Raw genomic sequence first — 56,970 nt, 5'->3', positions numbered from 1 at the left:
CCGTCAGATGGGTGTGAGCGGCGTGCCGACCTTCGTTGTCGGTAACCGCTATGTCGTCGTTGGCGCACAGGCACCTGAGGTCCTCGTCGAGGCTTTCAACGCGGCTTTGGCGGCGTCGCACAACGCCAACGACAACGGACCGGCCTAAAAGGGCCAGCCTTACGGCTCACTCAGCTCCAGCTATCGTCTAGGCGGCCTTCTGCTCACGGGCTTCGTCATGAAGTTCGAGAAGCGCATGGCGCACGATCATAGTCGCAGCCTGGAGCGCGAGCGAAGCCATCACGGCCGCGACGATGAGATCGGGCCAGGCCGTTTGCGTCCCGAAGACCCCGGCGGCAGCAACGAGCACGACGAGGTTGCCGATCGCGTCGTTGCGCGAACAAAGCCAGACGGAGCGCATATTGGCGTCGCCCCCGCGATAGGCCCACAGAAGAGCGGCTACACCGAGATTGGCGATGAGCGCGAGGAGCCCGACCCAGGACATCGTCAGGGGATCCGGCGGCACCGCATTGAAGGCACGCCAGACGGTTGCAGCCACGATCCAAAGACCGAAGAGCCCCATCGTGGCGCCTTTCAAAAGCGCGGCCTTGGCTCGCACGGCCGGTGCCGAGGCGACGACCATCAGACTGACGGCATAATTTCCCGCGTCTCCGAGGAAATCGAGGGAATCGGCCTGCAGCGACAGCGACCCGGCGGCAACTCCCGCTCCTGCCTCCACGACGAACATCCCGGCATTGACGACAAGCGCGATCCAGAGAAGTCGGGAAAAACGTCCGTCGTCACCACGGATCGCACTCCCGCAGCATCCGTCCTCGCAGCAACCGCTCATCTCGGCCTCACATCCGATCCAATAGGCTGCTAGGCTGCACTCTCTAGCCGCTATAGGGTCAAGAGCGTGACAGAGCCGTCGCTTCTGCGAATTGGCGATCTTGCTGCAGCAACAGGCACGAAGATCGTCACCATCCGCTATTACGAGAAAATCGGGCTTCTGCCCGCTCCGCCACGCACGGGCGGGAATTATCGCGCCTATTCAAAGATGCATCAGGAGCGGCTGAGCTTTATCAGGCGCTCCCGCGCTCTCGGCTTCACCCTCGACGAAATCCGGGAACTCCTCGAGCTATCAGCGGATACCGAGCGCGACTGCACCGACGTCGACCGGCTGGTCACCTCGCACCTTGTCGAGGTGGAGGACAAAATCGCCGACCTTCAGCGTCTCGCGAGCGAGCTCCGAAGGATGAAGGAGAGCTGCCGGGGCGGCACGATCGACGACTGCCGCATCATCGAGGCGCTCTCCTCGCAACCGTCCTTGCCCTAAGCGGCTTTCTGCGCCCCTTCCTCGGCAATCTTGGCAAGACGCGTGAGCAGGGACGCCGTACCTTTCAGGCGGTCTTCAGGCCGCGGCCAATCGCGTGACAGAACGATACGCTGGTCGGGACGGATTTTCGCCATCGAGCCCTGCTCGCCGATATAGCGCACGAGGCCACCGGGATTTGCGAACTCGTTGTTGCGGAAGGCGATCACCACGCCCTTCGGCCCGGCATCGACCTTTTCGACATTGGCTCTGCGGCACAACGATTTCACGTAGACCACCTTCAGAAGATGATCGACCTCATCCGGCAACGGCCCGAAGCGATCGATCATTTCCGCCCCAAAAGCATCGATGTCGCCTGCGTCTTCGAGATCTGCAAGGCGCCGATAAAGGCTCATGCGGAGTGTCAGGTCTGGGACGTAAGTCTCTGGAATCATGACCGCCATGCCGATCGTGATTTGCGGCGACCACTTGCCCTCGGCAAGCTCCTCGTCGCCTGCCTTGAGACTTGCCACCGCCTCCTCGAGCATCTGCTGATAAAGCTCGAAACCGACCTCCTTGATATGGCCGGACTGTTCTTCGCCGAGAAGATTGCCGGCGCCACGGATATCGAGATCGTGGCTGGCGAGCTGGAAGCCAGCGCCGAGCGAATCGAGGGACTGCAGGACCTTGAGACGCCGCTCGGCCGTCGTCGTCATGGTCTTCTTCGCCGGCACGGTGAAGTAGGCGTAGGCGCGGTTCTTGGACCGGCCGATGCGTCCGCGCAGCTGATAGAGCTGCGCCAGACCGAACATGTCGGCGCGATGGATGATGAGTGTGTTCGCGGTCGGAATGTCGAGGCCTGATTCCACGATCGTCGTCGACAGGAGGACGTCGTACTGGCCGTCGTAGAAGGCGTTCATCACCTGATCGAGCTCGCTCGCAGGCATTTGGCCATGCGCGACGGCAACCCGCGCCTCCGGCAGATTCTGGTCCAAAAATTCCTTCACTTCGGCAAGATCGGAAATCCGCGGCACAACGTAGAAGGACTGGCCTCCACGGAGGCGTTCGCGCAACAGAGCCTCGCGCACGATCAGGGGATCGAACGGCGAGATGAAGGTCCGCACCGCCAAACGGTCGACAGGCGGCGTCGCGATGATGGAGAGATCGCGCACGCCGGTGAGCGCGAGCTGCAGGGTGCGCGGGATCGGCGTCGCCGTCAGCGTCAGGACGTGCACGGCCGAGCGCAGCTCCTTCAGGCGTTCCTTGTGCTTGACGCCGAAATGCTGCTCCTCGTCGACGATGACGAGGCCGAGATCGCGGAAATTGACAGATTTCGCGAGAAGCGCGTGCGTGCCGACGACGATATCGATGGTGCCGTCGGCGAGCCCCGCCTTGACCCGCGCTTTCTCTGCCGTGCCGACGAGTCTGGAAAGGCTGCCGATGTGCAGCGGCAATCCGCGAAAACGCTCGACGAACGTTTTGTAGTGCTGTCGGGCGAGCAAGGTCGTCGGCACGACCACGGCAACCTGTTTGCCGCTGATCGCGGCGACGAACGCCGCCCTGAGCGCCACTTCGGTCTTGCCGAAACCGACATCGCCACAGACCAGCCGATCCATCGGCCGGCCGGAACCGAGATCGCCCATCGCGGCCTCGATCGCAGCATCCTGGTCATCCGTTTCCTCATAGGGAAAACGGGCTGCGAATTCTCCGTAGAGGCCGTCTGGCGCAATGAGCTTCTCACCCTGACGGATAAGCCGCGCTGCGGCCGTTTTGATGAGAGCGTCGGCAATTTCGCGGATGCGCTTCTTGAGCCGCGCCTTGCGGTTCTGCCAGGCGACGCCGCCGAGCTTGTCGAGCGCGGTCTCCGAACCTTCCGCGCCATAACGCGTCAGAAGATCGATATTTTCGACCGGCAGAAAGAGCTTGTCGCCACCCGCATAGACGAGCTGCAGGCAGTCATGCGGCGCACCCGCGGCCTCGATCGTAACGAGACCATCGAAACGCCCGATGCCGTGATCGACGTGGACGACGAGGTCGCCTTCCGAGAGGCTCGCAGCCTCGGTCAGAGCATCGGCGGCGCGTTTGCGCTTGCGTGCCGGGCGCACGAGGCGGTCGCCGAGCACATCCTGATCGCCAATGAAGACGCTGTCGGGCGTCTCGAAACCGGTTTCGAGCGGCATCACGGCCATGCCGGTGATGCCTTTGGCAAGCGCCTCCGTCTCAGCCCAGGTTTCGACCGGCTGCAGCCGCTCCATGCCGTGGTCGGTCAGGACCTGAATGAGACGGTCTCGCGCGCCCACGCTCCAGGTCGCAAGCACGATACGTTTGCCCGCCTTGCGGCGATCGGCGACATGCGCGACGAGCGCATCGAAGACATTGACGTCACCGGCCGCCCGTTCGGCGGCAAAGGTGCGGCCCGCCCTGCCCTCGACATCGTAGACGGAACCCGCATCGCCCGGTGATGCGAAAGGCGTCAGCCGGGCGGACGCATGATCGTCCACTTTGGCCTGCCATTCCTCGGGTGTCAGATAGAGGCTGTCGGGCGCCGCTGGCTTATAGGGCGCCGCGCCGGCGAGCTTCTGATCGGCGTTTTCCTTGCGCGCTTCGTAATGGTCGCCGATCTGCTCCCAGCGATCCTTGAGCGTATCTGCTGCCAGATGATCGACCGCCACCAGCGTGTCGCCGGCGTAATCGAGAACCGTCTCCAGCCGTTCATGGAAGAAGGCGAGCCAGTGCTCCATGCCCGCAAAGCGTCGCCCGGCGCTCACCGCCTCGTAAAGCGGATCGTCGCTCGTCACGGCGCCGAAGGCTTCGCGATAGTTCTGGCGAAAACGCGCGACGACCTCGTCATCGAGGATGATTTCGCTCGCAGGCAGGAGGTCGAGCCGCGAGACCTGTCCGGTCGTGCGTTGGTTCTCCGGATCGAAAGGCCGGATCGTCTCCAGCGTGTCGCCGAAGAAGTCACAGCGAATTGCCCCCATATCCCCTGGAGCGAAAAGGTCGACGATACCGCCACGCACGGCATATTCGCCAACGGCCCGAACCGTCGGTACACGTTCAAAACCATCGGCCGCCAGACGCGCGACCAACCCTTCCATGGGCGTCACGTCACCAGCGCCGGCACTCCACACATGCCGCGCCACCCACTCATGCGGCGGCACCCGTTGAATGGTCGCATTGGCCGTCGTCAGAAGGATGAGCGGCGCCTGCGGACCTGCATCGACGAGTGCCTTCAGTGTCGCCATCCGGCGCGCCACGACGTCGGCGTTGGGCGAGACACGGTCATACGGCAGACAGTCCCAGGCCGGAAACGTCAGGCGCCGGATATCCGGCGCAAAGAAACGCAGGCTCTCTTTCGCCATCTCCAGATGACGCGCGTCCCGCGCAACGAACGTGACCGGCAGGCGGCGCAAACGCACGAGATCGGCAAGGACGCGCCCCTCCAACCCGTCCGGTACACCGGACAGGGTGAGATGGCGGTTTTCCGCCAGAAGATCGCTCAGCCGCTCAGCGCTGGAGGATTTCGACATCCGAATTTCGTTCTCTTTTGTGGAAGGCAATCAATCCTGAAATCATCGCGCTCTGATGCTCGGCCGGCACCTCTTCGCGCCCGACGATCCAGCTGTAGAGAGCGAGATCCGGCAGTTCGAGGAGCCGCTCGAATTCCGCAAGTTGCCGCTCGTCGGCAGATGGCAAAACACTGTCGCCGAAGCGCCCGACGAGAAGGTCCAGCTCGCGCGTACCGCGGCGCCAGGCACGAAAATGGGCGCGTCGGCGCCGCTCTTCAAATTTTTCGTCTGCCATATCGGGTGTCACATTCCTTATGGGCGGGAGCTCATGCCCCACCAAGATTTATCCACTCAGACCAAGCGGGCAAGAGATGCATCTTGCCGCCGCGCGCAGCGCAAGGCAGGAAGATGTATGCGCCCCGCCCTTCTCGATCCGCTTTTTGCAGAGGCCGCCTCGCTGCCGGGGGTGGGACCGAAAGTGGAGAAGCTTCTCGCACGGGTGACCGGTGTGGCCGAGGGGCCACCCCTTGTGCGCGACCTGCTCTTCCATCTGCCGGTTTCAGCGATAGCGCGACAGCAGATCGCTAGCCTGGACGAGCTTCCACAGCAAGGCCATGTCGTCGTAACCGGCAAAGTGGAGCATCACGAAGCGCCGCGCCGGCATTCACGCGCGCCTTATCGCGTCATTCTCGACGACGGCCGCGGCACCGTCGAGCTCATCTTTTTCAACATTCGCAGCCAGTGGATCGAAAAGATCCTGCCTCTCGGGGCGACCCGCACGGTTTCGGGACGCCTCGACTGGTTCGATTATCGCGCCCAGATCGTACATCCGGAGGTGATGGAGCCAGGCGCGGCCGACAAGATCCAGATGGTCGAGCCGATCTACCCGCTGACGGAGGGTCTGTCCTCCCGGGTCCTCGGCAAAATCATACGGGCAGCGCTCGAAAGGGCGCCGACATTGCCGGAATGGATTACGTCAGACCTGATGGCGCGAGAGAAATGGCCCTCGCTCACCGAGGCTCTCGCGACGATGCACCGGCCGCAGGAGGCCGCAGCCCTCCTGCCCGAAGCGCCTGCCTGGCGGCGCCTCGCCTTCGACGAATTGCTGGCAAGCCAGCTCGCCCTCGGGCTGGTGCGCCGAAGCGCTCGCAAGACTGCTGGCAAAGCGCGCCATTTCTCTGGCGACCGCGCCGCAAAGCTGCACGAGCTCTTGCCCTTTGCGCTAACGCAAGCCCAGCAGGATGCCGTCACCCACATCCGCAAGGATCTGCGTTCGCCGGAGCGGATGCTGCGTCTCCTCCAAGGCGACGTCGGTTCCGGCAAGACGCTGGTCGCACTGACCGCGATGCTCGATGTCAGCGAAGATGGCGGACAAGCGGCCTTGATGGCACCGACCGAGATCCTGGCACGGCAACATTTTGCGACGATCGCGCCGCTTGCCGAATCGATCGGGCTGACGACGGCCCTTTTCACCGGCAAGGATATCGCCGGCCGCGGCGAGAAACTTGCAGCGCTCGCAGCCGGTGACATCGATATCGCGATCGGCACACACGCCCTCTTTCAGGAGAGCGTCACTTTCAAAGACCTCGGTCTCGTCATCGTCGACGAGCAGCATCGCTTCGGCGTCCACCAGCGCATGCTCTTATCGGCCAAAGGGAGCGCGCCGGACCTTCTCGTCATGACGGCAACCCCGATCCCGCGCACCCTCGTCCTCACCTATTTCGGCGACATGGAAATTTCCGAGCTGCGCGAAAAGCCGGCAGGACGGCGCCCCATCGACACGCGTGTCGCCCCCTCCGAACGGCTCGCAGAAGTGAAAGAGAGAATCCGTTCCGCCGTCGACAAAGGGGAAAAGGTCTATTGGGTCTGCCCGCTCGTCGAAGAATCGGAATCGCTCGACGTGGCGGCGGCGGAAGAGCGCTTTCGCGACCTCGAAAAGATGTTCGGATCGCGGGCCCTGCTGCTCCACGGGCGCATGAAGGCTGCCGAAAAGGCCGCAGCGATGCAGCGTTTCCGAGAGGCGGGCGGCGCCGTTCTCGTAGCGACCACGGTGATCGAGGTCGGCGTCGATGTCCCGGATGCCTCCATCATTGTCATCGAACATGCCGAACGTTTCGGCCTCGCCCAGCTTCATCAGCTGCGCGGTCGGGTCGGGCGCGGCGACAAGCCCTCGAGCTGTCTCCTGCTCTACAAGCCGCCCTTGAGCGAAACGGCCCGCGAACGGCTCAAGGTGATGCGGGAAACGAATGACGGCTTCGTCATCGCCGAAGCGGATCTGAAGCTTCGCGGCGAAGGCGACCTTCTCGGCACGCGCCAGTCCGGCATGCCCGGTTTCCGGCTCGCCCGGCCGGAATTCCACGGTGATCTCCTCGCGCTCGCGAGAGACGAGGCAAAGCTCATCCTCGCCCGTGAAGAAAAGGGCGGATATGCCGGTCGCGAGGCCGTCCGATGTCTTCTCTATCTTTTCGGAAGAGACGAAGCGATCCGGCTTATGCGCTCGGGCTGAGCGCATAAGCGCAGGAGACGTGCGGGAATGCCCTCTCGTCTATTCCGCCGCCTCTCTCTCATTATCTACCGCTTCCTTGGCCTCGCGGGCGAGAGCTTTGGTCTTGCGATGATATTCCGGGGCGACAAGGCCTGCAGAAATGACGAGCTTGGCCCCCTCCTCGACGGTCATATCGAGCAGAATGACATCCTGGCGCGGCACAATGAGCAGAAAGCCTGAGGTCGGATTTGGCGTCGTCGGCAGAAAGACGGCCATCGTATCCGTATCGCTTTCCTGGAGACGCTCGGCGATCTCCCCCTTCGTGTCGGTCGCGATGAAGACCAGCGCCCACAGCCCGCGCCGCGGATATTCGATCAGCCCGACCTGCTGAAACGAGCGGCTCGATTGTGAAAGGGCGGTCTCGAAGATCTGCTTCAGCGCCCGGTAAAGGTTCCGCACGAGCGGCATACGATCGAGGAGGAGCTCCCCGTACGCGACAATCGTGCGCCCGACCAGGTTGGCTGTCAGGAAGCCCAGCATCGTCAGAAGGAAGATAGCGACGATGAGCCCGAAACCCGGAACCGAGAAGGGCAGATAATTGTCGGGATTGTAAGCGTGGGGGATGAGTGGCTTCACCCATCCGTCCACCCAGGCCACGAAAGCCCAGGTGAGATAAAACGTGATGCCGATCGGCGCGGCAACGACGATACCGGTCAGGAAATAGTTGCGAAGCCTGAGCCCCGCTTTCGAGTGCCGCCGCTGCGGCTTTGCCCCCCGCTCTGCGTCCTCGGTTTCCATCCACAAAACCCCACTGGCGAAGGTGCCAGGTCACCCATCATAACGCCCGTCGCGCCGGACCGCGCGCGAAAATTTTGGGCTCTATTCGACCGTCACGGACTTGGCGAGATTGCGGGGCTGGTCGACGTCTGTGCCCATAAAAACCGCGGTATGGTAGGCCAAAAGCTGCACCGGCACGGCATATACGATGGGCGCGATCGCGGCCGGCATGCTCGGCAGGATCAGGGTCTTCATCGTGTCGACAGCAGCGCTCCGCGCGCCCTCTTCGTCCGTCAGCAGAATGATTCGCCCGCCGCGCGCCGCGACTTCCTGCATATTGGAGACGGTCTTGTCGAAGACCTTGTCGTAAGGCGCCACCACGATGACCGGCATCGTCTCATCGATGAGCGCGATCGGCCCATGCTTCAGTTCGCCCGCCGCATAGCCCTCGGCATGAATATAGGAGATTTCCTTGAGCTTCAGAGCGCCTTCGAGCGCCAGAGGAAAGCTCTTGCCGCGACCAAGGTAGAGCACATGTTTGACGCGCGACAGCTCTTTCGCCAGCCCCTCGATCTCGTCCTCGAGCTTGAGAGCCTGCGAAAGATGCCGCGGCATCTCAATTGCAGCCTGAACGAGCTGTTCTTCGTCTTCGCGCGAGAGATGTCCGCGTTGACGTCCGGCGCCGATTGCAAGCGCGAGGAGTGTCGTAAGCTGGCAGGTGAACGCTTTCGTCGAGGCGACGCCAATCTCGGGTCCGGCGAGTGTCGGCAGAATGTAATCGGCCTCGCGCGCGATCGTGGATGTCGGCACGTTGACGATCGCACCGATCTTCTGCCCATGCTCCCGGCAGTAGCGGAGCGAGGCGAGCGTGTCGGCCGTCTCCCCCGATTGCGAGATGAAGAGCGACAGCCCCTTATCGCCGAGAGGAACCTCCCGGTAGCGGAACTCCGAAGCGATATCGAGATCGACCGGCAGGCGAGCCAACTGCTCAAACCAATATTGGCCCACAAGCGCCGCGTAAAACGCCGTTCCGCAGGCCGACATGGCGAGACGGTCGAGCCCCGCAAAATCGATCTCGGCCCCCTCTGGCAGCGCCACGCGGCGTTCAGCGAAATCCACGTAATGGCCGAGAGTATGCGCCACGACCTCGGGCTGCTCGTAAATCTCCTTGAGCATGAAGTGCCGATGATTGCCCTTGTCGACCATCAAGTTCGAGGCGACGAAATGCTGGACCGGTCGCCGCACTTCGGCGCCGTTCTCATCATAGATGGTGACGCTCTTACGCCGCACGACCGCCCAATCGCCGTCTTCCAGATAGGTGATCCGGTTGGTGAACGGGGCAAGCGCGATGGCGTCGGAGCCGAGATACATCTCGCCGTCGCCATAGCCGATGGCGAGCGGACTGCCCCGGCGTGCCGCGATGAGAAGGTCGTCCTCACGCGCAAAAAGGATGGCGAGAGCGAAGGCACCTTCGAGTTTTGCCAGCGTCTCCGCCGCGGCCGCCACGGGATCGAGCCCGCGGGCGAGCGCCAGAGTGATGAGATGCGCGACGACTTCCGTGTCGGTCTCGGTCTGAAGCGCCCGTCCGGCGGCCCGGATCTCGGCCCGCAATTCCTGAAAATTCTCGATGATGCCGTTGTGGACGACGGCAACGCTTTCCGTTGCATGCGGATGCGCGTTGACTTCCGTTGGCGCCCCATGCGTCGCCCAGCGCGTATGGCCAATGCCGATCAAACCGGAAAGGGGGTGCTGATGCAGGCGGTTTTCGAGATTGACGAGCTTTCCCTTGGCGCGCTCGCGCGTGAGCTCCTTGTTCTCCAGCGTCGCGACACCTGCCGAATCGTATCCTCGGTATTCAAGCCGCTTGAGCGCATCCAACAGCCGCGGGGCGACCGGGGTCGTTCCGACGATTCCGACAATGCCACACATATCCAGAAATACTCCCCTTCCAGCGGCGCGATCATGCCGAAACAGACCGCACCGAGAAAATCAATTGCCGTGACACAGTGTGACGAAAACGCCCTGCACTTCGGTGCTCGGGTTCACTTTTTCACGTGGCGCGCCCGAAAAGATTTAGCCCAATCCGGCTTCTGCACCTGTCGGCCGCGCGCAATTGCGAGCGCGTCCGGCGCGACGTCATCGGTAATCACGCTGCCGGAACCGACATAAGCGCCGTCTCCGATAGAGACCGGTGCCACCAGAGACGAATTGGAACCGATAAAGGCCCCCTCTCCGATCTGCGTGCGCGATTTGCTGAAGCCGTCGTAATTGCAGGTGATGGTGCCGGCCCCGATATTGGTTCCGGCGCCAACGGAGGCATCCCCGAGATAGGTCAGATGGTTGACCTTCGCGCCATCGCCCAGCGTCGTTGCCTTCACCTCGCAGAAATTCCCGACCTTCGCTCTCGCGCCGACATCGGCTCCCGGCCGCAGGCGGGCAAACGGCCCGATCTCTGCCCCGGCTTTCACGACACAGCCTTCAAGGTGCGAAAAGCCATGGATCCTGACCCCGTCTTCAACGCGAACCCCTGGGCCGAAGAAGACGTTCGGCTCGACGGTCACGTCGCGACCAAGCACGGTATCGTGCGAAAAGAAGACGGTCTCCGGCGCAACGAGGCTGACGCCCTCCACCATCGCCTGTCGGCGGCGGGCGCTTTGAAAGCGCGCTTCGGCCTCCGCAAGCTGCGCTCTGTCGTTAACGCCGAAGACCTCGTCGAAGGCGATCTCAGCGGCTTTGACCGAGAAACCTCTCTGATTGGCGATCGCAACCGCATCCGTCAGATAGAACTCGCCCTGTGCGTTGTTGCTGTCGATCGCCTCGAGCAGGGAGAGCATGTCGGCCGCACGGAACGCCATCAGGCCCGCATTGCAGAGCCCGATCTTCTTCTCTTCCGGTGAGGCATCCTTGTCTTCACGGATCGCGAGAAGGCGGCCCTCTTCGGTGATGAGCCTGCCGTAACCTGCAGGGGACGGCGGACGCATGCCTGCAACGGCGAGCGCGGCCCCCTCGTCAATGAGACCGGCGAGGCACGAAACCGTCTCAGCCGTCACGAAAGGCGTGTCTCCGAAAAGAACCAGCACCACGCCTTCGGCACGCTCCAGAAGCGGACGCGTCTGCATGACGGCATGCCCCGTGCCGCGTCTCTCCTCCTGCACGAAAACTTCGGCCTGCGGCATTTCTTGGGTGACCAGGGCCCGCACAGAATCGTGTCCCGGACCTACGACGACGCCGAGATGCGCCGCCCCGGCCGCCTGGGCCGCCCGCATCGCAAAAGCCAGCATCGGAAGCCCGCCGATCGGGTGTAGAACTTTTGGATAGGCCGAGCGCATACGGGTGCCCTCGCCCGCAGCCAGAATGATGGTCGTAAGCTGAGACATATGTCCCTTTCCTGATGCAGCGCCGCTTGAGGAGCCGCAGCTTGCGCAAATTCTGCCAGCCCGTTAGCGCAGGTACGTCGAAGCCGAAAGCCCCTCCGAACCGATGCAAGCTTCCTCAAACCGCCTGCGAGACATCACTCTTCTGGCGCTCATGCCGCTGTTCTTCTCGTCAAATCTCGTGATCGGACGCGCAGCGGTGAGCACGGTCGAGCCGTTCACCCTCGCCTTCTTGCGCTGGACGGTGGCCCTTCTTCTGCTCCTCCCGCTCGCCGCCGCGGGATTGAGCCAACACCGCAAGACGCTGATGGAAAACTGGCGTCTGCTTCTTGTTCTTGGCTTTCTCGGCATGGGTGTGTGCGGGGCGATCGTCTATCTCGCTCTCCGCCACACCAACGCCACCAACGCCACATTGATCTACACCTCGTCCGGTGTGATGATCCTGGTTCTGGAATGGCTGTTTCGCGGCAAGCGTATTGCGCTGCGCCAGGCGCTTGGCGTGGCCCTCGCATTCATCGGCGTTGCCGTCATCGTGCTGCGGGGAGATCTCGGCCAGCTCATCGCACTCGAATTGAATGCCGGTGATCTGTTGATCGCGCTGTGCGCCTTCTCGTGGGCCGTCTATTCGGTTCTGTTGCGTCGAGGCTCCCTTCACACCGTCCCGACCCTGCCGCTGTTTACAGCCATCGTCGCCGCCGGCGCGGTCGTTTTGCTGCCGTTCTTTGCGGTGGAAGCGGTCGTGCGCGAGGCCTTTCCTTCAACCTTGGCCGCATGGCTCTCGATTGCGGGCCTCGCCTTCATCTCCTCGGTCCTCGCCTTTCTCGCCTATCAGCACGGCGTCAAAGTGTTTGGACCGGGCGTCACCGGCATGTTCCTCTACCTGCTGCCACCCTATGGCGTCCTGCTCGCAATGATCTTCCTTGGAGAGGAATTTCACACCTATCACGCGCTCGGGCTGGCCCTGGTTCTGCCGGGCTTGATGCTCGCGACCCTGCCGTCCACATGGCCGCGGCCGTGGCACGGCATCCGGCGATGGACAAAAGCCCGGCATACGGGGCTACCCTGAACCAAAACGGCTTGACCCGCACCAACGGCTTCCATAGGGTCCGCCCGCGCTGAGAGCCCTTAGCTCAGCCGGTAGAGCAACTGACTTTTAATCAGTAGGTCGTGGGTTCGAGTCCCACAGGGCTCACCATTACCTATCTGTCCGATGCGGCGACATGGGTAAGCGATCGCGCCCGAGACATGCATGGGTGAGGAATCTCGACCTTCTCGTCTCCTGCGAGCTGAGAGCCATGAGAGCGTCGCCGCCGTCGGATCACATACTTGTGTAGATGCGTCAGGCCACGGCCTCCAAGGTCACCGTAGGCCTATTTGGTAACCCCTACACTGGAATCGGTACTCGACTGTTTGCTTTTCTGATGGCAGGAATTATGTCATCGCCGGAAGTGAGCGCACCGACTTGGCGCCTGCATTCGAACTGGTAGCTCCTAGATGATCGATCTTCGCCTTCCCTCCCCGGCAACGGGGCGTCGTACCTTTCCTATGCGCGCCGCGCTCGCATTGGCGCTGGCGCTCGCACCTGCCACGGTCTTGGCTCAGGGAGCGCCGGGAGCTGGCGGCCCGCCGGCCGTTAACATCGAGCAGGTTCGCCTCGGTGACGTGACCGAGCAGCAGGTCTTCACCGGCCGGATCGAAGCTGCGGAAAGCGTCGAAATCCGGGCGCGCGTGCAAGGATATCTCGGAGAGCGTCAATTTGAAGAAGGCGCCGAGGTCGAAAAAGGCCAGGTGCTCTTCACTATCGATGCAGCACCTTATGAAGCAGCGGTTTCTCAGGCCGAGGCGGCCGTCCAGAATGCGCGTGCGGCCCTCGAGCTCAACAATCTGAGCTACGAACGGCAGCAGACACTGCGCGAGCGCAACACCGGCTCGCAGGCCGCGCTCGACGAAGCACGCGCCAACCGAGATCAGGCGGAGGCAACCCTTCGTCAGAACGAAGCAGCTCTCAAACTGGCGCAGCTCGATCTTGGGTACACGAAAATCACGGCCCCAATCAGCGGGCGCATCGGCGTCGCGGCCTTTTCCGAAGGCGCGTTCATCGGTCCCGACAGCGGCGCGCTTGCACGCATCGTGCAGCAAGATCCGATGCGCGTGGCCTTCCCGGTGCCGCAGCGTCGTTTGATCAATATCGGTCAGACAGAGAACCAAAGGGATGAGGTCGTCATCAAGCTGCGTCTTGCCGACGGCAGCATCTACGACCAAGAGGGCGAGATTCTCTTCACCAACATCGAAGCGAACGAGGGTACGGATTCAGTGATGGTGCGGGCTCGCGTCCCCAATCCGGACCGAGTTTTGTACGACAAGCAGCTCGTCGATGTGATCGTCGCCGCACGCAAGCCCGAAGAAAAGCTCCTGATGCCGCAATCGGCTATGCTCATCGATCAGCAGGGCACCTACACCCTCGTCGTCAACGACAAGAACAAGGTCGAGCAGCGTCGTATCGAAACGGGCGAGCAGCGCGGTCCGGCGGTGGTCGTCACCGAAGGCCTGGAGGCCGGGGACAGGGTGATCGTCGCAGGCCAGCAAAAAGCTCAACCGGGCATGCAGGTCGAACCGCAGGACGTTACCCCGAAGGAGCAGGCGTCGACCTCAGCTCCCTCGACGAACCAGTAAGCCGCAGCGCGTGACACTTTGAAGGCCCACACGGCATGATTTTTGACGTCTTCATCCGCCGGCCGCGACTGGCCTTCGTCATCTCGATTCTGATCACACTGGTCGGACTCATCTCGATCGCAGTGATTCCGGTCGCCCAATACCCAGACATCGCGCCTCCGACGATCAGCGTGTCTACGCAGTATATCGGCGCAAGTGCCGAAACCGTCGAACAGGCCATCGCGCAGCCACTCGAAAGTGCCATCAACGGCGTCGAGGACATGCGCTACATGAAATCGACGTCGAGCTCGGACGGTTCCTACGAGCTGAACGTCACTTTCGAACTTGGCACAGACCCGGACGTTGCAGCGATCAACGTGCAAAACCGCGTGGCTCAGGTCGAAAGCCAGCTGCCCGCGGAAGTGCGCTCGGTCGGCATCAATGTGGCGCGGGCTTCGCGCGACCAGCTCCAGGTCTTTCTGTTCTATTCGCCGGATGATCGCTTCGACGAATTGTTCATCGCGAACTTCGTCGGCCTCAACGTCATCGACGAGCTGAAACGCGTTAACGGCGTCGGCAACGTTCAGGTCTTTGGCGAACGCGATTACGCTATGCGGATCTGGCTTGATCCGCAGAAACTCAGCAATCTGGAGCTGACGCCGGCCGATATTGCGGCTGCGGTGGAATCGCAGAACGTCCAGGCGGCCGCCGGCAAGATCGGTGCCGCTCCGCTCGTGGACGCGCAGCGACTCGAGCTGACGATCAATACCAAGGGGCGCCTGAGCGACGCAGAAGAATTTCGCAACATCATCCTCCGCTCCAATCCAGACGGCTCCGTCGTGCGTCTGGGTGATGTTGCCCGGGTCGAGCTTGCGTCTGAGAGTTATGGTGTCATTGCCCGTTACAACGGCAAGCCGATGGCCGCCGTCGCCACCTATCTCTCCCCTGGCGCCAATGCGGTGACGGTCGCGACAAACGTCACGAAGCGGCTCGAAGAGCTGTCAGAGCGCTTCCCCGAGGGGCTCGAGTACCAATACATCTACAATGCGTCCGACTTCGTCGGAGCGATGATCGAGAAGGTTGTCTCGACCCTCATTGAGGCCTTCGTTCTCGTTGCGATCGTCGTGTTTATCTTCATCGGACGTTTCCGCGCGACCCTCATTCCGATGATCGCCGTGCCTGTTGCCATCATCGGCGCGCTGGCGATCATGTATGCCTTCGGCTACAGCGCGAACACGATCTCGCTTCTCGCTCTCGTGCTCGCCATCGGTATCGTTGTCGACGACGCCATCATCGTCGTTGAGAACGTCGAACGCGTGATGGAGGAGGATCCGCATCTCTCGCCGAATGAGGCCACTCATAAGGCGATGAGCGAAATCGTCGGGCCGATCGTCGCCATCACTCTGGTGTTGTTGTCGGTGTTCGTTCCGGTCGCCTTCCTGCCGGGCTCCTCAGGCGCTCTCTTTCGCCAGTTTGCCGTCGCGATCTCCGCGGCCATGGTGATTTCGGCCATCAACGCGCTGACCTTGTCGCCTGCGCTTTGCGCACTCTTCCTTCGGACGGGCGAACCAATCCGGATCATGCGCGGCATCACCCATGCCGTCGACAAGGTCGGACATGGCTATGCCTGGATCATCAGCAAGCTGATGCGGGTTTCCGTGGTGTCGCTCGTTATCCTCGCCGTTCTCGGCGCGGCCACGGGCTACATGTTCCTGCGCACGCCGGCTGGCTTTCTCCCGAATGAAGACAAGGGCTTCGTCATTGTCATCATGAACCTGCCGCCGGGAGCATCGCTGAACCGCACGGATATCGCAGCGAAAAAGGCAGAAGCCATCATCCGTCAGGATCCGGGCGTGGAGAGCATCGGCACCGTCCTGGGCTTCGACCTTTTGGGCGGCGGCGCGGCCTCGAATGCCGGCCTCATGTTCCTGCGGTTGAAGCCATACGACGAACGTACGACCCCCGACCTTGCAATCGGCTCCGTCATTGGCCGGCTCTATGGTGGTCTGTCGACCATTCCGGACGCCCAGTTCATTCCCCTGCAACCACCGGCAATTTCGGGCGTCGGCTCGTTCGGCGGGTTCGAGTTTGTGCTCGAAGCTCTGCAGGGGCAGGAACCCTCCGAGCTTGCAGCCGTGATGCGCGGCCTCCTGGTCCAGGCCAACCAGCAGCCGCAACTGACCCGGGTCTACGCGAACTTTGAAGCCGAAACGCCACAGATTCGGTTGGATATCGATCGCACGAAGGCGCAGACGCTCGGCGTACCGATCAACGAGATCTTCGCCGCCCTGCAATCCACCTTCGGCGGGTACTATATCAACGATTTCAATCTGTTCGGCCGCACCTGGACGGTCCGCATGCAGGCGGAGAAGGAATACCGCACGTCGATCGATGACATCTACGACATCGAAGTGCGCAACAATTCCGGCGAGATGGTACCGCTTTCCACCTTCGCACGCGCCGAGCTGACCGTCGGCCCACGCAGCCTGACGCGCTACAACAACTATCGCTCGGTCTCCATCCAGGGCTCCCCCGCCCCAGGCTTTGGCGACGGTGACGCGACCGACGCCATGGAACAGGTGGCGAAATCCCTTCCGAGTGGCTACGGCTATGAATGGACGGGCCAGGCGCTCGAACAGAAGCAATCGGCAGGACAGACACCGATCGTTCTTGGCGCGGCCGTCGTCTTTGCCTTCTTGTTTCTGGTCGCTCTTTACGAGAGCTGGAACGTGCCGATCCCGGTGCTGCTGTCGACAGTCAGCGCCATGTTCGGGGCCATATTTGCGATCTGGTGGGTCGGCGCCAACTTCAGCCTCTATGCGCAGATCGGTGTCGTCGTTCTGATTGCGCTGTCAGCGAAGAACGCCATCCTGATCAACGCATTTGCGCTCGAACAACGCGAGTTCGGCATGGATCTGCACGACGCCGCCGTCGAAGGCGCCCGGTTGCGTTTCCGCCCGGTGATGATGACGAGCTTCGCCTTTATCGCTGGCCTCGTCCCGCTGGTCCGGGCAACGGGGCCCGGTGCGGGATCCATGCATGCGGTGGGTATTCCGGTCTTCGCCGGCATGATCGGCGCCGCGACGATTGGCATCTTCCTGATCCCGCTCCTCTTCGGCGTCTTCCAGTGGATGCGCGAAAAGACCGGATGGAAGCCGCATCATCCCCCGGCGTCCGAACGGGGCGAAGAAAGCACGGCGCCTGCCGAATAAAACCGAAAAATCAGATCGCGGGCTCGTTCAGCCCGCGATCTCAATTTTGAAACACGTCGCTTATCAAGACGAGGCTGAGGCCTCACGCTAACCGGCGGCGTCAGCAGCCTGCAACTCGGCCGGCCGAACCTCTCTCTTGCGGATCCGGAAGGTCTGAAACGGGCCGTTCAGCACCAGACCCTTCGCGTCGTCGCGATGCGCGAGACCTTCCTCGACCAGTCCGTCCATCACCCAGTTGGGGAGCGCGCTCCGGGGCGTGTGCGCGTAGAGTTCGAGCAGGATTGTCTGGTAGAGGGACGTTTCGGTCATTGCGCCAAGGCCTCCGCTATGTCGTGGGAACGCAGAACAACGCAACTGACTGGCCCCAAGATAGCTGAGTCGGCGTCAAGATCGTATCCGCCCCGAGCGGCTACCTGCGCTACAGCCACCCTTCCGATTCACGCGGAAGTGAAGAGGCGCGCAGACGCAAGCTGAAGGTCGTCGCAACGCAGCTAACCCCGGGGCCTCGCAGGCTTTCGGAGAGCGGCGAGAATTCGACTTCTTAACGACAACCCCTTCTTCACGGAACTGAACGGCGGGTTAACGAATTGTCCTGTCGAAGTTCTTGAAGAGGTGCAATCCCATGGTCAGTCTGAAAGCAGGCTGGGGGCGAAACCTGGCAGTTGTTGCAACAGGTATTATGGCGACGGTGCTGATCGGCACGGTCCAAGTGAACTCGTTGAACGCACCTCTTCCAAAAGCCCTTCCTCAGGCAGCGCCGAAAGCCGATCGGTTGGATCTGGTCGCCTACCACCCCGAGCCGCGTTCGCTCACCAAGGGCCAGGAAGATGCCGTGCGCGGCGCAGTCGAAACCTTTGTCTGGGGTCTCTCAAACAAGCAGCCCAAAGCCGTCTGGCGCTTTGCGACGGAGTACGAGCAGGATCGCTTTGGAACCGAGGAAGCGGCTTATACGTTCTTTTCAAAGATCCACCCGCCGCTTGTCTATGCGAAGCGGCTGACAGTGGACAGTGTCACCCAGGATGGCGAGGCAACCATGGTGAAGACCTATGTGCGAGACCGCATTGGCTTGCAATGGTCCGCCGATTTTGCTCTCCTGCAAGATGACGCAGGCGACTGGAAAATCGTTGACTGCAAACTGAGGCCGGCTCCGGGAGAATTGATCTGATGCCGAAAGCACGTGCAAAAGCCATCGCCGTTCAGGCCGACAAGGAGGCCCGAAGTGCGCAGCTCTTCTGGTGGAGCTCTTTGGGCGCTGTAGCGGCAATCGCTCTCGCCGCCGCCATCAGCCGCTAAGTTCTGGAACGTCGAAGCCCCGGTATCGCCGGGGCTTTTTCATATCGGCCGTGCAATCGGCTCTACCGCACGCGCGAGTGAATGGAGCTGGCCGTTACGGCGCTCCCCTCTCCCAATTCTCCCGCACCTCCGCCACATAATCCGTATAGCGTCCTTCGCTGATCGCCTGCCGGGCTTCTTTCATGAGCGTCTGGTAATAGGCGAGGTTCGACCAGGTCAGCAGCATCGCCCCGAGCGTCTCCTGCGTACGGAAGAGATGATGAAGATAGGCGCGGGAATAATCGCGCGCCGCGGGGCAATCGCTCGAAGGGTCGAGCGGACTTAAGTCCTCCGCGTGCTTGGCATTGCGCATATTGAGGCGTCCGTAGCGCGTAAACGCCTGGCCGTGCCGTCCCGCGCGGGTCGGCATCACGCAATCGAACATATCGATGCCGCGCGCGATCGACAGCAGAATATCCTCAGGTGTCCCGACGCCCATCAGGTAGCGAGGCGCCTCGTCTGGCAGTGCGGGCACCGTCTCCTGGAGAATTTCCAGCATGACCGCCTGCGGTTCGCCGACGGCGAGGCCCCCGACTGCATAGCCATGAAAACCAATCTGGCGCAGCCCCTCGGCTGATCGCAATCGCAAATCGGCCTGGTCTCCGCCCTGCACGATCCCAAAAAGTGCCCTGCCGGGTTCGCCATTAAACGCCGCCTTCGAGCGTTCCCCCCAACGCAGCGACAATTCCATCGCCCGCTCGACCTCGGAATAGTCCGCCGGCAATTTCAGGCATTCGTCGAGCTGCATGGTGATATCGGCGCCGAGGAGCCCCTGAATCTCCACGGAGCGCTCGGGCGTCAGACGGTGTGTCGATCCGTCGACATGCGATTTGAACGTGACGCCGTCCTCGTCGAGCTTCGTCAGCTGGGCGAGCGACATGACCTGAAAGCCGCCGGAATCCGTGAGGATCGGATGCGGCCACCGCATGAAGGAATGCAGCCCGCCCAGCCGTGCCACGCGCTCCGCGCCCGGCCGCAGCATCAGGTGATAGGTGTTGCCAAGGACTATATCGGCCCCAAGCTCCCTCACCTGCTCGGGATACATGGCTTTCACGGTGGCCTGCGTCCCGACCGGCATGAAGGCGGGTGTGCGGATGAGGCCGCGCGGCATGGAGATCGTGCCGCGACGGGCATTCCCGTCGCGCGCCTGAAGAGTGAACGAGAATTCGGTCATTTGGGCCTGATGGAGGGCGTCGCGGGTTCGAGCAGCGAGGCATCGCCGTAGGAATAGAAACGATATTCGTCTTCGATCGCATGCGCGTAAGCGGCCTTCATACGATCGAGGCCTGAAAACGCAGAGACGAGCATGAACAGCGTCGAGCGAGGCAGGTGAAAATTCGTGAAAAGCCGGTCGATGATGCGGAAGCGATAACCCGGCGTAATGAAAATCCCGGTCTTGCCGGAAAACGGCTGCAGAACACCATTCTCGTCGCCGGCGCTTTCGAGGATACGCAGGGCCGTTGTCCCGATCGCGACAACGCGCCCGCCACGCCGGCGTGTCTGGTTGACGGCTTCCGCCGTCTCCTCGCTCACCTCGCCCCACTCTTCGTGCATGACGTGGTCGTCCGTCTCTTCGCTTTTCACCGGCAGAAACGTGCCGGCCCCCACATGCAGCGTCACCAGACGGCGCTCGATGCCCTTGTCAGCGAGAGCGGCAAAAAGATTGTCCGTGAAATGCAGCCCTGCCGTCGGCGCAGCGACAGCGCCCTCCTTCGCCGCATAGACCGTCTGATAATCTTCCAGATCGGCCGCATCGGCCTGTCGGCGCGAGGCGATGTAAGGCGGAAGCGGCATAGCCCCCTGGCCGTGGATGGCTTCGTCGAGCACCGGCCCGGCAAGCGAAAAGCCGAGTGTGATGGTACCGGCCTCGCCTTTCTCGACAACGCGCGCCTCGAGCGTTCCGGCAAGACAGGTCTCGTCCTCCCCACCGAAACGAAGCATATCGCCGGGCTTCAGTTTGCGGCCCGGCTTGGCGAGTGCCATCCAATGGGATTGATCCAGCCGCTCGATGAGGGTCGCTTCCACGCGGATCGTCTGACCGTCCGGCGTGCGCGGGAGACGGCGTCCGGCGAGCCGCGCCGGAATGACGGCCGTGTCGTTCAAGACGAGGAGATCACCGGGCTCCAAAAGTGCGGGAAGATCGAAGACCCGGAGATCGCGGAAAGGCCCTTCAGAGGGCACGACGAGGAGCCGCGCGGAATCGCGCGGCCGCGCCGGACGAAGCGCGATCCGCTCTTCCGGCAACTCGAAATCGAAAGCATCGATACGCATGGGAAAAGGCAGCGGCGAGAGGCCGCCGCCAAATTATCAGGCGTCTGCGGCGACCTTGATCGACTGGACGGTGTCAGGCTGCCGCGGCGGCTCGCCCTTGTTGATCTGATCGACGACATCCATGCCGTCAACCACTTCGCCCCAGACGGTGTACTGGCGATCGAGCCACGGGGCCTCGGCAAAGCAGATGAAGAACTGGCTGTCGCCGGAATTGGGATCCATGGCGCGCGCCATCGAAACGGTACCACGCGTGTGCTTCTCCGACGAGAATTCCGCTTTGAGCTTCTTGCCGGATCCGCCCGTGCCGTTGCCCTGGGGGCAGCCGGTCTGGGCCATGAAACCGTCGATCACGCGGTGGAACTTCACACCGTCATAGAAGCCGTCGCGCACGAGCTCCTTGATCCGCGCCACATGGTTGGGCGCGAGGTCCGGGCGCATGGCGATGGTCACCTGCCCCTTGCTGGTTTCCATGATGAGTGTGTCTTCGGGCTGGGCGGCCATTCGAATCTCCCTGAGTTGGAGGTCTCGGGTAAGGTGCCTATTGGTCTGCGGCAACCTTCATGCTGATGATCTTATCGGGGTTGTCCACTTTGCCATTGGCACTGGAACTTCCCTTTTTGATATTGTCGACGAGGTCCATGCCGTCGGTGACTTCGCCCACGACGGTGTACTTGCCGTCAAGGCTCGGAGCCGGGGCGAACATGATGAAGAATTGCGAGTTGGCGCTGTCAGGATTGCTCGAGCGCGCCATGCCGACGACGCCGCGCACGAAAGGCTCATCGGAAAACTCCGCCTTGAGGTCCGGCAGATCCGATCCCCCCATGCCGGTGCCGGTCGGATCGCCGGTCTGCGCCATGAAGCCGTCGATCACGCGATGAAACGGCACACCGTCGTAGAAACCCTGGCGTGTCAACGTCTTCAGGCGTTCCGCATGGTTCGGCGCAAGATCCGGGCGCAGGTGAATGCTGACAGTGCCGTCCTTCAGCTGCATCAGAAGCGTGTTTTCGGCGTCCGCAGATTGCGCCAGCACGGGCTGTGACAGCGTGCAGGTGACGGCAAAGGCGACCGTGGCCAGCCATTTCAGCATGAGATTTCCTTCCTTGAGATCTGAACCCGCGGGCGGCGCAATCGTTCAGCGGCTGGCGAGCGCCACACGTACGGCGTCGGCCGCTGAAGCAGGCACGAAAGGCCCGATATCACCGCCCATGGCTGCGATCTGACGCACGAGCGTGGCCGTGATGTGACGGTGATGCGGGCTCGCCGGCACGAAAACCGTCTGCAGCCAATGGGCCATGGTGCGGTTCATGCCGACCATCTGCATCTCGTAATCGAGATCCGTCCCATCGCGCAGCCCGCGGATCAGAATGGTCGCGCCAACCTCCTGCGCGAGGTCGACGACGAGATTGTCGAAGCTCAGAACCTCGAGCGTCACTTCACTGCTTTCCGCCAGAGGACCCGCGACTTCCTCGATGAGGGCGATACGCTTGTCGATGTCGAGCAGACCCGACTTCGTCGGATGGCGCCCGACGGCCACGATAACCCGATCGACCAGCCCAAAGGCCGCCTGGAGGATATCGATATGCCCGTTCGTCAGCGGGTCGAATGAGCCCGGGTAGAGTGCAGTGCGAATCATGGGGTCCGCTTAGCGTCACCTGCGGCGAACCGCAATGTGGGGGATGTCGGTTCGAAACGCGTCACCGGCGGCTCAGCGCCATCCAAAGGCCACCTCCGACGAGACATGTCCCGCCGAAGATCTCCACCAGGCGCACGTTGCGCCTCGACAGAAGCAGACCCGTCCGTCCTGCAGCAAGCGCGTACATGCTATCGAGGCATGTCGCCACCACCATGAAGGTGCCGCCGAGCAGAAGCGTCTGCATCACCGCCGAGCCCGTCGGATCGATGAACTGCGGAATGAGAGCGCCGAAAAAGAACAAAGCCTTCGGATTCGACCAGATGACGATAAAGCCCTGCCAGAACCAGTTGCGCGTGGCCTTGGCGGCATCGGCATTCCCGAGCGTACCGTCGGCACGCCAGAGCTTGATCCCAAGCCAGATGAGGTAGGCGGCGCCGACAAGCTTCAGCCAGAAGAACGCCTCACCCAGGAGCGCGACGACCGCCGAAAACCCGAAGGCGAGGATAGCGACCATTATGGCAATGCCGGCCTGCGTGCCAGCGACGTTCATCAAACCAGCCCGTGCACCGTGGCGCATGGAATTGGCGATGATGACCGTCACCGTCGGTCCAGGGACGATCACGACGGCGATGCACGCCGCAAGATATGTCAGCCAGCTTGCAAGATCGATCATAGGCCCCCCCTCGAGCTTTACTCCATTGGCGGTTCTCCCGTGTCTCCGCCGTTCTCGCCGTCCTGCGGATCGGATTCGGGGGCACTCTCTTCGCCACCCTCTCCGTTTCCGTTGAGCTCGTCCTGCGCGCTCGCCTCCGTGATCCGCTCGACGGACACTACTTTTTCGTCTTTCGCGGTGGAAAAGACAATAACGCCCTGCGCCGCGCGCCCAGTGATGCGAATGCCGGCAACCGGCACACGAATGAGCTGACCGCGATCGGTAACGAGCATGATCTGGTCGCCTTCCTCCACGGGGAAAGACGCCACCAGCGGCCCGTTCCGCTCATTCACCACCATGCCAATGATGCCTTTGCCGCCACGTCCGGAGATCCGGTATTCGTGCGACGACGTCTGCTTGCCGTAGCCGTGTTCGGAAACGGTGAGGATGAACTCTTCCGCAGCGCTCATCTCGGCGTAGCGCTCCGACGACAATGCGCCGGCCTCTGCCTCGACCTCGTCGCCCTCCTCGATGACGTCTCCTGCATCGCCGTTATCGGCCTCACCGGCGACAGCACGCCGCATCTTCAGATAGGCGCTGCGCTCCTCCGGAGTTGCCTCGAAATGCCGGAGGATCGACATGGAGATGACGCGGTCACCCTTGCCGAGACGGATCCCGCGCACGCCGACGGACGAGCGTCCGGCAAAGACGCGCACGTCCGTCACCGGGAAGCGAACGGATTGCCCGAAAGCGGTGGTCAGCATCACGTCGTCGTCCTCGGAGCAAGTCCAGACGCCAGCGATCGCATCGCCGTCATCGAGCTTCATCGCAATCTTGCCATTGCGATTGATGTTGACGAAGTCGGCAAGCGAATTTCGCCGCACTGTTCCGCCTGTCGTGGCGAACATCAAATCGAGCCGCTCGAACTCTTTGTCGTCGTCGGGAAGCGGCAGGATCGTCGTGATCGTCTCGCCTTCCTCCAACGGCAGGATATTGACGAGTGCCTTGCCGCGCGCCTGCGGCGCAGCCAGCGGCAGACGCCAGACCTTGAGCTTGTAGACGATGCCGCGGGAGGAGAAGAACAGGACCGCCGTATGCGTGTTGGCGACAAAGAGACGGTTGACGAAATCCTCCTCGCGGAAGGACATGCCCGACCGCCCCTTGCCGCCGCGACGCTGAGCCCGATAGGTCGCAAGCGGGACGCGCTTGATGTAGCCGGCGTGGGACACGGTGACGACCATGTCTTCGCGCTGGATCAGATCCTCGTCCTCGAGGTCGCCACCGCCCTCTTCGATCACCGTGCGACGGGGCGTCGCGAATTCCGCCTTCACCGCCGACAGCTCGTCTTTGACGATGCCGAGGATCCGCGCCCGCGAAGCCAGGATTTCGAGGTACTCTTTGATCTCGACCGCGAGCTTGTTCAATTCGTCGGCGATCTCGTCTCGGCCGAGAGCCGTCAGGCGCTGCAGACGCAGATCCAGGATGGCGCGCGCCTGCTCTTCCGAAAGGCGCACGGTCCCGTCTTCCAGAACCATATGCCGCGGATCGGCGATCAACCGCACGAGAGGCGCAACATCCTTGGCAGGCCAGGCCTTTGCCATCAATTGCTCACGCGCCGTCTGAGGATCGGGCGCAGCCCGGATCAGCGCAATCACCTCATCGATATTGGCCACCGCGATGGCCAGACCGACGAGGACATGGGCGCGATCACGGGCCTTGCCGAGCAGGAATTTCGTACGACGACCGACCACTTCCTCGCGGAACGAGATGAAGCTCGTCAGGATGTCTCTCAGGCCGAGCTGCTCGGGGCGTCCGCCGTTGAGCGCCACGAAATTCGCCCCAAACGTCGTCTGAAGGGGCGTGAAGCGATAAAGCTGATTGAGCACAACATCGGCGACGGCGTCGCGCTTCACCTCGATGACGACGCGCACACCCTGCCGATCGGATTCGTCGCGGATGTCCGAGATGCCCTCGAGCCGCTTCTCTCGCACGAGCTCGGCTATTTTCTCGATCATCGCTGCCTTATTCACCTGATAAGGCACCTCGGAGATGATGATCGCCTCGCGATCGCGAGCCCCCGTTTCGATCGCCACCTTGCCGCGCATGACGATCGAGCCGCGGCCGGTTTCGTAGGCAGAGCGAATGCCCGCTCGCCCAAGGATGACACCGCCTGTCGGAAAGTCCGGACCAGGGATGAGATCCATGAGATCGAGATCGGAAACCGTGGGGTCGTCGATGAGAGCAACGCAGCCGTCGATCACTTCGCCGAGATTGTGCGGGGGAATGTTCGTCGCCATACCGACGGCGATGCCGCCAGCGCCATTGACGAGGATGTTTGGGAAGCGCGCGGGAAGAACGACGGGCTCCTGCTTGCGCCCATCGTAGTTCTCCTGGAAATCGACGGTGTTCTTGTCGATGTCCTGCAGCATCGATTCCGCCGGCTTCGCCAGGCGGCATTCGGTGTACCGCATCGCCGCGGCAGGATCGCCATCGAGCGAACCGAAATTGCCCTGCCCGTCGACGAGCGGCAGGCGCATCGAAAAATCCTGCGCCATGCGCACGAGCGCATCGTAAATCGCCTGGTCGCCGTGCGGGTGGTAGTTACCCATCACCTCACCGACGACGCCCGCGCATTTGCGGTACGCTCGGTTCGAGGCGATCCCCATTTCGTTCATCGAATGGAGAATGCGGCGGTGAACGGGCTTCAGGCCGTCGCGAACGTCAGGCAGCGCACGGCTCACGATCACGCTCATGGCGTAATCGAGATACGAGGTGCGCATCTCATCTGTGATGGAGATGGAACGGATGTCGCCGCCGCGGCGTCCGTCGGAAGGAGTCTTGGCGTCAGTCAAGGAAAGAATCGAGTGCTGTGATGTGTGGCCCTCTTTCTAGCCGGAATCGGCCGATAAGCCAAGTCGAGAGCAAGTGTAATACATTAAACAAATCAAAGGCTTATAAAGGTGTCTGACAGTTTCGTTGCGCCAGGCCGCGACGAAGCCCCGATTCCGTCCGCAAAAGCCGCCTGAAACGGCGACGACGGGCGCGAAGCCGCGGCTTTTCGGGGGATCTCCATCGCAGGCATTTCTCCCTTATCGCGGGAGTGATAGGAGCTCGCGCATGGAACAGCTCGTTACCGCTTTCGTCACGCTCTTCGTCACCATTGATCCCGCCGGATTGGCGCCTCTCTTCCTGGCGCTGACGGCCGGCATGAACCGTGACCAGCGTCAGCAAGTGGCGCTGCGGGCGACGTTGATCGCACTTCCGATTCTGGTGATCTTTGCGCTCGCCGGATCAGCAATCCTGACGGTCTTCGGCATCACGCTGCCAGCCTTCCGCATCGCAGGCGGCATTCTTCTCTTCGTCATCGCCTTCGAAATGATCTTCGAAAAACGCCAGGAACGCCACGAGCGCAGCGCGACGCGCGTCCTCACCTCGGAAGATATCGGCCACATCGCCGTCTTCCCCCTGGCGATTCCGCTCATAGCCGGCCCCGGCGCCATCTCCGCGACGATCCTCGTCGCCAGCAAGAATCCGGGATTTGTCGGCATGGCCGAGCTCATCCTGGTGATCTTCGCCATTCTGGGGCTCACCTTCTTCGTCCTCGCGCTCGCAGAACGCATCGAGAAACTGATCGGCGAGACCGGGCGCATCGTGATCACGCGGCTTCTCGGCGTCATTCTGGCGGCACTCGCCGTGCAATATGTGGCCGATGGTGTTCTCGCATTCCTGGATGCGCACCAGAGCCCGCTTTGAACTCCAAAAGAAAAGGCCGGCGTAATGCCGGCCTTCCCCGAACTCCTGACGCGAGCATCTCGTCGAGAACTGCTCTTACGCGGCCTGACGCTGCGTATGCCGGCCCTCGGCGATTTCCTCCGCCACTTTCGCACAGAAGGCATCGAGGTCGCCCGGGTTGCGGCTCGTGACGATGCCTTGATCGACGACGACTTCCTTGTCGTGCCAGTTGGCGCCGGCATTCATCACATCGGTCTTGATCGACTTGTAGCTCGTCATGTCGCGACCCTTGGCGACACCTGTCTCAACAAGGAGCCACGGCGCATGGCAGATGGCACCGATGGGCTTCTTCTGCTCATAGAACGCGCGGATGAGGGACAGTGCCTTCTCTTCCACCCGCAGGAGGTCGGGATTGATCTGACCTCCCGGAAGAACCAGCGCGTCGTAATCGTTGGCGTTGACCTCGTCGAGCTTCCGGTCGACAGGGACTTCTCTGCCCCAATTGTCCTTATCCCAGCCCTTGATCGCGCCTTCCTGCGGAGAAACCACATGGACTTCGGCACCCGCCTCACGCAGCTGCTTCAGCGGCACCTCAAGCTCAGACTGTTCAAAGCCGTTGGTTGCGAGAATGGCTACTTTTTTTCCGGTAATATCGTGCATGTCTCAACTCCTTGAATATCTCGACGGCTTGCCCGTCTCTTCGATGATTCAACGACATACCCGGATGCGAGTTCCGACCTTTTCCGACCGCAGCGGCTCACTTAGACTGCCGGCGATGTGGCGGTGGACAATCCTCTTTCTTGCGCTCGCCGGCCTTACCCTTGCCGGCTGCACGAGCGATTCCGAGACCATGCGGATGCGGTGGTACGAGGCCCGCAAGGCGCAGCCGCCAAAGGGCGACAAGGTCTATGTCTGCCACGCCTTCAGCTGTCTCCTGACGACACCGGTGCGGTTTTCGCCGAAGGAGATCAAAATGCTCTCAGGGCCTTTCCGCGGCGTCGCCAATGCGCAGGAAGAGCGCCGCGCCATCTCCAAAGCCGTGCAGATTTTCGAGCACAACGTCGGACGGAAAATCGGCACCTCATCAGATCTGGGCGGCTTTGAGAAAGTCGGCGGCGGAGATCCGACCCAAATGGACTGCATCGACGAGGCCACCAACACAACGAGCCTGCTCGTCTTTTTGCAGGAGCACGGAGTGCTCAAATATCACACGGTCGCCGAGCCGGTCGCCAGAGGCTTCTTCCTCGACGGGCGCTATCCCCACGCGACCGCCGTCGTGATCGACACCCGGTCCAAGCAACGCTGGTCGATCGATTCCTGGCCCAACGCCAATGCCGAGCCACCCGTGATCATGACGCTCAAGGATTGGTTCGCCGAGCGGTAAGGCGGGGCGAACACCTCTCCACAAACGAAGCGCACAAACGAAAACCGCCGGCGAAGTCTCGCCGGCGGTCTTCAACCCAAAACCTGGCCTCAGAGGCCGTAAATCAGAACGTGGCTTCCCGCGCCACGCGGCGGATTTCGCCCGGAGTGATGCCGATGTCGTGCAGCTCACGAACGGAGAGCCCCTGCAACTCCTTCAGAGTGCGCTGATAGCGGCGCCAGCGGCGGAAGCGACCAAGCAGGCCCTTGGAGGACGTGCCCATAATGAACCTCGGAATGTTTTATCTAGCGTTTGACGAGGCGGATATAGCGATACCCGCTCCGCTTTTGCAGTGCACAAATCGCATGGCTGGGATGCCGAAAAGGGAGGCAGTTGCCGCAATTTTGTAACCTTATCCGCCTGCGTAAGAGGCAGTTTCCGTTCGCGGGTATTTTTGGGCTCAGAAACGGCCCTCATCCGGGATGTTGAGGAGCTCGCCGCAGGCCTTGCAGTGAACCGCATCGACCTCGTGGCGTTGCAGACCGCAGCTCGGGCACGTGAAGCGGATCTTGCGGGGGCGCAGGAGGACCTGCACGAGGCGCAGGAACAGCGTGACCCCAAAAATCATGATCACGACAGCAACCAGCCGCCCGCTCGTGCCGCCGAGCGTGATGTCGCCAAAACCCGTGGTCGTCAATGCGGTGACGGTGAAATAGAGGGCATCGACATAGTTGCCGATTTCCGGATTCTGCCGGTACTGCGTCTCGTAGACGATGCCCGTCATGATGAAGAGAAACACGGCCAGATTGGCGAGCGCGATGATCGCTTCCTCATTTTGCCGAAAGAAGCGGCTGCGTTTTCGGAAGCGGACGAGCACGTGATACGTGCGCAAAAGCCGCAGGGTTCTGAGGACCCTCAGGAAACCTGCACCTTCATCGGCAAGCGGTAGCAAAAACGAGACGATCGCGGCGACATCTGCCCAGGTCGTGGGATGCGCTAGATAGGAAAGGCGACGCCGGCTGATGAAAAGCCTGGCCAGAAAGTCCGCCAGGATGACGAGGCCCAGTCCGAAATCGAACCACATGAGCGGGCGCGAATACGGCACGAAAGACGTGACGACGACGAACGCGAGCGTCGCGCAGTCGAAGATCAGGAGCCCTAAGCGAAAATAATGGGCGCGCCGGCTATCACCCTCGTAAAGCCGCGTCAGCAAACTGCGCAGCCCCGGCGGGTTACGCCCTGAGGATGCGCCTCGCGGTCGCTTGTCGGGCAATCGCCGATCTCGTCTTTCTTCCAAAGCGATTTCCCTCAACGCCCTGCGGCCAACGCGCTTGTTCATCATGGGTTCGCCGCCATGGCCACGCAACACGCCACGGCGTTCGCGAGGCCTTTGCAGCAAAAAAGGCCGTGGGTGCACAACAAGAGCACCGCGATGGTTGAAACGTAAAGAGAGCTGCACACACCGGCCAGCCACGCGTGCAAGCCGCTCACATCACGTCTTCCAAGGCAATGAGGATTGGCTGCTGGCTTTTGAGGATCTTGCTTCGCGCCTCCTCCATGGAAAACCACCCGGCGCGATCGGCTTCGGGAAAGGCCCGCCGCTCGCCGGAGTGCGGCGGCCATTCCATTTCAAAAACGTTGCTCTTGAACGCGCCGAGGTCGAAATCCCCCTCAAGCGCAAAAACCTCAACGCGCTTGCCGCCCGCCTGCCTGAACTCGCCCAGCCAAAGGAGCACGCCCGTCGGCACACATCCTGTGTCTTCAGCGAACTCGCGTCGGGCGGCCACCTCCGCAGCCTCCCCGTCTTCTCGGAGCCCCTTGGGGACCGACCACGCGCCGTCATCCTTCTTCGCCCAGAACGGGCCACCTGGATGAACGAGCAGCACTTCGGGGCCGGAAGGTCCCCGGCGGAACATCAGAATACCTGCGGAGCGGAGAATCGTGCGCCTCGTCGCCGGACGCGCTATTCCGCGGCTTCCGAGCGCCGCATGCCACGTTCCAGAATCGGCTTCAAAAACTGACCTGTGTAGCTCCGCGGCTCTGCCACGACCTCTTCCGGCGTGCCTGCCACCACGATCTCACCGCCGCCGTCGCCACCCTCGGGCCCGAGATCGATGATGTAATCGGCCGTCTTGATGACATCGAGATTGTGCTCGATCACCGCCACCGTATTGCCCTGCTCGACCAGCTCGTGCAGCACTTCCAGAAGCTTCGCCACATCGTGGAAATGCAGACCGGTGGTCGGCTCGTCGAGGATGTAGAGGGTGCGCCCGGTCGCACGCTTCGACAATTCCTTGGCAAGCTTCACGCGCTGCGCTTCGCCGCCGGAAAGCGTCGTCGCCTGCTGGCCGATGCGCACATAGCCGAGCCCCACACGCGCCAGCGTCTTCAGTTTGTCGCGCACGGCGGGGATCGCCTGGAAGAAGCCGACGCCTTCCTCAACCGTCATATCGAGGACGTCCGCGATAGACTTCTCCTTGAACGTGACTTCCAAAGTCTCGCGATTGTAGCGTTTGCCGTGGCAGACGTCGCAGGTGACATAGACGTCCGGCAGGAAGTGCATCTCGATCTTGACGACACCGTCGCCCTGGCAGGCCTCGCAGCGTCCACCTTTGACGTTGAACGAAAAACGGCCCGGCTGGTAGCCGCGCGCCTTCGCCTCCGGCAGCCCCGCAAACCATTCGCGGATCGGGGTGAACGCCCCCGTATAAGTCGCGGGATTGGAACGCGGCGTGCGCCCGATCGGCGATTGATCGATGTCGATCACCTTGTCGAGATGCTCGAGCCCGACAAGCTCCGCATGCGGGGCAGCCTGTTCGCGCGCACCGTTGAGACGTCGCGCCACCGCCTTATAGAGCGTGTCGATGAGGAGCGTCGACTTGCCCCCACCCGAAACACCGGTCACGCAAGTGAAGGTGCCGAGCGGAATTTTCGCCGTAACATCCTTGAGATTGTTGCCCGTCGCGCCGACGAGCTTCAGCCAGCGCTTCTTGGCGGCCTTGCGGCGCGCCTCCGGAACCTCGATCGCCCGCGTGCCGGACAGGTACTGGCCTGTGAGCGAGGCCGGACTTGCCATGATATCGCCGGGCGTACCCTCCGCCACCACCTCGCCGCCATGGATGCCCGCGCCGGGCCCCACATCGACGACATGATCGGCCGCCATGATCGCATCCTCGTCGTGCTCGACGACGATGACGGTATTGCCGAGGTCGCGCAGATGCTTGAGCGTCTCCAGAAGCCGGGCATTGTCGCGCTGATGCAGGCCGATCGAGGGCTCGTCCAGCACATAGAGAACGCCGGTCAGGCCCGAGCCGATCTGGGAGGCGAGCCGGATGCGCTGGCTCTCGCCGCCCGATAACGACCCGGAATTGCGCGACAAGGTCAGATAATCGAGCCCGACATCGTCGAGAAAGCGAAGCCGCTCGCGAATTTCCTTGAGAATGCGCAGCGCGATCTCATTCTGCTTTCCGCTCAGCTTTTCCGGCAATTCCGTGAACCAGCGGTTCGCCTCGCGGATGGAAAAATGTGACACCTCGCCGATGTTGAGGCTTGCGATCTTCACCGCGAGCGCTTCCGGCTTCAGCCGCAGGCCGTTGCAGGACGCGCATGGCGTCGAAGACATGTACTTGCCGATCTCCTCGCGCATCCAGGCGGAGTCGGTTTCCTTCCAGCGCCGCTCCAGGTTCGGGATAATGCCCTCGAAGGTCTTCTTCGCCTGATATTTTCTGAGCCCGTCGTCGTAGACGAGAGCAACCTTATCCTTGCCGGTGCCATACAGGATGGCCTGGCGGGCATTTTCCGGCAGCTCCTCGAACGGAACGGTCAGGCTGAAGCCGTAATGCTGGGCGAGCCCCTCGAGCGTCTGCAGATAATAAGGCGAGCTCGATTTCGCCCAAGGGTGGATCGCCCCCTTGCGCAGGCTCAAGCGCGGATCGGGAACCACGAGATCGGGATCGATGCGCAGTTCGGATCCGAGCCCGTCGCAGGTCGGACAGGCGCCGAAGGGATTGTTGAACGAAAACAGCCGCGGTTCGATCTCGGGGATCGTGAAGCCGGAGACGGGACAGGCGAACTTTTCCGAAAATACGATCGATGCCGGCGGCTTCCCGCCTTCACCCATATCCGCGAACTCGGCGACGGCGATGCCATCGGCAAGCCGAAGGGCCGTCTCCAGAGAATCGGCAAGCCGGCTCCCGGCATCCGCTCGCACGACGACACGATCGACGACGATATCGACGTCGTGCTTCAGCTTCTTGTCGAGCGCCGGCGCCTCGGCGATCTCATAGAACGTTCCGTCGATCCGCGCGCGCTGAAAGCCACGCTTCATATATTCAGCGAGATCCTTGCGGAATTCGCCCTTGCGGCCACGCACCACCGGCGCCAGCAGATAAAGCCGCGTCCCCTCCGGCAAAGCCAGAATGCGATCGACCATCTGGCTGACCGTCTGACTTTCGATCGGCAAACCCGTCGCCGGCGAATAAGGAACACCGACGCGCGCAAACAAGAGCCGCATATAATCGTAGATTTCCGTCACCGTGCCGACGGTGGAACGGGGATTGCGCGACGTCGTCTTCTGCTCGATCGAAATTGCCGGTGACAGGCCGTCGATCTGGTCGACGTCCGGCTTTTGCATCATCTCCAGAAACTGGCGCGCATAAGCCGATAGCGATTCGACGTAGCGCCGCTGTCCCTCGGCATAGATGGTATCGAAGGCGAGCGAGGATTTGCCCGAGCCAGAAAGGCCCGTCATCACGATCAGACTGTCTCGCGGCAGATCGAGATCGACGTTTTTGAGATTGTGTTCGCGCGCGCCCCGCACGGAGAGCGTCTTTTGCGGATCCGTCATGGCCGTTCCGGAGGATGGTGATGCGGGCTGGCTCGCCCGATGCTTATTTAGTGCAGCCGGAGTGATGGAAAAACCCCGTCCTTCCCGCTTCGCGATATGTGCGCTCTCGGACGCCGATCATTCGCCAAGTAGGACACGCCCATCCGCATCGATCGTCCAAAACGGGTTGTGTGCAACCTCCCACAAATGTCCGTCGGGGTCGGCAAAATAGCCCGAATATCCACCCCAGAAAACTTCCTCGGCCGTTTTGACGACCTCGGCTCCCGCCGCCTCCGCCTCCTTCAAGACGACGTCGACCTCTTCGCGACTTCTCGCATTGAAGGCCAGCGTGATGCCCGAAAATCCGGATCCGTCCGGGTCGACTTTGGCATCGGCCGCCAGCGACGTCCGCGGATAAAGCGCCAGAACGAAACCGTTCAAATCATAGAACACCACTTCTTCGTGGGCGTTCGCACGTTGCCAGCCGAGGCCATCTTCATAAAACTGCCGCGCGCGTGACAGGTCGCTAACGCCCAGCGTCACGACACTCAATCTCTGTTCCATAGGCCCGCCCCTCGTCCGATGATCTTGCGTGATGTCGCTAGGGAACATACAGTGAACGGCATCCAGCGACAAGCGTCTTTGCAGGGGCCCGTTTACAGTTCGGCGGCGCTTGAGTGAAAAGGGGCAACCTTTGGCCGCTCTCGGCGGCTCCAGAAACCAGGGAGAATTTCATGGCCGGCAGCGTCAACAAAGTCATCTTGATCGGCAATCTCGGGGCCGATCCCGAAATCCGGCGCCTGAACGATGGCCGTCCGGTGGTCAATCTGCGGATCGCGACGTCTGAGAGCTGGCGCGACCGCAATTCCGGAGAACGGCGCGAGCGCACCGAATGGCACCGCGTCGTCATCTTCAACGAAGGGCTGGCAAAGATCGCCGAGCAATATCTGCGGAAGGGCTCGAAGGTCTATCTCGAAGGTCAGCTGCAGACGCGCGAATGGGAAGACCAGTCGGGTCAGAAACGCTTCTCGACCGAGGTCGTGTTGCAGGGCTTCAATTCGGCCCTCACCATGCTCGACACGCGTGCCGGCGGCGGCGGTGGCAGCTATGACGCCCCCTCCTCCGACCGGGGCGGACGTTCGGATTTCGGCTCTTCGGGTCCGATGGAAGGTGGCCGCGGCTCCTTCAAGGACGACCTCGACGACGAAATCCCGTTCTGATTTCGGGTCGGCAGAGAAACAGCAGACAAAATGAAGGGCCGCTCACGCGGCCCTTCGCTCATATGCCCGGGGTTGGGCCTTTCGGAAAACCTTTGGCTCAGTTGTTCTCCTGTCCCGGAACGGTCAGCACCGGACGCGGGGTCTCGTCCGTGCTCGCCGGCAAGATCGGATAATCGACCTGCGGCTGCTCGCCCGTCAGCGTGTGCAGGAACGCCACCATGGAATCGACTTCATCCTCGGTGAGCTCCGTGCCAAGCTGGGCCGTCGCCATCACCTGCACCGCCTGACGCAGGCTCCAGACCTGCCCACTGTGGAAATAAGGCGCGGTCAGCGCGATATTCCGCAATGTGCCGGCACGGAAGACATATTCATCCGTTGCCGTATGCGTCACCGCGAAGCGGCCCTTATCGTCCGGCGGAAGGATGTCCGCACCCGGCTTTTCCACGACGCCGAACGGGAAATAATCCTGACCGCCGACATTCACGCCGGAATGGCAGGAGACGCAGCCCTTATCCATGAACAAGGAGAGACCGTGCTTCTCCTTGTCGTTCAGGGCATTCGCGTTGCCGTCGAGGAATTGGTCGAAGCGGGAAGCCGGCGTCACCAGCGTCACCTCAAAGGCCTCGATCGCCTTTGCGACATTGTCGAGTGTGATCGGATCCTCGTCGCCCGAAAACACGACGTCGAAGCGATCCTTGTACTCAGGCATGCTGTTCAGAACCGCAACCACCTCATCAGGGGTGGAGTTCATCTCCACCGCCGCCTGCATCGGCCCGACGGCTTGCGCTTTCAGATCTTCCGCCCGTCCGTCCCAGAACTGGGCGATGTTGAAGACGGAATTGAGAACCGTCGGCGCATTGCGGGGGCCGCGCTGCCAGCCATGTCCGACAGAGGTCGGCTGCAGATCCGTTCCGGCCAGGCCAAGATTGTGGCAGGTGTTGCAGCTCAGAAGGTGAGAAGAAGACAGCCGCGGATCGAAATACAGCATCTTGCCGAGTTCGACCTTCTCGCGGGTGATGGCGTTGTTTTCGGGGGCCTGCACCATCGTCGGAATCGGATCGAAGAAGCCGTTGGCGTCTTCCATCAATTTCTGGTCGTCCGCAGCATAGGCCGCAGTGCCTAGCCCGGCCGTAAGTAGGAGCGAGACCAGCAAACGTGTCATCGCGCTCTCCATTCATTTGCGAGAGAGCCACGGGATATGAGACGTCAAGGCGAGCACGACCGGCGACCGTCGGGTCGGCTCGTGGCTTTTGGCGTTCAAGGCCCGCGACCCAGATCGCTGCCTCAGGTCGCGGACCAACTCTAGCAGCAGGGGATGGGCTACTTTTGACTTATATCAATTCTAAGGTAAGCTCGTCATTCTGCCGCATCTGGCCGCTCCTCGCCTCAGTGGGACGCAGCACTGCTCCGCCGTTCTTCCTCGACCGCAATTTTGTGATCACCCGCAGATTGCACCTCGATGAAGAGACGCCGGATTGTCGGGATGCGTGCCTTGATGGCCTTTTCCAGACGCGTGATGGTGGCTTCGACGCGCCCGGCCGGCATATCGTCCTCAAAGTCGACCGAGAGCGCCAGCAGGATGTCGTTGGGTCCGCGGTGCAATGTCCTGAGTTCGTTCATTTCACGAACACCTTCCTCCCGCTCAACGATCTCACGCACCGCAGCGACCGTTTCCGGTGCCGCCGACTCGCCGATCAACAGGCCTTTGGTTTCGATCGCGAGAAGCACGGCCGTCGTCCCAAGAATAATACCGATCCCGATCGAGGCGGCACCATCAAGCCACGGAAGGCCGAGATAACTGGCGAGAAACACGCCGATCAACGCAACGACGAGACCAAGGAGCGCCGCAGTATCTTCGTAAAGCACCGTGAAGACGGTGGGGTCCTTGGAATGGCGAACGGCCTCGAAGAAATTGTGCCCTTCGTTCCTCTGGCGACGAAACTCGCGGTAGGCAACGGTCCATGACGCGCCTTCGAACACGATCGCCAGCGTCAGAACGATGTAATTGACGAATGGAGACGTGATCTCGTTGGCGTCGGTTATCTTGTGCACGCCCTCATAGACGGAGACGCCAGCGCCGACCGCAAAGATCAGGATCGCCACCACAAAGGCCCAGAAATAGATCTCCGCGCTGTAGCCGAAGGGATGCGCGCGATCCGCCGGACGAGACGCTCGCTTCATCCCATAGAGAAGAAGCCCCTGGTTGCCGGTATCGACAACCGAATGGATGCCTTCCGACAACATCGCCGAGGACCCTGTGTAGGCGGCGGCACCGAACTTCGTGATGGCAATCGCCAGGTTTCCGACAAGCGCCGCATAAATCGCCTTTTTCGAACTTCCCGCCATCTCAACCCCCGTTTTGTCGCCTTGGACGGCTATTGTTGCACTGCCTGACAAGCATCATATGGATTCGCGCAGGCACCCTGCCTCTCCCCTTGCGATCTCGTTGGCAAGCGTCAACATGCACAGGCGTGAAGCGTTGCATTCGACATATTCCCCCCAGCGACGAACGAAGCAGCAGAAGCTGAGAGACACGAAATGACGAGACCCATCCATGTTATCGGCGGCGGCCTCGCCGGCTGCGAAGCCGCCTGGCAGATCGCCGAAGCCGGCATCGCCGTCGTGCTGCACGAAATGCGGCCTGAGGTCGAGACGCCGGCCCACAAGAGCGACGGTCTCGCCGAGCTCGTCTGTTCGAATTCGTTCCGCTCTGACGATTCCACGAGCAACGCCGTCGGTGTCCTGCATGCGGAGATGCGAGCCGCGGGTTCGCTCATCATGCGCGCGGCCGACCGCCATCAATTGCCTGCCGGCTCGGCGCTTGCTGTCGATCGCGACGGTTTCTCCGAGGCTGTGACACAGGCCATTGCCGATCATCCCTTGATCCGAATTGAACGCGGCGAGATCTCCAGCCTGCCCAATCCCGACCAGCCGACCATCATCGCCACCGGCCCTTTGACGAGCGGCGCGCTCGCGACCGCAATCCGCGAAGCGACGGGCGAAGACCAGCTTGCCTTTTTCGACGCAATCGCACCGATCATCCATCGCGACAGCATCAACATGGATATCGCCTGGATGCAGTCCCGCTACGACAAACCCGGGCCCGGCGGTGACACGGCCGCCTACCTGAACTGTCCGATGGACCGCGCCCAGTACGAGGCCTTCATCGAAGCCCTACTTCAAGCGGAGACCGCCGATTTCCGCGAATGGGAAGAGGATACGGCCTATTTCGAAGGCTGTCTTCCGATCGAGGTGATGGCGGCGCGCGGAGCTGAAACCCTGCGCTGGGGTCCGATGAAGCCGGTCGGCCTCACCAATCGGCACAAGCCGGAGGAGAAGCCCTGGGCTGTCGTGCAGCTCCGCCAGGACAACCAGCAGGGCACGTTGTTCAACATGGTCGGCTTCCAGACCAAAATGAAATACGGCGAGCAGACCCGTATTTTCCGAATGATTCCGGCTTTAGAGAATGCGGAATTCGCGCGTCTCGGCGGCATTCACCGCAACACGTTTCTGCGCTCACCGAAAATCCTCGACGAGACGATGCGCCTGAAGGTGCAGCCCCATATCCGTTTCGCCGGCCAGATCACCGGCTGCGAAGGCTATGTCGAATCGGCCTCCATCGGGCTTCTCGCCGGACGATTCGCGGCCGCTGAGGCACTTGGCGATCAACCGGCTCTGCCTCCGGATACGACGGCCCACGGAGCGCTCCTCGCCCACATTACCGGTCGCAATCTCGTGGATAAGGAGAACGGCGACTTTCAGCCGATGAACGTCAATTTCGGCCTTTTCCCGGACATCGAGGCGCCTACACAAGACGCGGACGGACGCAGGATGAAGGGCAAGGAGCGCGGCGTGGCCCGCAAGCGCACGCTCGCTGCGCGCGCACTCGCCGATTTTACGAGATGGCTTGCGGCCAACGAGTTGCGGAAGGCCGCCTGAGAGGCGAAGCGTCTTCTGTGAAACTCAGGTAGATCAGCGGCCCTTGCCGAAACCGGCAAACACCATCCGGCTCAGAAAACTGAGTGCCGGCATCCGCTGAGGAGACGTGAGGAATCTCGCCGGATCCCGCCCGATTCGGGCAAGCAGGACATCCGCGGCTTTCAGTGGCAGAAAAGCCGATCTGGCCTCCCCGCGAACCTGCTTGAGCGCTGCGCCTGCACGGCTTCGGTGCATACGCCCGAAGGCGACGAGTTCGTCGATTGGGGCGACGAGCTGTTTCACTTCGGCGGAATAGACCTCCTCCGGAGAGAGCCCCACCCTCTGGAGAAGCTCGGCGGGAATGACGAGACGCCCCCTCGCCCGCGCGCGTGCGCTGTCCCACAGGCTCATGGCGACGCCATAAGCAATTCCCGCATGCCCCGCCGCCTCGGCAAGCTCGCTGGCCTCTCCACCAAGAAACAATCCACCAAGCTGAAACAGGCTCGACTGCGTCTCACCCATCCTCCCTTCGAGATCGGCGAGTGTCGCAGGAGGATCGGCGTAAAGGTCGCCATGCCGCGCTTCCGTAAGTGCCGCAAGGCCGTCGGCGGATAGCCCCTTCTCGCGCAGCGCCAACGCCAGACGGTCGACGATCGGCGAGCCGCTCGCCTGCCCGGCCACCGCGAGATCGAGAGAATCGCGCCACCACGTCAGACGGAGCTCACCGAGCGTCGCCTCTTGCACGATATCGGCGACCTTTTCCGCCTCGACTGCGAAGGCGTAGAGCGAAAAAAGCTCTTCGCGCACATTTTGCGGCGCGAACAACACCGAGTAGTAGCGCGGAAGATCGCGCTCGCGCACAGGCTCAACAAGGGTGGGGTCGGGCTCGGCCATGGAGCCGGAGCTAGGGCTTCATTCCGGATCGTCGACAGCAATCAGCGCCGCAGCAACCGCCCGCTCTTCCGCAAGCAGGATGTTGTAGGTTCGCGAGGCCGCGCCCGTCGCCATCACTTCCGGCCACAGACCGGCAGCTTCGAGATCCGATTTCACCTTCGGATCTAGGGGAACGAGATTGCGCCCCGTCCCGATCAGAAGGACTTCGATCGAAGAGACTTCGGCAAGTGCCGGCTGAAGCGCTTCGAGGCTGATTTCCTCCGGCCTGGTGACATGCCAGCCGAGGATCGCCGAAGGCAGCATCAGGATCGACCCGCGGTGCGACATGCCGGCAAAACGGAAACCGCCGTTCCCATACGCGTCGACAGGTGCACGTCCCGGGAAACGGCCGCCCTCGGGCGGCCCAGATTGTCTGTCTTCGCCCGCTGGCATCAGCTTGTCGCGGGCTTCTTTGCGGTTTCCGGCGGGGCCACCTTCTCAGGCCGCAGATTGAAGAAGATCAGCATCGGCGCGGCAATGAAGACCGTGGAGTACGTGCCGATGAAAACGCCCCAGATCATCGCCGCTGTGAACGAACGAATGACCGCTCCGCCGAAGAAGAACAAAGCGGCAAGCGCGATTAGCGTGGTCAGAGACGTCAACAGCGTCCGAGACAGGGTCTGATTGACCGATAGATCGATGATGCCCCGGATCGGGGTCTGCTTGAACTTCCGCAGCATTTCACGCACGCGGTCGAAGATCACCACGGTATCGTTCAACGAATAGCCGACGATCGTCAAAATCGCAGCGATCGAAGAGAGGTTGAACTCGATCTGCGTGACCGTGAAAAACCCGATGGTCAAGACGACGTCGTGAAGAAGCGACGCGATGGCACCGATGGCGAACTGCCATTCGAACCGGAACCAGATGTAAAACAGCACGCCCACGAGCGTCACGAGGACCGCGATCGTCCCGGTCTCGGCGAGCTCTCCGGACACACGCGGCCCCACGACTTCGACGCGACGATAATTGTAAGCGTCGAAGCCGAGCGCGTTCTGCACCTTCTGCACGGCCGCCTGCTGCGCCTCGTCTCCGCCGGGCTGCGTCGCGATCCGAATGACGGCTTCGTTGCCGGAGCCGAAACCCTGAACCTCGAAATCACCGAGTTCGAGCGGCTGCAGCGTCTGCCGAACAGCGCCGATATCGACGGCTCCGCTCTGGCTTTGCACCTCAATCAGCGTGCCGCCCTTGAAGTCGATGCCGAGATTGAGGCCGACGACAAAAAACAAGACGAGCGACACCACCATGGCAACCACTGAGGCAGGGAAGCCCCAGCGCGCAAAGCGCATGAACGGGATCGTGGTTTCGTCGGGAACGATGCGAAATGGCATAGCGATACTCAGATCGGCACTGTCTTGGGACGCTGCGAGCGAACCCAAACGGCGACGATGAAGCGGGTCAGAACAAAGGCGGTGAAGACGGTCGTCAGAATGCCGAGAGCAAGAGTGACCGCAAAACCACGGATCGGACCGGAACCCAGGGCGAAAAGCGCAAAGGCCGCGATCAGGGTCGTAATGTTGGCATCAAGGATCGTACCAAGCGCACGGCTGAAACCAGCCTCGATCGCATTGATCGCGGACCGCCCCAGCTTCGATTCCTCGCGTATTCGCTCAAAGATCAGCACGTTCGCGTCGACCGCCATACCGACCGTCAGCACGATGCCGGCAATGCCTGGAAGCGTCAGCGTGGCCTGCAACAGCGTCAAGAGCGCAAGCAGGAGCACGATGTTGCAGATCAAGGCGACATTCGCGAAGACGCCCAAGAGGCCGTAGACGAGCACCATAAACACGACGACACCGGCGGTGCCGATCAACGCGGCGATCTCACCGGCTGCGATCGAATCCCTTCCGAGGCTGGGTCCGACAGTCCGTTCCTCGACGATCGTAAGGTCGGCAGGAAGGGCGCCGGCCCGCAGCAGAACGGCGAGGTTCTGCGCGCTTTCGACCGTGAAATTGCCTTCAATCTGTCCCGAACCACCGAGGATGGGGGAGCGGATGACCGGGGCCGTGATGTATTTGTTGTCGAGGACGACCGCGAAGCGACGCCCGACATTCTGCTGCGTCAGCTGCCCGAAAATCGACCCGCCGCGGGAATTGAAGCGGAAGGTGACGATCGGCGTATTCGTCTGCTGATCAAATGCCGGCTGGGCGTCGACGAGATCATCGCCCGAAAGCCGGGCCCGCGATTCGACAAGAACCGGACCATCATCGGGATCGGCCGGCTCGACGATCTCACATCCGGCGGGGGGACGCCCCTGCTGTGCGGAGACGACATCGCCCTCCGGGCATTCCAGATGGAACGTCATCTTCGCCGTCTGGCCGAGGATTTCCTTCAGTCGGCTCGTATCCTCAAGGCCCGGAACCTGCACGAGAATGCGATCGTCGCCCTCGCGCTGGATCGTCGGCTCCGTCGTCCCGAGCGCATTGATACGACGTCCGAGAACGGACAGGCTCTGCTCGACCGCAGAGCGGGTGCGCTCTTCAAGTCCCGCCTCGGTCAGGTTCAGCGTCACCTGCGCGCCGTCACGAGAGACTTCTACCTCGCTCACAGACCCCTGTCCAAAGAGTCCCGATTGCACAGGATTGGTCAGCGGACGCAGCAGCTGCATCACGCGATCTGCTTCGCTCGGCTCGCGCAACGTAAACGTCACGCTTTCTCCGCGGCTGCGCAGATTGCGGTAGCCGATGCGTTCGTCACGCAAAGTCTGCCGAACATCGCCGACCAGTGTCTGAAGCCGGTCTTTGACCAGCGAATCGCGCTCCACCTGCAAGAGCAGATGGGCGCCGCCTCGCAGATCGAGGCCGAGGACGATCTGGCGCTTGGGCATGAAAGACGGCCAGGCCTGCACCGTCGCGGCGGAAAAAAGATTGGGAAGCGTCACGATGACCCCCGCCACGAGGACGAGGACGATGAGAACGATCTTCCAACGAGCGAAATAGAGCATGAAAAGGCGGGTCCTGGGCTCAGGCGGCGGAGCCGCTCACCGGCTCGGCCTTTGCTCGAACCTCATAAATGAGGCCTCTTTGCGCCCGCACCTTCACGCCTTCGGCAATTTGCACTTCGAGCTCGTTGTCGTCGATCACCTTGGTGACCTTGCCGATGAGCCCGCCACCGGTCACCACCGTGTCGCCACGACGGATCGCCTTCAGCATCTCTTCCCGTTTCTTCGCCTGCTGGCGCTGCGGACGGATGATGAGAAAATACATGATCACGAAGATCAGGATGAAAGGCAGAAGCGAAATCAACATCTCACCGCCGCCACCTGCGCCTGCGCCTTGCGCATAGGCCGGAGTCACGAACATAAAGGCCTCGGAATTTGCTTGCGGACCCGTCGGTCCAAACCGGCGCGGACTATAGCTGTGGCGCGCCCCTTTGCAACCGGTCCCGGCACGAGCGGTCTGTCGACCCCTCAATCCTTATGTTACCGAGACGCCCCGCCTGTAGGACGTGAACCCAAGTGACTCAAGACCAAACGCAAAACCTCATTCCGCTCCTGGAACGGATTGCCGGTGCTTTGGAGCGGCTTGCTCCGCCCGTGGCACCGCCGCTCGACCTCTCGGCAGATGCCTATGTGTGGGATCCGCAGCCGCCTCGTCTCATCCCGGTGAAGAACGTGAACCGGCTCGAAATCGAGCTTTTGCAGGGCATAGACCGGTCCCGCGACACGCTGCTTGAGAACACGCGGCACTTCGCCAAAGGCTATGCGGCCAACAACGCTTTGCTTTGGGGCGCGCGCGGGATGGGAAAATCCTCGCTGGTGAAATCGGTCCACGCACAGGTCTCAGCCGAGGCCCCTGAGACGCCTCTCAAGCTCGTCGAAATCCATCGCGAGGATATCAACACACTGCCCGATTTGATGAACACCATCCGCGATCGGCCGGAGCGATTCATCTTTTTCTGCGACGACTTGTCCTTCGACGCGGATGACACGTCCTACAAATCGCTGAAAGCCGCACTCGAAGGCGGTGTCGGGGGGCGGCCGCGCAACGTGATCTTCTACGCGACCTCGAACCGCCGCCACCTGCTCCCCCGCGACATGATCGAGAACGAGCATTCGACAGCGATCAATCCATCGGAGGCGGTGCAGGAAAAGGTGTCGCTTTCAGACCGCTTCGGCCTGTGGCTCGGCTTCCATCACTGTGATCAGACCCAGTATCTGGCGATGGTGCGCGCCTACGTGGAGCACTTCGGCATCGCGATGCCGGAAGAGGAATGGCGTCCTCAGGCCCTGGAATGGGCAACGACGCGGGGAAGTCGCTCCGGCCGCGTCGCCTGGCAGTTCATTCAGGATCTCGCCGGGCGGACGGGTCAGTCGCTCGGCTGACTGACCCCTGCCCGAATATCCGGAAGGCGCCCGCTTAAGCGGACGCCATATGTCCGACCGGATTGACCGGGGTCGCTCCCTTGCGGAGCTCGAAATGCACCTGCGGCGAGGTGACGTTGCCGCTCATTCCGGACTTCGCGATGATCTGACCGCGCCGGATCTTCTCACCACGCTTCACCAGCAATTCGCTGTTGTGGGCATAGGCCGAAACCCAGCCGCCCTCGTGCCGCACGAGGATCAGATTGCCGTAGCTCTTCAGCTCATTGCCCGCATAGATGACGGTGCCGTCTTCGGCAGCCTTGACGGCTGTACCCTCCGGCACGGCGAGATTGATGCCGTCATTGCGTTCACCGTTCGGCTTGCTGCCAAACTCCGCGATGATGCGCCCGTGCACCGGCCAGCGGAAGCCTGCGCCTCCAGACTTGGCCGTGGTGTCGGCTGCAGGCGCCGCGCTTTCAGCCTTGGGCTCAGCGGACGGCGGCGTGTAGCTCACGGGCGTCTTTTCGGGCCGCACCTCAGGCGTGGCTTCCGGCTGTGCATCCGACATCGTTCCGTCTTTTGGATCGACACGCGCAACCTGCGTTCCGCCGCCGGACGGAATCGTCAGCGTCTGACCGGGGCGAATATTGCCGCCTTCAATGTTGTTGGCCGAGGCGAGCTCGCTCGTCGTGACGCCATGCGCATGGGCGATACTCCAAAGCGAATCACCGGAGCGAACTGTATAGCCCCCGCTTGAGGCCACGTTGTTTTGCTGGCGCGGCTGCGGGGCTTCGGTCCGCGCAACCGCAGGCTCCGCCCGGCGGGGCTGAGGCGCGCCCTGCGAATCGACGTTCAGCTTGCCGAGAGGCTTCGGCATACCGCTCGGCGCATAAGGCTCCGGCGGCGTATAGGGCTTCGGAGCGGCTGCCTGCTGTTGCGGGGAGCTCGTCGGCGCGCGCGAGTAACTCTGCTGCGCCCCAGCGGAACCCGGATAATTGTAGGCGGTCTGATAACCGCCGGATGGCGGCGGCAATTGCCGCGACTGGACCGCGGGCGATGGCGCCGCGAACTGTTGCGGTGCCTGATAGGCAGTCGCCTGGGCTGTAATTGTCTGCTGCTGATTCGCCGTTGAGCCGGTGTAGATGGGCTCAGTCAGACGTATGGCATCGGCGCTGCACCCGGCACCGAGCCCGGTAATCAGGGCGAGCGCGCTAATGCGGGTGAACCAGAAGCTGGCAGACTGACGGTATGACCTCATCGAACAAACTCACGCAGGCATTGGGGATGCTGACGTGATGTAAAAGCATTAACATTGAAAAGGCGTTAAGGGACGCCGGCAAAACGAACCGAAAATCAAAGATTGCGGGCAATTCCTTCGATCAGCGGCACGAAACGGACGGCGCCGAGATCGCGGGTATCCACCCGTGTCCCCTCTTTACGGAAAAGCGTGAGCCGCTGCACGGCGTCGACCGGTCCGACCGGCGCAACGAGAATGCCGCCATCGACCAGCTGTGCGACGAGTTTGGCGGGCGCAACGGCCGCCGCAGCCGTGACCAGGATCCGATCGAAGGGCGCCTGTGTCGGCCATCCCTTCGACCCGTCGGCGACAATGCCCGCGATATTTGTGATGCCGAGAAGATCCCAGCGCGTCTGCGCCAGCTCCAACAGCGTCCGATAGCGCTCGAGCGTCGTGACCCGGCGCGAAAGCCTGGCGAGAATGGCGGCCTGATAGCCGGACCCGGTACCGATCTCCAGAACATGGTGACGCGGTTCGAGCTCAAGCGCCGCCGTCATCATTGCAACCACGGAAGGCGCGCTGATGGTCTGTCCGCATTCGATCGGCAAGGCGCGATCGAGATAGGCATCGTCTCGATAGAGATCTGGGACGAAAGCCTCGCGCGGCACCGTCTCGATCGCCCCGAGCACCTTTCGGTCGGAAATACCGAGTTCACGCAGCCTCAAAATGAGGCTGGCCAGCCGAACCCGCGCCTCCGGATCTGGCTCGATTGCAGGATCGTCGTTCACGAAGAGGCCCGTTTTGCCCCGCTTGGAGCCGTGAAATGGCGTTTGAGCTCCTTGCGGGCAGGCTCATCGGTCATGTCTAGAGACAAGGGCGTGACGGAAATATAGCCCTGCGCGAGCGCCGCCAGATCGGTCTCCGGGGGCGGCTCCATCTTCGAATGCTTGAAGGCGATCCAGAAATACGGCCGCCCGCGCCCGTCGCGACGTTCGTCGATATGCATCCAGTCGGCGGCGCGCTTGCCCTGGCGCGTGAGAAGCACGCCCGAAACACCGTCAGCTGTTCGATTGGGAAAGTTGACGTTGATGAGAACGCCTGGCGCCAGCTTCAAATCGAGCACGCGCTGGATGATCCCAGGGGCATGCGCTCTCGCGCAATCCCATCTCGGATCGTCGATCGTGTCCGCCCCGAACGCCTGCGACAGAGCGAAGGAGCGAATCCCGAGGATCGTCCCTTCGATCGCACCCGCAACCGTACCGGAATAGCTCACATCGTCGGCGATGTTCTGTCCCCGGTTGACGCCAGAGATCACCAGATCCGGCTTTTCGCCGATGACGACCTTCGAGGCCATGATCACGCAATCCGTCGGCGTTCCGCGCACGGCGAAATGGCGCTCGTCCACCTCTCGCAAGCGCAGAGGATCGCTCAGGGTCAACGCATGCGCCACACCGGATTGATCCGTCTCAGGCGCGACCACCCACACATCGTCGGAAAGCGCGCGCGCGATCTCCTCCGCGACCTTCAGGCCCGGAGCATGGATTCCATCATCGTTGGTGACGAGAATCTTCATGCGCCGATCCGCTCCACGCCACCCATATAGCGCCGCAGCACCTCCGGCACCGTGATCGAGCCGTCGTCATTGCGGTAATTTTCCATGACGGCGATCAGGGCACGCCCGACCGCCACGCCCGAACCGTTCAACGTATGCACGAACTTCGGCTGCTTTTCGCCTTCGGCCCGGTAGCGGGCATTCATCCGACGCGCCTGAAAGTCACCGCACACGGAGCACGACGAGATTTCCCGGTAGGCACCCTGCCCTGGCAGCCAGACTTCGATGTCGTAAGTGCGCCGCGCGGCAAATCCCATGTCACCCGTCGAGAGAACCATGACGCGGTATGGCAATCCGAGCTTCTTGAGCACCGTTTCGGCACACGCCGTCATGCGCTCATGCTCTTCGAAGCTCGCCTGCTGACTGGTGATGGAGACGAGCTCGACCTTGTTGAACTGATGCTGCCGCAGCATGCCGCGCGTATCGCGCCCGGCCGAACCCGCTTCCGACCTGAAACAAGGCGTCAACGCCGTGAAGCGGAGCGGCAGCTCCGCTTCTTCGAGGATCGTCTCACGAACGAGATTGGTGAGCGGCACTTCCGCCGTCGGAATGAGCCAGAGACGCGCGGCCGCGGCTTCATCGTCATCGACGGCTGCGGTCGCATAGAGATCTTCGGTAAACTTCGGCAGCTGCGCAGTGCCAAAAAGCGCATCATCCCGCACCAGGGTCGGCGGCGCGACCTCCGTGTAGCCATGCTCGCTCGTATGAAGATCGAGCATGAACTGGCCGAGTGCCCGCTCCAGACGCGCGAGCTGGCCCTTGAGCACCACGAAGCGCGACCCGGAGAGTTTTGCCGCGCTTTCAAAGTCCATCAGGCCGAGAGCCTCACCGATCTCGTAATGCTCCGGCGCGCTATCGCTCAACATTGGATCGCCGAAGAGGCGCAGCTCGACATTGGCCGTTTCGTCGGGGCCCACGGGCACGTCGGGCAAGGGAACGTTCGGGATTTCGGCGAGCGCCGTTCGCAGCGCTTCCTCGAGCGCCCGCTCCTGAGCTTCGCCCTCCTGAATGGCACTCTTCAGCTTGGCAACCTCGTCGATGAGGTTTTGGGCCGCGGCTTCGTCGCCGGACGCCTTCGCCTTGCCGATCTGTTTCGAAGCCTGATTGCGCGCGTTCTGCGCTTCCTGCAATTGACGGATATGAGCGCGTCGCTCATCGTCGAGATCGATCAGGCGTTGAGCGGCCGGCTCCGCCCCTCGATCAGCAAGAGCGCGGTCGAGCGCCTGCGGATCTTGGCGAATCCATGTGATGTCGAGCATCTTTCGCGAACCTCTGCTGGACGCCTTGCGGCGACTCCGCGTGCTTGTCTATGGCCGCAGGGCGTAACGCAACGACGGCAGCGGTCAAGTCTCGCGTTGAGGAAGATCCGTCGATCCGGATGACTTCAGCCGTCCAAGACCAGGTTCACCCGACTATGTCGCAGCTTCCTCGTCCCTTGCAGCATTCTTCAGTTCCACCCGCCGAACGGCGTAGATGGAGATTTCGTAGAGAAGAATTGTCGGCAAAGCGAGACCGATCTGGCTGATCGGATCAGGCGGCGTAAGGATCGCCGCCAGGATGAAGGCGATCATGATGGCGTATTTGCGCTTGGCCTTGAGGATCGCCGCATCGACGATCCCGACGCGGCCGAGAAGCGTCAGGACGACCGGAAGCTGGAACACGAGGCCAAAGGCAAAAATCAGCGTCATGATGAGGCTGAGATACTCGTTCACCTTCGGCAGAAGCTCGATCGATGCGCGCCCGGCCCCACCCGTCTGTTCCATCGACAGGAAGAAGGCGAGCGCAAGCGGCATCACCGCGAAATAAACGAGCGCCGCTCCGATGATGAAGAGGATCGGCGTGGCGATCAGGTAGGGATAGAACGCCTGACGTTCATGCTTGTAGAGCCCCGGCGCCACGAATTTGTAGATCTGGTTGGCAATGACCGGGAAGGCCAGGAAGAGCGCGCCGAAGAAGGCGAGCTTCATCTGCGTGAAAAAATACTCCTGCGGAGCTGTAAAAATCAGACGGATGCTGCGGTCCGCACCGGCTGCCCGCTCATAGGGAATGATCAGGAGATTGAAGATCTGGTCCGCAAAATAGAAGCAGACCACGAAGGCGATCGCGATTGCGATCAAGGCGCGCAGAAGACGTTGACGCAGTTCGATCAGATGCTCGATCAACGGCGCGCGTGAGGCTTCGATATCGTCGTCGCTCATGCTGCGTCGCTCGTGCGCGGACTTCCGCCTCTGTTGTCGGGAGCTTCTTCGGCCACCCCGTCATCCTTGCTCGACGCCACGTCCTGCACCTTTTCTTCCGCCGGTGCCACGCCCTCGTCCGCCCCCGTCGCAGGCTCGGCCGACGCGAGTTCGGTCGATGCGGAAGGCGTCTCCTCTGTAGGCGCCAGAGCGGATGGCACCGTCTCTGTCGCCGACTTCTGGCCGCTCCGATTGGCGGCGGCCTCGACGTCCTTCTTGACGCCAGCGAGCGGGTCCATCTTCGAAATCGATTGCAGAGACTGCCGGGTTTCGTCCAGCCCGGCCTGCCGCTCAGCCTCTTTCAGAGCATCGTCGAGCTGACGCTTGAAATCGTTCGCGGTGCGACGGATCTGGCCCATCGTCTTGCCGAACGTACGCAACATCCCAGGCAGATCTTTCGGCCCGACGACGATAATCGCCACACCGGCGATCACCACCAGTTCGGTCCAGCCGATATCAAACATGGCCGAGCTCAAACATAGATTGTGCCGGGTTCGCCGTGGCCGATGCCGTTAGCCGACCTTGTTTTTCTTCTCCGCCGGTTCCACGCTGGCGGGGTCGTTGTGCTCGATGGTCCGGGACTGGTTCGTCGACGTGGTGTCGTCGTCGTCCTGCAGGCCCGTCTTGAAGCTCTTGATGCCTTTGGCGACATCACCCATCAGGTCAGAGATCTTTCCGCGCCCGAACAGGAGCACGATGATGATCGCGATGATAACGATCTGCCAGAAGCCTATCGACATAGGATAAACCTTTCAAAACTCGCCACGGCCGGTCGCGGGACTATTGCAAATCGTCGGATTCGCATCAACTCGTCCTCTTCTCCGATCCCCTGCCGCATCACGGAGTTACGGTCGACATTGAGATCCGGTGGACCAGCGTTTCCTCCACAAAGTCTCGGAGTGATATAAGTGGCCCGATCCTTCAAAGCCACATCGAATTCTGCGCAGTCCGAAAGAGACGAAACCTTCCGCAAGGTCCGCCTCGGCAAGCGACGCTCATCCACAAGAGCGGTGAGATTGAGGCTGGAATAGCCGGCGTTATGCCGCAGATCGGCAAGGGCAGAAAACGCACCGATTCCCAAGAGTCGTTGGGGCGCCCTATCAATTCCTCAGTCGCCATCCAAAGGGTCTTCGTCGTCCCTCAGCGCTTCGCTCCCAAAGGCAGGAGGCGCTTCGAAGCCCGGCGGAATATTGGCGTTCAGAAGGCCCGCCGCCTTCAGGTCGAGGAGACCCGGCAGATCGCCGATCGCTGCAAGTCCGAAATGATCGAGAAATTCGTTCGTCGTCCCGAAAGTCAGCGGGCGCCCAGGCGAACGCCGACGCCCCCGCGGCCGCACCCAACCTGTCTCCAGAAGAACATCCAGCGTACCCTTGGAGGTCGAAACGCCCCTCACCTCTTCGATTTCCGCACGCGTGACCGGCTGGTGGTAGGCGATGATGGCGAGCGTCTCCATCGCGGCCCGAGAGAGCTTGCGCTCCTCGACCTTGTGCTCCTGCAACAGAAAGCCGAGATCGCTCGCAGTGCGAAATGCCCAGCAATCGCCGATGCGCCTCAGATTGACGCCCCGGCTCGCGTAAGCGGTCTGCAATTCGTGCAAGAGCACATCGACCGTCACGCCCTCGGGCATCTTGGCGGCCAGCTCCGCCTCGCTCATGGGCTTCGCGGAGGCGAACAACATCGCTTCGAGCATCCGCAAATGCAGCCGGCGATCCTCCGGCGACAGACTGGTGACATTGCCGCCGCTGGCGAAAAGATCAGGCACGCTTCGCCTCCAGCGAAGCAGACCTCCGCCGCACGTAGAGAGGCGCAAAATTGGAGGACTGCGTCAGTTCCAGCTTGCCCTCCCGCACCAGTTCGAGGCTTGCCGAGAGCGCACTCGCCCGGGCAGTCGCCCGCAATTCCGGCTTGGCCAGAAACTCGGTCAGATAGGTGTCCATCGGCATCCAGGTCGCATCTTCCCCGATCAGGCGCATGAGGCGATCGCGTGCTTCCTGCAGACCGATGACTTTGCGCTTCTTCACCTTCACGAAGCTCGCAAACTGGCGCGCACGCAAAGCCGAATAAGACTGCAAGAGATCGTAAAGCTCCGCCCCCCATCGCATCGTGCGGTCGCTGGCGATCGCTTCAGGCATACCGCGCTCGAAAAAGCCGGACCCGAGCTTGTCCCGGTCCGACAGTCTGTCGGCCGCGTCGCGCATGGCCTGGAGGCGCTTCAGGCGGAAAGCGAGCCGCGCCGCCATTTCCTCGCCAGACGGTTCTTCCATCGGTTCGGGATCGGGCAGAAGGAGCCGCGACTTGAGATAGGCGAGCCACGCCGCCATCACGAGGTAGTCGGCGGCGATCTGGAGATGCAGCTTCCGTGCATGATCGATGAAAACGAGATACTGCTCGGCCAAAGCCAACACGGAAATCTTTGTCAGATCGACTTTCTGACTACGGGCGAGCGCGAGAAGCAGGTCGAGCGGGCCTTCGAAACCGTCGACGTCGACAAGCAGCACGTCGGCGTCGTCGACGGGCGTATCTTCCTCGAAAGCATCCGCCGCAGCACTCATCCAAGAACCCTGTCTGATCCCAGCAACTGCGACAACCGCTCGTGCAAGAACGCCCGGTCTCCGACCTCGTCCGCAACGCTTGCAACAAGGGACATCTCGGCACGCTCAAGCGCATCGCCGGAAACCTCCGGAACGGCCTTCGCCACCTCGCGCATCTCCTCCATCTCGCCATTGCAGTGAAGAACGATGTCGCAGCCTGCGGCGATCGCACGCCTGGAGCGTTCGGCCGGACTGCCGCTCAGCGCCTTCATGGAGATGTCGTCCGTCATCAGCAGACCATCAAAACCGATTCGCTCACGGATGATGTTAGCGATGATTGCCGCGGAATGCGTGGCCGGCTGGGCGTCGTCCACCGCGGAATAGACGACATGCGCCACGATGCCGAGGGATGCCCGCGTGGCCAACATCCGAAACGGCGCGAAATCGACGGCCTCGAGTGCCGCCAGATCCGCATCGACGACGGGAAGCTCCTCATGGCTGTCGGAAGCCGCGCGACCATGCCCGGGCAGATGCTTGATCACAGGCGTCACGCCACTGGCCCTCAGTCCGGTCATGACGGCACCGCCGAGCGTCACCACCATGTCGACCGTGTCCCCATAGGCGCGATCGCCGATGATATCGTGGCTGCCCGGCCCCGGCACATCGAGAACCGGCAGGCAATCCACGTTGATGCCGAGTTCGATAAGGTCGAGCGCCATCAACTTCGCGGCAAGCTGTGCCGCCTCGATGCCGGAAATCGGATCGGCCTTGTAGATGTCACCGAAACGCTTCGCCGGAGGATAGGAGCGCACCACCGGCGGACGAATACGTTGGACGCGGCCGCCTTCCTGGTCGATCAGGATCGGAACGTCGGGACGATCGAGCGTCTCGCGGACACTGTCGGTCAGGCGCCGAATCTGGCCGCCATCTTGGATGTTGCGGGCAAAGAGAATCACGCCCCAGGGTTTTTCATCGCGCAAGAAAGCGCGTTCTTCCTCGCCGAGCGTGAGCCCGGCGAGGCCGCAAGCGAAGGCCTTCGCCATCATTCAGATCGATATCCTGCGTGGAGTTCTACTGCGTTACGAAGCAACTGCCGCCGGCGCTCTGCAGCTTCTCGCACAACGAGATCGCCGCCTCGCGCGAAGCCATCGGACCGACGCGGACACGGTAATAGATGCCTTTGTCGCCGAGATCGGCCTGAAGGATCATGGCCTCCTGGCCTCCGAGAAGCTGCGGAAAACGACGCTGCAGATTGCTGTAGGACGACCGGGCCTGCTCTTCTGAACGCTGGGAGCTGACCTGAACCGCCCATCCGGCCGGCGCCGTGGAAGCGACCTGCGGCTCTGACGCATTCGAAGTCGGCGCCGAGGCGGTCAAGGAAGAGGCCGACGCCGCCGGCTGCTGCGCGGTTTGCGCCGAGCTGGGGGACGGTGCGACGAGATCCGGCACAGTCGGTCGGGCCTGCGGCAGGTTCGCAACGTCGAAGCTCGGCGTTTCGGAGGCGGTAGGCGTTTCGCCGAGCCCATTCGGCTCCGCTCCCGCTTGCGCGTTACTTCCGCTTTCGTCAGCAGGCATACCGCCGTCTTCTGGCTGCACGCGCACGCTCTGCACCTGGACGGGCTCCGGGTCTGTCGCTGGCGCGGGCCCGGCGAGTTCCTTCGGCTCCTGAGGGGTAGCTGCCTGACTATCGGGAGCGTTTTCCACGATCGTGCCATCCGGGCGGACCGTCAAAGTGCGAACTTTCTTGGGCCCAATCGGTGTGACCTGTGGCCCGACCTGCGGCTGAGCCGTATCGTCCGAAATGCGCGCGGAGATCTTGCCGTCATCGTCTACCGCGGCGGCTCCATCATCGGAGGCCTCGCCCTCTTGCGCGTTCGGCAACACGATGCGAGCGATTTCCCGCGGCTCTTCATTCCGGTCGACGAGCTTTTCGTCGGTCTCGGGGTTGCGGCCAGAGACGCGGTCGAACACGGCCTGGCCGACCTCGTCGTCTTTGTTGTCACCCGGGCTTTCGACGGCCACTTTCACGTCGCTGCCATCGGCGGTGATGACGGGAACAGTCCCATCTGAATCGCCCTCACCTCCGCCAAGCATGGCAATGACGCCGCCGCCGACAACGACGACGCCCAACACGGCGGCAAGCGCCATCAGGCCTTTGCGGCGTCCTTTGCGTCCATCGCCCTCATCATCCTTACGGATCTGACCATCGGGATCGCCGTCGGCGCGACTGACGAGTGGATCACTGTCGACAAGGAACGGAAATTCTTCGTGGCTCGGCTCGGGGGTGTCGGCGAGATCATCGCTTGCGGGCCAGTCGCGCTCCGTGCGCGGGGCGCCGGCCTGAACGTGCGGGACATAGGGTGCGCGCGGCTCGCGCACCTGCGAGACACGCTCATCCTCGGTAAGATCGGACCGGTCCGATTCCCCATAATCCGATTGTCCATAATCGGCGCCGCCATGCTGCGGCTCCGACCATGACGGTTCCTTCCTCTCCGACTGGGCCGCGAGCTCGCCCGGGAGTTCATGCTCCATCCAATGCGCAAAATCTCGAGCCGCATCATGATGGGATTGGGCGTACGGACCTTCCGGAGCGTCATAAGGCTCCTGCGGCGGCTCTTCATAACCAGGAGACTGACGCGAATTCTCATACGCGCCATATGGCTCAGAGGCCGGATAACGATCCTCGGAGGCAGATCGCTCGTCGTCAAATTCCTCGGCGGCAGGACCGCTCGGAAACCGTGTCACCAGAGATGCAAGAGGGTGCTCGGCGCGCGGCTCGTGGCTCTGCCAATGCGCCGGCTCTTCCGGCCGTTGCGGAGGCTCGGGCACGAACCGGGGTTCCGCACGCGTGTAGGTCTTGGGTGTGTAGGGCTCAGGCGTGTAGGTTTCGGGCTGGCGCGCACGGTTCGATTGCTCGAATTCGCGCATCAGCTCGGCCTCGAGTTCGGATGAGAACGCGTCCACGTCGGGCTCCCGCCTCGCTGGGGCAGCCTCGGGACGTGGCGACGGACGATAATATGAGCTGTCTTCGCTGACGATACGCGCCAGCTCGACGAGCGGATCCTCCTCCTCGGGGCCGGCAGGTCCGCCGCTGGGGCCATGATGCAAGTAGGAGGTTTTCGGACGTTCATCCGCCATCGGGAAACCTTACGCGTTGTTCCGGTAACGCCGGGCGCTCCTGAGACTCAGCGCATCTCCTTGGGCGCCTCGACCCCGAGCACCGACAAGCCCGCTCGGATCACCATGCCAACAGCATCCACCAAGCCAAGCCTCGCTTTTGATATCTCTATATCATCAGGCTTAATGAAGCGTAATTGCGGCGACTCCTTGCCTCTGTTCCAGTGAACATGAAAGGAATTCGCTAGATCGTAGAGATAATACGCAATCCGATGCGGCTCTCTGCTCTGGGCGGCAAGCTGCACGATACGCGGCCAGTCACAGAGCTGCTTGATGAGCTGGAGCTCGCCAGCGTCTTCGAGCCGGATGAGCCGCTCGGCTGAGGCGAGTTCTGCAGGCGTCTCGTCAACCTCCGGCATTTCCTGCGCAAATTGCCGTCGCACGGAGGCCGTCCGCGCATGCGCATACTGCACGTAGAAAACCGGGTTGTCCTTCGACTGCTCGGTCACGGTCTGAAAATCGAAGTCGAGCGGTGCATCCGCCTTGCGGGTCAGCATCATGAAGCGAACCGCGTCGCGGCCCACCTCGTCGACAACGTCGGCGAGCGTCACGAGATCGCCCGCCCGCTTCGACATTCTGACGGGTTCCCCTGCCCGGAAGAGCCGAACGAGCTGTGACAGCTGCACTTCGAGCTGGCCCTTGCCTTCAGAAATGGCTTTAACCGCGGCCGTCATACGCTTGACGTAGCCGCCGTGATCGGCGCCCCAGACATCGATCATATGAGCGAAGCCGCGCTCGAACTTGTCGAAGTGATAGGCGATGTCGGAGGCGAAGTAAGTGTAGCTGCCGTCCGCTTTCTTCAGCGGCCGGTCGACATCGTCACCGAACGACGTCGCCCGAAAGAGAAGCTGCTCGCGCTCGTCCCAGTCTTCGTCCTCGTTCTCCTGCCCCTTGGGCGGAGGCAGAGTTCCCCAATAGACGAGATCGCGCTCTTCAAGCCACGCGATGAGTTCCGCCACCCGATCACGGCCGTTCCCGATCAGCGAACGCTCGGAGAAAAACACGTCGTGACGGATATTGAGGCTGGCGAGATCGTTGCGGATATTCTCCATCATCGCAGCGATCGCGAAGTCGCGCACCAGAGGCAGCCAATCGGCTTCATCCTGGCCCTTGAGCGCATCACCATATTTGTCGGCCAGCGCCTTGCCGACGGGAACGAGATAATCGCCCGGATAGAGCCCCTTCGGGATCTCGCCGACCGTCTCGCCAAGCGCTTCGCGGTAGCGCAGATAGACGGAGCGCGCGAGCTGATCGACCTGCGAGCCGGCATCGTTGATGTAATATTCGCGCGTCACCGCCTGACCAGAGGCCGCCAAAAGGTTTGCGATCGCATCACCGACGACGGCGCCGCGGCAATGACCGACATGCAACGGTCCGGTGGGGTTGGCCGAGACGTATTCGATGTTGACGGCCGCACCCTGCCCCGCCGGCACGTAGCCATAGCGGTCGCCGGCTTTCAGGATGGCCGCGAGTTCTCGCGCCCAGAAGGATTGGGCCAAGCGCAAATTGAGGAAGCCAGGGCCGGCGATCTCCACCGCGTCCACATCGTCGTGGCGCGAGAGCTCGGCACCGAGCCTGGTCGCGAGATCGCGCGGCTTCATCGCCAGGGGTTTTGCGAGCACCAGCGCAGCGTTGGTGGCAAGGTCGCCGTGCGCGGCATCGCGCGGCGGCTCGACCACCACGCGCGCAAGAAGCTCCGGCGCGATCTCGCTTTCCGTTACGACCCGGGCGATAGCGGCCCGGACCCGCTCCGCAAAATCATCAAAAAGGTTCATGCTGGAATATCCGTTGCCGTCTACGCGGCATACCGTTGATAGGCTTGGCCCCTAGCCGAGATCGGGGGTGTGGTCAAACAGGCGCCGATGCTCGGCAACCGCAAAGCCGTCGCTCATCCCGGCGATATAATCGGCCGCACGGCGGGCCCGCCTCCGTTCATCGCTCATATCGAGCTCGGCCTGCCACTCGTCGGGCAGGAACTCAGGCTCCGAATGCAGGCGCTCGAAGAGATCCGTGACGATCGCCTCACCGGCATGGGCCGCTCGCATGACGCTCTCATGGCGATAAAGCCGCGAAAAAAGAAAGCCTTTCAGCTCCTTCTCCTCGCGCGCCAGATTCGCCGAGAAACCGACCGTCGGCTCGCCGGCATGGGTGACCGCACGCACCGACGCCGCACCCTCAAGCCGTCTGGCCGTCTCGACAAGCACATCGGTGATCATCACGGTGATCAACCGCCGCGTGAGCTCGGCCGCAAAACGCGAGCGCTCCAGCGCGGGAAAGGTTCGATCGAGTTCGCCGATGATGCGCGCCGTCAGCGGAACCTCGACAAGGTCTTCCAGATGCAGGAGGCCGGAGCGCAACCCGTCGTCGATGTCGTGCGCATCATAGGCGATGTCGTCGGAAATCGCGGCGATCTGGGCTTCCGCGCCTGCATAATTTTCCAAATCGAGGTCGAGCGCCTCATTGAGCTCCATCACCACCGGAGAGAGAGCCGACGCCTTTCCTTTTAGCGGTCCGTTGTGTTTGACGAGGCCTTCCAAAGAGGCGCGCGACAGATTGAGACCGTCATAGCGCGCATAGCGCCGCTCCAGCCGCGTAACGACGCGCAGGCTCTGAACGTTGTGATCAAAGCCGCCATATTCGCCGAGAGCGGCACTCAAAGCCCGTTCGCCGGCATGGCCGAACGGCGTGTGCCCG

At 62.1% G+C, this 56,970-nt stretch carries 53 protein-coding genes and 1 tRNA gene (2 of these 54 only partly in view); 14 read left to right on the top strand and 40 right to left on the bottom strand.

All coding sequences use genetic code 11. From position 1 onward, the window contains the following. Positions 1-148, top strand: partial view of a DsbA family protein gene (locus tag NYQ83_RS00875; protein WP_261211466.1) — the end only. The gene continues 536 nt to the left of window position 1, outside the view; 148 of the gene's 684 nt are visible here — the last part of the coding sequence; its start codon lies off the left edge, out of view; it ends in the stop codon at positions 146-148. 39 nt (positions 149-187) lie between these two features. On the opposite strand, the gene NYQ83_RS00870 is transcribed toward NYQ83_RS00875, so the two are convergent. Beyond that, positions 188-829, bottom strand: a complete 642-nt coding sequence (locus NYQ83_RS00870) for a cation transporter (protein WP_261211464.1) — start codon at positions 827-829, stop codon at positions 188-190. Positions 830-913: 84 nt separating this feature from the next. Between NYQ83_RS00870 and NYQ83_RS00865 the strand changes: the two genes are divergently transcribed. Continuing rightward, positions 914-1,315, top strand: coding sequence for a MerR family transcriptional regulator (locus NYQ83_RS00865; RefSeq protein WP_261213880.1), 402 nt, complete (start codon positions 914-916; stop codon positions 1,313-1,315). Here NYQ83_RS00865 and mfd read toward each other — a convergent pair. Then, positions 1,312-4,821 carry a transcription-repair coupling factor gene (gene mfd / locus NYQ83_RS00860; RefSeq protein WP_261211463.1) on the bottom strand — a complete coding sequence of 1,170 codons (3,510 nt, stop codon included), beginning with the start codon at positions 4,819-4,821 and terminating at the stop codon, positions 1,312-1,314. The genes NYQ83_RS00865 and mfd overlap by 4 nt on opposite strands. Next, entirely contained in the window at positions 4,799-5,095 is a 297-nt protein-coding gene (locus NYQ83_RS00855; protein WP_261211462.1) for a succinate dehydrogenase assembly factor 2, read from the bottom strand. Before NYQ83_RS00855 ends, mfd begins: the two co-directional genes overlap by 23 nt. A gap of 117 nt (positions 5,096-5,212) precedes the next feature. Here NYQ83_RS00855 and recG point away from each other — a divergent pair, with 117 nt between their 5' ends. Next, positions 5,213-7,306, top strand: a complete 2,094-nt coding sequence (gene recG / locus NYQ83_RS00850) for an ATP-dependent DNA helicase RecG (RefSeq protein WP_261211454.1) — start codon at positions 5,213-5,215, stop codon at positions 7,304-7,306. Positions 7,307-7,345: 39 nt separating this feature from the next. On the opposite strand, the gene NYQ83_RS00845 is transcribed toward recG, so the two are convergent. From NYQ83_RS00845 to glmU, 3 genes are all read right to left on the bottom strand, one after another. Further along, positions 7,346-8,083, bottom strand: a complete 738-nt coding sequence (locus NYQ83_RS00845; protein WP_261211452.1) for a DUF502 domain-containing protein — start codon at positions 8,081-8,083, stop codon at positions 7,346-7,348. Between the two features lie 81 nt (positions 8,084-8,164). Beyond that, on the bottom strand, positions 8,165-9,991 hold the full coding sequence (glmS, locus tag NYQ83_RS00840) for a glutamine--fructose-6-phosphate transaminase (isomerizing) (RefSeq protein WP_261211450.1): 1,827 nt from the start codon (positions 9,989-9,991) through the stop codon (positions 8,165-8,167). 113 nt (positions 9,992-10,104) lie between these two features. Further along, positions 10,105-11,439, bottom strand: coding sequence for a bifunctional UDP-N-acetylglucosamine diphosphorylase/glucosamine-1-phosphate N-acetyltransferase GlmU (gene glmU, locus NYQ83_RS00835; RefSeq protein WP_261211447.1), 1,335 nt, complete (start codon positions 11,437-11,439; stop codon positions 10,105-10,107). 103 nt (positions 11,440-11,542) lie between these two features. On the opposite strand from glmU, the gene NYQ83_RS00830 reads away from it, so the two are divergent. The 4 genes from NYQ83_RS00830 to NYQ83_RS00815 all read left to right on the top strand — a co-directional run bounded on the left by NYQ83_RS00830 (position 11,543) and on the right by NYQ83_RS00815 (position 17,300). Beyond that, positions 11,543-12,502: a DMT family transporter gene (locus NYQ83_RS00830; RefSeq protein WP_261211445.1), complete on the top strand. Its 960-nt coding sequence runs from the start codon at positions 11,543-11,545 to the stop codon at positions 12,500-12,502. A gap of 53 nt (positions 12,503-12,555) precedes the next feature. Next, a tRNA-Lys gene (locus NYQ83_RS00825) sits at positions 12,556-12,631 on the top strand. 299 nt (positions 12,632-12,930) lie between these two features. Next, the gene (locus tag NYQ83_RS00820) at positions 12,931-14,109 is read left to right on the top strand and encodes an efflux RND transporter periplasmic adaptor subunit (RefSeq protein WP_261211444.1); all 1,179 of its coding nucleotides are present in this window, start codon (positions 12,931-12,933) and stop codon (positions 14,107-14,109) included. A gap of 35 nt (positions 14,110-14,144) precedes the next feature. Beyond that, on the top strand, positions 14,145-17,300 hold the full coding sequence (locus NYQ83_RS00815) for an efflux RND transporter permease subunit (protein ID WP_128294126.1): 3,156 nt from the start codon (positions 14,145-14,147) through the stop codon (positions 17,298-17,300). 87 nt (positions 17,301-17,387) lie between these two features. Here NYQ83_RS00815 and NYQ83_RS00810 read toward each other — a convergent pair whose 3' ends face one another. Then, complete coding sequence (locus NYQ83_RS00810; protein WP_261211439.1) at positions 17,388-17,609, bottom strand: hypothetical protein; 222 nt, start codon at positions 17,607-17,609, stop codon at positions 17,388-17,390. 313 nt (positions 17,610-17,922) lie between these two features. Here NYQ83_RS00810 and NYQ83_RS00805 point away from each other — a divergent pair, with 313 nt between their 5' ends. Together NYQ83_RS00805 and NYQ83_RS00800 are read left to right on the top strand one after the other, a co-directional pair. Further along, entirely contained in the window at positions 17,923-18,465 is a 543-nt protein-coding gene (locus NYQ83_RS00805) for a hypothetical protein (RefSeq protein WP_261211437.1), read from the top strand. Then, positions 18,465-18,593, top strand: a complete 129-nt coding sequence (locus NYQ83_RS00800) for a hypothetical protein (protein ID WP_255701279.1) — start codon at positions 18,465-18,467, stop codon at positions 18,591-18,593. The genes NYQ83_RS00805 and NYQ83_RS00800 overlap by 1 nt, the downstream gene beginning before the upstream one ends. Before the next feature lie 94 nt (positions 18,594-18,687). On the opposite strand, the gene tgt is transcribed toward NYQ83_RS00800, so the two are convergent. The 7 genes from tgt to gyrA all read right to left on the bottom strand — a co-directional run bounded on the left by tgt (position 18,688) and on the right by gyrA (position 26,040). Further along, positions 18,688-19,806, bottom strand: coding sequence for a tRNA guanosine(34) transglycosylase Tgt (gene tgt / locus NYQ83_RS00795; RefSeq protein WP_261211433.1), 1,119 nt, complete (start codon positions 19,804-19,806; stop codon positions 18,688-18,690). Next, positions 19,803-20,903, bottom strand: coding sequence for a tRNA preQ1(34) S-adenosylmethionine ribosyltransferase-isomerase QueA (queA, locus tag NYQ83_RS00790; protein ID WP_261211431.1), 1,101 nt, complete (start codon positions 20,901-20,903; stop codon positions 19,803-19,805). Before queA ends, tgt begins: the two co-directional genes overlap by 4 nt. Before the next feature lie 36 nt (positions 20,904-20,939). After that, complete coding sequence (locus tag NYQ83_RS00785) at positions 20,940-21,404, bottom strand: peptidylprolyl isomerase (protein WP_092812160.1); 465 nt, start codon at positions 21,402-21,404, stop codon at positions 20,940-20,942. A gap of 37 nt (positions 21,405-21,441) precedes the next feature. Beyond that, positions 21,442-21,990, bottom strand: coding sequence for a peptidylprolyl isomerase (locus NYQ83_RS00780; RefSeq protein ID WP_092812158.1), 549 nt, complete (start codon positions 21,988-21,990; stop codon positions 21,442-21,444). 45 nt (positions 21,991-22,035) lie between these two features. Continuing rightward, positions 22,036-22,536, bottom strand: coding sequence for a pantetheine-phosphate adenylyltransferase (coaD, locus tag NYQ83_RS00775; RefSeq protein ID WP_128294131.1), 501 nt, complete (start codon positions 22,534-22,536; stop codon positions 22,036-22,038). Between the two features lie 61 nt (positions 22,537-22,597). Then, entirely contained in the window at positions 22,598-23,209 is a 612-nt protein-coding gene (locus NYQ83_RS00770; protein WP_128294132.1) for a LysE family translocator, read from the bottom strand. 17 nt (positions 23,210-23,226) lie between these two features. After that, positions 23,227-26,040 carry a DNA gyrase subunit A gene (gene gyrA, locus NYQ83_RS00765; protein WP_261211424.1) on the bottom strand — a complete coding sequence of 938 codons (2,814 nt, stop codon included), beginning with the start codon at positions 26,038-26,040 and terminating at the stop codon, positions 23,227-23,229. 265 nt (positions 26,041-26,305) lie between these two features. Here gyrA and NYQ83_RS00760 point away from each other — a divergent pair, with 265 nt between their 5' ends. Next, entirely contained in the window at positions 26,306-26,941 is a 636-nt protein-coding gene (locus NYQ83_RS00760) for a MarC family protein (protein WP_128294133.1), read from the top strand. Between the two features lie 75 nt (positions 26,942-27,016). On the opposite strand, the gene NYQ83_RS00755 is transcribed toward NYQ83_RS00760, so the two are convergent. Next, complete coding sequence (locus NYQ83_RS00755) at positions 27,017-27,580, bottom strand: type 1 glutamine amidotransferase domain-containing protein (RefSeq protein WP_261211421.1); 564 nt, start codon at positions 27,578-27,580, stop codon at positions 27,017-27,019. Positions 27,581-27,644: 64 nt separating this feature from the next. Between NYQ83_RS00755 and NYQ83_RS00750 the strand changes: the two genes are divergently transcribed. Next, entirely contained in the window at positions 27,645-28,304 is a 660-nt protein-coding gene (locus NYQ83_RS00750; RefSeq protein ID WP_261211419.1) for a hypothetical protein, read from the top strand. 103 nt (positions 28,305-28,407) lie between these two features. Here the strand turns inward: NYQ83_RS00750 and NYQ83_RS00745 are convergent, their stop codons facing one another. The 5 genes from NYQ83_RS00745 to NYQ83_RS00725 all read right to left on the bottom strand — a co-directional run bounded on the left by NYQ83_RS00745 (position 28,408) and on the right by NYQ83_RS00725 (position 33,672). Continuing rightward, positions 28,408-28,566 carry a DUF1127 domain-containing protein gene (locus NYQ83_RS00745; RefSeq protein WP_092816670.1) on the bottom strand — a complete coding sequence of 53 codons (159 nt, stop codon included), beginning with the start codon at positions 28,564-28,566 and terminating at the stop codon, positions 28,408-28,410. Positions 28,567-28,743: 177 nt separating this feature from the next. Continuing rightward, entirely contained in the window at positions 28,744-29,496 is a 753-nt protein-coding gene (locus NYQ83_RS00740; protein ID WP_409976936.1) for a potassium channel family protein, read from the bottom strand. Positions 29,497-29,770: 274 nt separating this feature from the next. Beyond that, entirely contained in the window at positions 29,771-30,223 is a 453-nt protein-coding gene (locus tag NYQ83_RS00735; protein ID WP_261213877.1) for an NUDIX domain-containing protein, read from the bottom strand. A 23-nt stretch (positions 30,224-30,246) separates the two neighbouring features. Then, positions 30,247-33,129: an excinuclease ABC subunit UvrA gene (gene uvrA / locus NYQ83_RS00730; protein ID WP_261211416.1), complete on the bottom strand. Its 2,883-nt coding sequence runs from the start codon at positions 33,127-33,129 to the stop codon at positions 30,247-30,249. A 117-nt stretch (positions 33,130-33,246) separates the two neighbouring features. Further along, entirely contained in the window at positions 33,247-33,672 is a 426-nt protein-coding gene (locus tag NYQ83_RS00725; RefSeq protein WP_261211415.1) for a VOC family protein, read from the bottom strand. A 170-nt stretch (positions 33,673-33,842) separates the two neighbouring features. On the opposite strand from NYQ83_RS00725, the gene NYQ83_RS00720 reads away from it, so the two are divergent. Further along, entirely contained in the window at positions 33,843-34,328 is a 486-nt protein-coding gene (locus NYQ83_RS00720; protein ID WP_092816662.1) for a single-stranded DNA-binding protein, read from the top strand. Between the two features lie 97 nt (positions 34,329-34,425). On the opposite strand, the gene NYQ83_RS00715 is transcribed toward NYQ83_RS00720, so the two are convergent. Both NYQ83_RS00715 and NYQ83_RS00710 read right to left on the bottom strand, forming a co-directional pair. Further along, positions 34,426-35,490 carry a cytochrome-c peroxidase gene (locus NYQ83_RS00715; protein WP_370642307.1) on the bottom strand — a complete coding sequence of 355 codons (1,065 nt, stop codon included), beginning with the start codon at positions 35,488-35,490 and terminating at the stop codon, positions 34,426-34,428. A 224-nt stretch (positions 35,491-35,714) separates the two neighbouring features. Next, a complete protein-coding gene (locus tag NYQ83_RS00710; RefSeq protein WP_128294139.1) occupies positions 35,715-36,674 on the bottom strand; it encodes a cation diffusion facilitator family transporter in 960 nt (319 codons plus the stop codon). A gap of 192 nt (positions 36,675-36,866) precedes the next feature. On the opposite strand from NYQ83_RS00710, the gene trmFO reads away from it, so the two are divergent. Then, positions 36,867-38,267: a methylenetetrahydrofolate--tRNA-(uracil(54)-C(5))-methyltransferase (FADH(2)-oxidizing) TrmFO gene (gene trmFO, locus NYQ83_RS00705; RefSeq protein WP_261211406.1), complete on the top strand. Its 1,401-nt coding sequence runs from the start codon at positions 36,867-36,869 to the stop codon at positions 38,265-38,267. Between the two features lie 33 nt (positions 38,268-38,300). Here trmFO and NYQ83_RS00700 read toward each other — a convergent pair whose 3' ends face one another. From NYQ83_RS00700 to yajC, 5 genes are read right to left on the bottom strand one after another with little or no spacing between them, the layout of a single operon-like run. Beyond that, positions 38,301-39,140 carry a phytoene/squalene synthase family protein gene (locus NYQ83_RS00700; RefSeq protein WP_261211403.1) on the bottom strand — a complete coding sequence of 280 codons (840 nt, stop codon included), beginning with the start codon at positions 39,138-39,140 and terminating at the stop codon, positions 38,301-38,303. An 18-nt stretch (positions 39,141-39,158) separates the two neighbouring features. Next, entirely contained in the window at positions 39,159-39,572 is a 414-nt protein-coding gene (locus NYQ83_RS00695; RefSeq protein WP_128294142.1) for an Mth938-like domain-containing protein, read from the bottom strand. Next, the gene (gene secF / locus NYQ83_RS00690; RefSeq protein ID WP_261211400.1) at positions 39,572-40,510 is read right to left on the bottom strand and encodes a protein translocase subunit SecF; all 939 of its coding nucleotides are present in this window, start codon (positions 40,508-40,510) and stop codon (positions 39,572-39,574) included. Before secF ends, NYQ83_RS00695 begins: the two co-directional genes overlap by 1 nt. An 8-nt stretch (positions 40,511-40,518) precedes the next feature. Further along, on the bottom strand, positions 40,519-42,123 hold the full coding sequence (gene secD, locus NYQ83_RS00685) for a protein translocase subunit SecD (RefSeq protein ID WP_261211398.1): 1,605 nt from the start codon (positions 42,121-42,123) through the stop codon (positions 40,519-40,521). A gap of 19 nt (positions 42,124-42,142) precedes the next feature. Then, on the bottom strand, positions 42,143-42,481 hold the full coding sequence (gene yajC, locus NYQ83_RS00680) for a preprotein translocase subunit YajC (RefSeq protein WP_092816151.1): 339 nt from the start codon (positions 42,479-42,481) through the stop codon (positions 42,143-42,145). Positions 42,482-42,636: 155 nt separating this feature from the next. On the opposite strand from yajC, the gene NYQ83_RS00675 reads away from it, so the two are divergent. Further along, positions 42,637-43,503 carry an ATP-binding protein gene (locus tag NYQ83_RS00675; RefSeq protein ID WP_261211395.1) on the top strand — a complete coding sequence of 289 codons (867 nt, stop codon included), beginning with the start codon at positions 42,637-42,639 and terminating at the stop codon, positions 43,501-43,503. A 34-nt stretch (positions 43,504-43,537) separates the two neighbouring features. On the opposite strand, the gene NYQ83_RS00670 is transcribed toward NYQ83_RS00675, so the two are convergent. The 13 genes from NYQ83_RS00670 to NYQ83_RS00610 form a co-directional block, all read right to left on the bottom strand. Continuing rightward, positions 43,538-44,740, bottom strand: a complete 1,203-nt coding sequence (locus tag NYQ83_RS00670; protein WP_261211393.1) for a peptidoglycan DD-metalloendopeptidase family protein — start codon at positions 44,738-44,740, stop codon at positions 43,538-43,540. A 95-nt stretch (positions 44,741-44,835) separates the two neighbouring features. After that, positions 44,836-45,507: a protein-L-isoaspartate(D-aspartate) O-methyltransferase gene (locus tag NYQ83_RS00665; RefSeq protein ID WP_205649959.1), complete on the bottom strand. Its 672-nt coding sequence runs from the start codon at positions 45,505-45,507 to the stop codon at positions 44,836-44,838. Then, positions 45,504-46,292, bottom strand: a complete 789-nt coding sequence (surE, locus tag NYQ83_RS00660; protein WP_261211390.1) for a 5'/3'-nucleotidase SurE — start codon at positions 46,290-46,292, stop codon at positions 45,504-45,506. Before surE ends, NYQ83_RS00665 begins: the two co-directional genes overlap by 4 nt. After that, positions 46,289-47,590, bottom strand: coding sequence for a serine--tRNA ligase (gene serS / locus NYQ83_RS00655; RefSeq protein ID WP_261211388.1), 1,302 nt, complete (start codon positions 47,588-47,590; stop codon positions 46,289-46,291). Before serS ends, surE begins: the two co-directional genes overlap by 4 nt. 153 nt (positions 47,591-47,743) lie before the next feature. Then, on the bottom strand, positions 47,744-48,529 hold the full coding sequence (gene tatC / locus NYQ83_RS00650; protein WP_092816139.1) for a twin-arginine translocase subunit TatC: 786 nt from the start codon (positions 48,527-48,529) through the stop codon (positions 47,744-47,746). Then, the gene (tatB, locus tag NYQ83_RS00645) at positions 48,526-49,032 is read right to left on the bottom strand and encodes a Sec-independent protein translocase protein TatB (protein WP_261211377.1); all 507 of its coding nucleotides are present in this window, start codon (positions 49,030-49,032) and stop codon (positions 48,526-48,528) included. Before tatB ends, tatC begins: the two co-directional genes overlap by 4 nt. A gap of 48 nt (positions 49,033-49,080) precedes the next feature. After that, positions 49,081-49,308, bottom strand: coding sequence for a twin-arginine translocase TatA/TatE family subunit (locus NYQ83_RS00640; RefSeq protein WP_261211376.1), 228 nt, complete (start codon positions 49,306-49,308; stop codon positions 49,081-49,083). Between the two features lie 368 nt (positions 49,309-49,676). Then, a complete protein-coding gene (gene scpB / locus NYQ83_RS00635) occupies positions 49,677-50,330 on the bottom strand; it encodes an SMC-Scp complex subunit ScpB (RefSeq protein WP_261211374.1) in 654 nt (217 codons plus the stop codon). Further along, positions 50,323-51,120 carry a segregation and condensation protein A gene (locus tag NYQ83_RS00630; RefSeq protein ID WP_261211372.1) on the bottom strand — a complete coding sequence of 266 codons (798 nt, stop codon included), beginning with the start codon at positions 51,118-51,120 and terminating at the stop codon, positions 50,323-50,325. The genes scpB and NYQ83_RS00630 overlap by 8 nt, the downstream gene beginning before the upstream one ends. Next, positions 51,117-52,145, bottom strand: coding sequence for a beta-N-acetylhexosaminidase (gene nagZ, locus NYQ83_RS00625; RefSeq protein ID WP_261211370.1), 1,029 nt, complete (start codon positions 52,143-52,145; stop codon positions 51,117-51,119). Before nagZ ends, NYQ83_RS00630 begins: the two co-directional genes overlap by 4 nt. A 25-nt stretch (positions 52,146-52,170) precedes the next feature. Beyond that, on the bottom strand, positions 52,171-54,063 hold the full coding sequence (locus NYQ83_RS00620; protein ID WP_261211368.1) for an SPOR domain-containing protein: 1,893 nt from the start codon (positions 54,061-54,063) through the stop codon (positions 52,171-52,173). A gap of 221 nt (positions 54,064-54,284) precedes the next feature. Beyond that, positions 54,285-56,051 (bottom strand): arginine--tRNA ligase, encoded by a 1,767-nt coding sequence (gene argS / locus NYQ83_RS00615; RefSeq protein ID WP_261211366.1) that lies wholly within the window; start codon positions 56,049-56,051, stop codon positions 54,285-54,287. 51 nt (positions 56,052-56,102) lie between these two features. Beyond that, positions 56,103-56,970, bottom strand: partial view of a deoxyguanosinetriphosphate triphosphohydrolase gene (locus tag NYQ83_RS00610; protein WP_261211364.1) — the 3' portion only. 332 nt of this gene lie beyond the right edge of the window; the window shows 868 of its 1,200 coding nt (coding positions 333-1,200); the start codon falls outside the window, past its right edge — the gene reads right to left on this strand; the stop codon is at positions 56,103-56,105.

It is taken from the genome of Afifella sp. JA880 (assembly GCF_025379905.1).
GTDB lineage: Bacteria > Pseudomonadota > Alphaproteobacteria > Rhizobiales > Afifellaceae > Afifella > Afifella aestuarii.
This window is presented reverse-complemented; position numbering and strand designations above follow the sequence as displayed.

Coding starts and splice junctions, on each gene's coding strand:
- NYQ83_RS00870 (WP_261211464.1), bottom strand. CDS start 829: ATGAGCGGTTGCTGCGAGGACGGATGCTGCGGGAGTGCGATCCGTGGT.
- mfd (WP_261211463.1), bottom strand. CDS start 4,821: ATGTCGAAATCCTCCAGCGCTGAGCGGCTGAGCGATCTTCTGGCGGAA.
- NYQ83_RS00855 (WP_261211462.1), bottom strand. CDS start 5,095: ATGGCAGACGAAAAATTTGAAGAGCGGCGCCGACGCGCCCATTTTCGT.
- recG (WP_261211454.1), top strand. CDS start 5,213: ATGCGCCCCGCCCTTCTCGATCCGCTTTTTGCAGAGGCCGCCTCGCTG.
- NYQ83_RS00845 (WP_261211452.1), bottom strand. CDS start 8,083: ATGGAAACCGAGGACGCAGAGCGGGGGGCAAAGCCGCAGCGGCGGCAC.
- glmS (WP_261211450.1), bottom strand. CDS start 9,991: ATGTGTGGCATTGTCGGAATCGTCGGAACGACCCCGGTCGCCCCGCGG.
- glmU (WP_261211447.1), bottom strand. CDS start 11,439: ATGTCTCAGCTTACGACCATCATTCTGGCTGCGGGCGAGGGCACCCGT.
- NYQ83_RS00830 (WP_261211445.1), top strand. CDS start 11,543: ATGCAAGCTTCCTCAAACCGCCTGCGAGACATCACTCTTCTGGCGCTC.
- NYQ83_RS00820 (WP_261211444.1), top strand. CDS start 12,931: ATGATCGATCTTCGCCTTCCCTCCCCGGCAACGGGGCGTCGTACCTTT.
- NYQ83_RS00815 (WP_128294126.1), top strand. CDS start 14,145: ATGATTTTTGACGTCTTCATCCGCCGGCCGCGACTGGCCTTCGTCATC.
- NYQ83_RS00810 (WP_261211439.1), bottom strand. CDS start 17,609: ATGACCGAAACGTCCCTCTACCAGACAATCCTGCTCGAACTCTACGCG.
- NYQ83_RS00805 (WP_261211437.1), top strand. CDS start 17,923: ATGGTCAGTCTGAAAGCAGGCTGGGGGCGAAACCTGGCAGTTGTTGCA.
- NYQ83_RS00800 (WP_255701279.1), top strand. CDS start 18,465: ATGCCGAAAGCACGTGCAAAAGCCATCGCCGTTCAGGCCGACAAGGAG.
- tgt (WP_261211433.1), bottom strand. CDS start 19,806: ATGACCGAATTCTCGTTCACTCTTCAGGCGCGCGACGGGAATGCCCGT.
- queA (WP_261211431.1), bottom strand. CDS start 20,903: ATGCGTATCGATGCTTTCGATTTCGAGTTGCCGGAAGAGCGGATCGCG.
- NYQ83_RS00785 (WP_092812160.1), bottom strand. CDS start 21,404: ATGGCCGCCCAGCCCGAAGACACACTCATCATGGAAACCAGCAAGGGG.
- NYQ83_RS00780 (WP_092812158.1), bottom strand. CDS start 21,990: ATGCTGAAATGGCTGGCCACGGTCGCCTTTGCCGTCACCTGCACGCTG.
- coaD (WP_128294131.1), bottom strand. CDS start 22,536: ATGATTCGCACTGCACTCTACCCGGGCTCATTCGACCCGCTGACGAAC.
- NYQ83_RS00770 (WP_128294132.1), bottom strand. CDS start 23,209: ATGATCGATCTTGCAAGCTGGCTGACATATCTTGCGGCGTGCATCGCC.
- NYQ83_RS00760 (WP_128294133.1), top strand. CDS start 26,306: ATGGAACAGCTCGTTACCGCTTTCGTCACGCTCTTCGTCACCATTGAT.
- NYQ83_RS00755 (WP_261211421.1), bottom strand. CDS start 27,580: ATGCACGATATTACCGGAAAAAAAGTAGCCATTCTCGCAACCAACGGC.
- NYQ83_RS00750 (WP_261211419.1), top strand. CDS start 27,645: ATGCGAGTTCCGACCTTTTCCGACCGCAGCGGCTCACTTAGACTGCCG.
- NYQ83_RS00745 (WP_092816670.1), bottom strand. CDS start 28,566: ATGGGCACGTCCTCCAAGGGCCTGCTTGGTCGCTTCCGCCGCTGGCGC.
- uvrA (WP_261211416.1), bottom strand. CDS start 33,129: ATGACGGATCCGCAAAAGACGCTCTCCGTGCGGGGCGCGCGCGAACAC.
- NYQ83_RS00725 (WP_261211415.1), bottom strand. CDS start 33,672: ATGGAACAGAGATTGAGTGTCGTGACGCTGGGCGTTAGCGACCTGTCA.
- NYQ83_RS00720 (WP_092816662.1), top strand. CDS start 33,843: ATGGCCGGCAGCGTCAACAAAGTCATCTTGATCGGCAATCTCGGGGCC.
- NYQ83_RS00715 (WP_370642307.1), bottom strand. CDS start 35,490: ATGACACGTTTGCTGGTCTCGCTCCTACTTACGGCCGGGCTAGGCACT.
- NYQ83_RS00710 (WP_128294139.1), bottom strand. CDS start 36,674: ATGGCGGGAAGTTCGAAAAAGGCGATTTATGCGGCGCTTGTCGGAAAC.
- trmFO (WP_261211406.1), top strand. CDS start 36,867: ATGACGAGACCCATCCATGTTATCGGCGGCGGCCTCGCCGGCTGCGAA.
- NYQ83_RS00700 (WP_261211403.1), bottom strand. CDS start 39,140: ATGGCCGAGCCCGACCCCACCCTTGTTGAGCCTGTGCGCGAGCGCGAT.
- NYQ83_RS00695 (WP_128294142.1), bottom strand. CDS start 39,572: ATGCCAGCGGGCGAAGACAGACAATCTGGGCCGCCCGAGGGCGGCCGT.
- secF (WP_261211400.1), bottom strand. CDS start 40,510: ATGCCATTTCGCATCGTTCCCGACGAAACCACGATCCCGTTCATGCGC.
- secD (WP_261211398.1), bottom strand. CDS start 42,123: ATGCTCTATTTCGCTCGTTGGAAGATCGTTCTCATCGTCCTCGTCCTC.
- yajC (WP_092816151.1), bottom strand. CDS start 42,481: ATGTTCGTGACTCCGGCCTATGCGCAAGGCGCAGGCGCAGGTGGCGGC.
- NYQ83_RS00670 (WP_261211393.1), bottom strand. CDS start 44,740: ATGAGGTCATACCGTCAGTCTGCCAGCTTCTGGTTCACCCGCATTAGC.
- surE (WP_261211390.1), bottom strand. CDS start 46,292: ATGAAGATTCTCGTCACCAACGATGATGGAATCCATGCTCCGGGCCTG.
- serS (WP_261211388.1), bottom strand. CDS start 47,590: ATGCTCGACATCACATGGATTCGCCAAGATCCGCAGGCGCTCGACCGC.
- tatC (WP_092816139.1), bottom strand. CDS start 48,529: ATGAGCGACGACGATATCGAAGCCTCACGCGCGCCGTTGATCGAGCAT.
- tatB (WP_261211377.1), bottom strand. CDS start 49,032: ATGTTTGATATCGGCTGGACCGAACTGGTGGTGATCGCCGGTGTGGCG.
- NYQ83_RS00640 (WP_261211376.1), bottom strand. CDS start 49,308: ATGTCGATAGGCTTCTGGCAGATCGTTATCATCGCGATCATCATCGTG.
- NYQ83_RS00630 (WP_261211372.1), bottom strand. CDS start 51,120: ATGAGTGCTGCGGCGGATGCTTTCGAGGAAGATACGCCCGTCGACGAC.
- nagZ (WP_261211370.1), bottom strand. CDS start 52,145: ATGATGGCGAAGGCCTTCGCTTGCGGCCTCGCCGGGCTCACGCTCGGC.
- argS (WP_261211366.1), bottom strand. CDS start 56,051: ATGAACCTTTTTGATGATTTTGCGGAGCGGGTCCGGGCCGCTATCGCC.